The sequence below is a fragment of the Streptomyces sp. NPDC058295 genome, from assembly GCF_042880655.1.
In the GTDB taxonomy this organism is placed as follows: Bacteria; Actinomycetota; Actinomycetes; order Streptomycetales; family Streptomycetaceae; genus Streptomyces; species Streptomyces coriariae.
Window position 1 is genome coordinate 171,952 of sequence record NZ_JBHVYO010000012.1, and the last position, 52,719, is coordinate 224,670.

The window sequence follows — 52,719 nt, forward strand, 5'->3', positions numbered from 1 at the left end:
CGGGGTGTGAGGGACGCTCGTGTGACGGGACTCCCGGGAACCCCCGGGAGGCTCGTGTGACGAGCAGGTTTCCACTCCTGGGCGGGCCTTCGGGTGCGTCCGCATCGTGAAATCGGGGCGTCCGCACAAGGCTGATTCCAGCGTGATTCTCGCCACCCCTGAGGGGGGAAGTGCTCAGATGAGCGAATCAAGGGCGACTGCACTTCTCCAAGGGGTGGCACTCAGTGCCACCCCTTGATCGTTCATCGATCGAAATCAATCGTGCCGCACAGTGCTCATCTGAGCGTAATATGGGGCATGTGAGAGGCGGTCTGGAGGTGCTTGCGTTCAAGAAGTGAAAACATCGTCGGCCGTGCGCTTGCCAAGCCTTGACTTTCGATCCGCTGGCGGACGGTTGGTTACGGGCACATGACGCGCGAGTGGACGTACCCAGGAGCCTTCGATCTGGGTATGTTCCTGGCCGTCAGGGCAGCCACCGCGTCCTCGAGGAGTCGAGACCCGTGTCGGAAAACAAAGATCTCCAGGTAGCCGAGCAGGCCGCGACCGTTGAGGGCGTGAAGTTCGTCTACGACTTCACCGAGGGCAACAAGGACCTCAAGGATCTCCTCGGCGGCAAGGGCGCGAACCTCGCCGAGATGACCAACCTGGGCCTTCCGGTCCCTCCGGGCTTCACCATCACCACCGAGGCCTGCAAGGTCTACCTCGACAGCGGCGAGGAGCCGGCGGCACTGCGTGACGAGGTGAGTGCGCACCTCGACGCGCTGGAGCAGCGCATGGGCAAGAAGCTCGGCCAGGCCGACGACCCGCTGCTGGTCTCGGTCCGCTCCGGCGCCAAGTTCTCGATGCCCGGAATGATGGACACGGTCCTCAACATCGGCCTCTCCGACAAGTCCGTCCAAGGCCTCGCCAAGCAGGCCGGCGACGACCGCTTCGCCTGGGACTCCTACCGCCGTCTGATCCAGATGTTCGGCAAGACGGTCCTCGGCGTCGACGGCGAGCTCTTCGAGGACGCGCTGGAGGCCGCGAAGACCGCCAAGAAGGTCACCGTCGACACCGAGCTGGAGGCGGCCGACCTCAAGAAGCTGGTCACCAAGTTCAAGCGGATCGTCAAGACCGAGGCCGGCCGCGACTTCCCGCAGGACCCGCGCGAGCAGATGGACCTCGCCATCCACGCGGTCTTCGACTCCTGGAACACCGACCGCGCCAAGCTCTACCGCCGCCAGGAGCGCATCCCGGGCGACCTCGGCACGGCCGTCAACGTCTGCTCGATGGTCTTCGGCAACCTGGGCCCCGACTCGGGTACCGGCGTGGCGTTCACCCGCGACCCCGCCTCCGGCCACCAGGGTGTCTACGGCGACTACCTCCAGAACGCCCAGGGCGAGGACGTGGTGGCGGGCATCCGCAACACCGTCCCGCTCGCCGAGCTGGAGTCGATCGACAAGAAGTCGTACGACCAGCTGATGCAGATCATGGAGACGCTGGAGAACCACTACAAGGACCTCTGCGACATCGAGTTCACCATCGAGCGCGGTCAGCTGTGGATGCTCCAGACCCGTGTCGGCAAGCGCACGGCGGGCGCGGCCTTCCGCATCGCCACCCAGCTCGTCGACCAGGGCCTGATCGACGAGGCCGAGGCGCTCCAGCGGGTCACCGGCGCCCAGCTCGCCCAGCTGATGTTCCCGCGCTTCGACGACGAGGCGAAGGTCCAGCAGGTCGGCCGCGGCATCGCGGCGTCGCCGGGCGCGGCGGTCGGCAAGGCGGTCTTCGACTCCTACACGGCCGTCAAGTGGTCCCGCTCGGGCGAGAAGGTCATCCTGGTCCGCCGTGAGACCAACCCCGACGACCTGGACGGCATGATCGCGGCCGAGGGCATCCTGACCTCGCGCGGCGGCAAGACCTCCCACGCGGCCGTGGTGGCCCGCGGCATGGGCAAGACCTGTGTCTGCGGCGCCGAGGAGCTCGAGGTCGACACCAAGCGCCGCCGGATGACGGTGCCGGGCGGACATGTCGTCGAGGAGGGCGACCTGATCTCGATCGACGGGTCGTCGGGCAAGGTCTACCTGGGCGAGGTCCCGGTCGTGCCCTCCCCGGTCGTGGAGTACTTCGAGGGCCGGATGCACGCGGGCGCCAACGACGCCGACGAACTGGTCGAGGCCGTCCACCGGATCATGGCCTTCGCGGACCGGAAGCGCCGTCTCCGTGTCCGGGCCAACGCGGACAACGCCGAGGACGCGATGCGCGCCCGCCGCTTCGGCGCCCAGGGCATCGGCCTGTGCCGTACGGAGCACATGTTCCTCGGCGACCGCCGTGAGCTGGTCGAGCGCCTGATCCTCGCGGACACGGAGACCGAGCGCGAGGAGTCGCTGAAGGCACTCCTGCCGCTCCAGAGGCAGGACTTCGTGGAGCTGTTCTCGGCGATGGACGGACTCCCGGTCACGGTCCGGCTCCTGGACCCGCCCCTGCACGAGTTCCTGCCCGACATCACCGAGCTGTCGGTCCGCGTGGCCCTCGCCGAGTCCCGCCAGGAGCCCCACGAGAACGAACTCCGGCTCCTGCAGGCCGTCCACCGCCTGCACGAGCAGAACCCGATGCTGGGCCTGCGCGGCGTACGCCTCGGCCTGGTCATCCCCGGCCTGTTCACCATGCAGGTACGGGCGATCGCGGAGGCCGCCGCCGAACGCAAGACGGCCAAGGGCGACCCGCGCGCGGAGATCATGATCCCGCTGGTCGGCACCGTCCAGGAGCTGGAGATCGTCCGCGAGGAGGCCGACCAGGTCATCGCGGAGGTGGAGGCGGCGACCGGCGTCCAGCTGAAGCTCTCGATCGGCACGATGATCGAGCTGCCGCGCGCCGCGCTGACCGCCGGTCAGATCGCCGAGGCCGCGCAGTTCTTCTCCTTCGGCACGAACGACCTGACCCAGACGGTGTGGGGCTTCAGCCGCGACGACGTCGAGGCCTCGTTCTTCACGGCCTACCTGGAGAAGGGCATCTTCGGCGTCAGCCCGTTCGAGACGATCGACCGGGACGGCGTGGGCTCCCTGGTGAAGCTGGCGGTGGAGGCAGGCCGCGCCACCCGCCCCGACCTGAAGCTCGGCGTCTGCGGCGAGCACGGCGGCGACCCGGAGTCTGTCCACTTCTTCCACGAGGTGGGACTCGACTACGTCTCCTGCTCCCCGTTCCGGATCCCGGTGGCGCGGCTGGAAGCGGGCCGGGCGGCATCGCAGTCGACGGGCAGCGACCACCGCTGACGCCCCGATAACCCCGGAGCCGCCGCCGGTCCCCGACCCTCACCGATCGGCGACGGCCCCGGCGCACCACGGAGGACGGCACCCTGTGCGGGGGTGCCGTCCTTCTGCTTTTCGCTGCTTGAGTGGCTGGAAGTCGATCACCTGATGTGGTGGTGGTCAGAGCCTAAAGGATTCAGCACGTGATCGAGGCGCTACGTTCTGTAGCAATCGGAGTCGATGGGACTCCAAGGCGTTCAGGGGTGCATAGATGAAGAGGGCTCTACTCGGAGTTGCGGCGGCAGGGTTGCTGGTAGTCGGGGCAGGGACTGCGGTGGCCGACTCCTGGCACAAGATCGGCTCAATGGGGACCACGGGTGCGGACTTCCTTGAGGGGCGGTATCGATTCAACTCGCCGGAGCGTGACCACGGCTCCTTCCAGTGGGAGGGCAAGCTGCGCGACACGAAGAGCCAGGATGGGCACAACGTTTACGTGTTGGTCCGTGTCGAGTCGCATGGGTGGTCGCGATACAACGGGAAGCAAGGGAAGACAGTCTCCCTGCGCCACTCGAACTGGGACGGCGCTCAGCTCTACACCGACGATGCGGAGATGAGGGTCTGCCGTGATCGCGGCAGTCTGAGGCCCGACAACTGTTCCCGAACCAAGCCGTTTTCGAACTCGCGTTAGAAGGCTTCTGAACAGCAGAGCCCAGATGCCCGCATCTGGGCTCGTTCTCGTCATAGGGGAACCATCATCAACACGTCAGAAGCCTTGTCTGCCACGGGTGTCGACCTCTCTTACGGTGAGACGCTCGCAGTCAGGAGCGCCAGCATCAGTCTGCGCCGTGGTGAAGTTGCGGCGATCACTGGGCAGAGCGGCTCGGGCAAGTCCTCATTGCTGTACTGCCTTGCTGGGGTACTTCCGGTGGCACGCGGTGAGGTCCGTTTCGAGGGACGCGCACTCGGTGACCTCGACGACGAGGAACTCAGTGCACTGCGCCGTGAGCGCTTCGGATTCGTCTTCCAGTACGGCGAACTACTTCCGGAGTTGACCGTGGAGGAGAACGCTGCCCTGCCTCTACGTCTGGCCGGACAGCGTAAGAGGGAGGCGCTGGCTACTGCTGGGGAGGTCCTGGGTCGCTTGGGCCTCGCAGAGTTGCGGCAACGCCGCCCTTCACAGGTTTCCGGGGGTCAGAGTCAACGCATCGCGGTCGCACGAGCTTTGGTACACCGTCCGGCCGTAGTTTTCGCCGACGAGCCGACGGGATCGCTCGACAGCGCTAACGCCACCGCTGTATTGGAAGAGTTCCTGTCCCTTGCGCGCTCTCAGGGAACTGCGGTATTGCTCGTCACGCATGATGCACAAGTGGCATCCAGAGCTGACAGTCAATATGTGATGCGCGATGGCGTTCTTTCGGTACTTCCGGGGGAGATGACGTGAGAGAACTCCTATTGGGCCTGCGGCTGTTGTTGGGCAGCGGGCGTGGCAACCGCGTGCGGTTCGTCCTCATGGCTGCAGGGAGCGCCGTTGGTGTGGCCTGCCTGGCCATAGTGCTTGCGATTCCCGGGATCCTTGCCGCGCAGGATGGACGTAAGGCTGCACGTTCGGCGGATTGCTGCGCCGGCGATCGCCCATCCGGGGTCACTGCCGACGAGGCACCTCTTGAACTCAGGCTGACGGACCCGTACGGATCCCGTCCGATGATCCGCGTCTTCCATGCACCCGGCGCTTTCGCCATCGATCCTCCGCCTGGACTGAGTGAATTTCCCGATCCCGGCGAGGTGTTCGTATCGCCGAAGCTGCACAAGGAACTGAGAAAGGAGCCGGGTCTCGCTCAGCTCGTGCCAGGCCGCGAGAGAGGGATCATCGGCGCTCAAGGGTTGGCCCACCCCGACGAGCTCTACGCCTATATCGGCGTCCCCCGGAGCCAGTTGCAAAGTGGCAACCCCGTGACGTTCTATGGGTGGTCCTATACGAACGATGAAACGGTGGAGCCTTCCACGCTGGACATCGTGCGGTTCACGCTTTCTGGCGTGGTTCTGCTTCCGTTGATCGTCTATCTGTCCGTGTGTGCGCGGTTGTCAGCCGCAGCGCGGGCGCGTCGACTTGCCGCACTGCGACTTGTCGGGTTGAGCAAGAAGGGTGTTCAGCGCGTCAATGCGGCTGAGACGGTAGCTGCGGCATTGATCGGAGCGGTACTAGGCCTGGGCGTCTACGCGGTGGTTAACCAACTTGTTTCCCGCATCGGGCTTCCCGGATTCCGGTGGTTTCCATCCGATGGTTCCCTGTCCCTGTCGACCGCTCTCGTCTGCCTACTCGGTTGTCCGGCACTCGCCTGCCTCGCAGGCGTGGTCGGAGCGAGGAAAGCCGCTGCTAACCCATTGGCTGTCAGACGTAGTGCGGCAGAAAGGCCACCTGCCAGGTGGGGTTTGCTGCCACTTCTGCCAGGGCTGGGCATCGTCATCGGCTACTGCGTGGCGGGAGCTACTGGGCACGCGCCGCGAGACACTTCACTCTCTTCGATCCTCATGCCTCTCGCCGTCGTCCTGGTAGGTGCCGGACTCGTACTGGCGCTACCGATCGTCTGTCGGAGTCTGGCCCGGAGGGTGGCAGGCACTAGTCGTTCTCTACCTCTCGGCCTGGCGATGAGACGCAATGAGGTGGAACCGGGCGGGGCTCTCCGGGTTGCAACTGGGCTGGTCCTTCTGGTCTACGCGGCATCGTTGGTGCAGGGGGTGCTTATCGAATTGGATCAGGTTTCCAAGAACACCTCGCCCGTCCAGACCTACGGCCTTCCTCTCGACGGGGTTTCACAAGGGAGCCAGCGGGCTTTCGAAGAGGTGCCGGGAGTGCAGGGACACCTGATCCAGGCGCGGTCGTGGAGAAATCTCACCCTAGAAGAATGGCAACCCTCCATCGGAATTCTGATTGCCACGTGCGCTCAACTGCACAAGGTGGCCCCCTTGACGAGGGGATGTGTGGACGGCCGTCCCGCGCGATTGCTGCTCCCGGAGCAGCCATACGACGATGAAAGTAGGCCCGGAGCGATCTACCCATTTCATCTCGATGGCCAAGGTGATGGACGTCAGGTTGTGAAGATTCGGGTACCGAAGGAGGCGATTCGATACCGTGACCGCGCGGCAATTCCCATTGCCAGTAGCGGCGATGTGCTCATCCCGCCCTCCTTCTTTCCTGCGGGATACCGTCCCGAGGATGCCACGCTTGTTCTGCTTAGCAGTTCAGAACCCACCACCGTCCGGTCCGTACTTGATGACATTGGCGGAGTCGATCCCACCGCCCACGTCGATACTCCCGGCGTCGTAGTCACCGCTCTCCAACAGATCACCGTCGTCAAGACGATTCTCGGTATGGGCATGGTTCTAGGCCTCGTCATCGGTGTAGCCGCTTACCTGGTGGCTGCCACCGACCGCGCCGTCGAACGTCGGCCTCAGGTGACCGCACTGTCTCTGCTTGGCGCCAGGCCCCGTACGTTGCGGGCTGTGCAGGTGGCGCAAGTCGTGTTGCCGTTGGCAGTGGGCCTGGTGTTGGCGGTCGTTGCCGGGAAGGCGGCCGAGTCCAGCTATCTGGTCACCGGCGGTGGCGAGGTTTTCTGGGACGGGGCAGGGCTGCCGCTGCTGTTGGCTTGCGCGCTCGGTGTTATGGCGGTCGCCGCCGTCGGGTCCCTGCCGCTGATCGGCCGGCGTATCGACCCCGAGTTGATTCGGCGTGACTGATGGTCGGTGAGGGGATGTGAGTGGGGGCGGCACTCTGGGTGAGGGTGGCGCCCCTTGTTGTTGTGCGGGGGTCAGGGTGTCGGGAGGGTGGAGAGCCAGGTGGTCAGGAGGTGGTTGGTTTCCTTGGGCTGTTCCTGCTGGAGCCAGTGGCCGCAGTCTTCGAGGATGTGGGACGAGGAGAGGCCGGGCAGGGTCGTGGGGAATGCTTCGATCGCGGCGGCCAGCCAGGTCGTGGAGGCGTCGAGGGCGCCGCCGATGAACAGGGACGGCTGGGTGATCGGGGCGCCGTTGAAGGGCGCCAGGTCCGCCCAGTCGCGGTCCATGGTGCGGTAGCGGTTCAGGGCGCCGGTCAGGCCGGTCCGCTCGAACTCCGCCGCGTAGACGTCGAGATTCGCCTCGGTGAGCCAGGAGGGGAGTCCGTCGGCGGGGAAGCGGTCACGGAGCTTTCCGTCCCGGGTGACGAAGTGGGGGTCGGGGGAGCCCGCCGCCGGCATCGTGTCCGCGGACAGGGCGGCGTAGAAGCCCGCGAGCCAACCGCGTACGTCGGGCTCGATCTCCGCCTCGGCGCGGCCGGGCTCCTGGAAGTAGGAGACGTAGAACTCCTCCGCCTCACCCGCAGTATCCGCCGCACCCGTCGCGCCCATCTGTGCGAAGACTTCGCTCGGCATCGGGCCGCCCGGTGGGGTGTAGGGGACGCTCAGCAGACCCACCGCGTGGAAGACGTCCGGGCGCAGGAGGGCGGAGTGGGCCGCGATCGTCGCGCCCCAGTCGTGGCCGACGATCGTCGCCGACTCCTCGCCCAGGGCGTGGACGACCGCGGCGTTGTCCTCCACCAGTTCCCGCATGCGGTAGGCGTCCGTGGCACGGGGTTTGGAGGAGCGGCCGTAGCCGCGGACGTCGATGGCGGCCGCGCGGTACCCGGCCTCGGCCAGCGCCGGCAACTGGTGACGCCAGGAGTACCAGGATTCGGGGAATCCGTGCACGAGCAGGACCAGCGGGCCCTCGCCCTGTTCCACCACGTGGACACGGCCCGCGGGCGCGGGGACCAGCCGGTGTTTCGCGTCGTTTGCGGTCTGCTGGGACATCGACCCTCCATGACTCGAGATCGTTCCGAGGACGAGGACGAGCATGCGGTCCGGGCGGGTACGTCGCGAGTTGTGTTGCCGGTTCGGCAAACTACCGGCGGGGTGCCGCGTTCCTCATTCGCAGCCGACGCCGTCACCGTCGCGGTCCAGGTGGCGGCCGTAGCCCGGGTCGCCCACCCGGACCGGAGCGGCGCCGGCCGCGCGGGCGGCCGTGCAGTTGTCGTAGTAGACGCTTGAGGAGTCGGCTGGGCCGTCGGCGTCGTCGGCTGTGCCGGCTTCCGGAGCGTCCTCGTTCGTCGCCGCCTTCGCTTTCGCGGTGACCGTCTTCGTCACCTTCACGGTCTCCGTCGCCGTGGCGGTCACCGTGCCCGCCGGTTCGGGGACGGCGGTCTCCGTCGTCGTGGCCGTCACGGTCACTGTGGGCTGCGGCTCGGCGGACGTCGGCTTCGCCTCGGTCGTCGTGTCGCCGTCGGCTCCGCCGATGCCCATGCCGAGGAACAGGGCCAGGGCGAGGGCGGGCAGGACGTATCTCTTCCTGGCCCAGCGGGGAGCGGGGTTCTGGGTGGGTGCGGTGGTGTACGGGTTGCTCATGTGCGTCCCCCGGGCTGTGGTGTGGTGTGAGGGGACGACGGTATGGCCGTTTTACGTGCGGTGTGGGAGACGTGGCTGTTCTGTGACTTTTCTGTGCGCATCGACCGGGGCGGCACCCGCGCTCGTCGAGTACCGCCCCTCCCCGGCCCCTCCCCGCCCCCTCCTCGGCGGGCCGGACGGCTCGTCAGATCGACACCGCTACCGCCGTGAACGTCGTCTCCGGGAGCTGCGGGCTGGTGAAGCGCGCGTTGACCAGGTAGAGGCGGTCACCGTAGCGGGCGGCCGTGGTGGGGACGTCGAAGCGGGGGTCGGTGATCGTGCGAGTGAGCGTGGCGGTGGTCGCCGTGCGGTCCAGGGACCAGACGCTGATCAGGTTCAGGCGGTTCTGGACCACGTACAGCGTGCGGCCGATGCGGTAGAGACCGTCGCCGTTCGCCACGTCCGACGCGCCGACCAGCGTGATCCTCGTGGCGTGACCGGTCCTGAGGTTCACGTGGTACAGCTCGCCGGGTGTGCTCTTGACGACGATCAGACCCCGGCCGTCCGGTGTGCCGACGATCCCGTTGGCGTTGTTCACGTCGGGGAGCTGGACCCAGTCGCCGGTGAGCGGAAGGGCGCGGATCCCGCCGTCGCTCCGGCCGCGCGGGACGCCGTACAGCACGGCGTCCCGTGAGTCGGTGAACCAGGCCCGGTCGCCCAGCAGGGTCACGTCGTTGATGAAGTGGCCTGTCATCGGGGTGAGTTGGTGGGTCGTCACCAGTGCGCCGGTGCGGGAGTCGATCACGCGAGCCACTCCCGTGCTGCCCGCCACGTACAGCAGGCCGTCGTGGTCGAGCTTCAGGCCGACCGACACCTGGCCGGTGCCGCCCGCGTAGAGGACCGTGCTCTCGCCGGTGCGCAGGTCGGTGCGGAGGACACCGCCGTCGGCGCGGGAGCCCTGGTAGGCGTACGGCTTGCTGCCGATGGCGATGCCCTCCGGGAGCCAGCCGTCGGGAAGGGAGTACTCGGTCGGCCAATCAGCCTCGCCGGTACGGGACTTGGCGGCACCGGACGGGGATGGGGTCGCGGTCGCGGCGGGGGCCGCCGTGGCCGTCACGGCGAGGGCGGCCAGGGCCGCGCCGCCAAGGATGGTGCGGCGGGACGGGGTGGGGGCGGGCGGGGGAGCGGGGGTCATGGTTACGTGCCTCCGTGAGTGGGGTGCGGGCGGCGAACGGCGTAACACTGGCAACTGTGGCCACACCGGGCGTGGCTCTGCTTCCGCTGTGGACTTCGTTGGCGAGTAACGAGCCGCCGCCCGACCGTGTTCCTCCGTTCCGCTGTCGAGTTCCTGTCGATCCGGGCCCGCAGGCCGAAGTGCCTGACCGGGCGTCCCTAGGTCCGGAACGGCCCCTTCACCTCGTAGGTGATGCCGCCCGACGAACTGCCGCTCGTCCCGCGCTGGCTGGAGAAGTACAGACGGGTGCCGTCCGGGGAGAAGGCGGGGCCCGTGATCTCGGAGGCCGACTGGCCGTCGACGCGCAGGAAGGGCGCGACCACGTCGTCGGGGGTGATGAGGCAGATCTCCAGGTTGCCGCCGTCCTCCGCCACGAACAGGTCACCGGAGGCGGAGCCCGTGACGTTGTCCACTCCGGTGAGGGGCGCCGTGCCGGAGGTCACCAGCGAGTCGTCGTAGGCGAGTTCGATCGTCTGGGCGGCCGCGTTGTACTGCCAGACCCGGTTGTCGCCCTTCGTCGTGAACCAGCAGGTGTCGTCGGCGTAGTAGCAGCCCTCGCCGCCGTTGAAGCGCTTGGCGCCGGAGACCTGGTTGCGGGTGGCGGTGGCGCCGGTCGGGTCGGGCACCGCGGACCAGGTCACGGGGCCGCTCGTGGCCGTGCCGGCCACCAGGACCTCCAGGGTCCCCGAGGACAGGTCGCCCCAGCTCGTCGGCCGGAACCGGTAGAAGCAGCCGTCGGTCACGTCCTCGGTCAGGTAGAGCACCTTGCGGACCGGGTCGGCGGCGGCCGCCTCGTGCTTGAACCGGCCCATCGCGTCCCGGCGGACCGCGGCCTTCGTGCCCCAGGGGTCGGTCTCGTAGACGTACCCGCGATCGACCTCCTCGCAGGACAGCCAGGTGTTCCACGGGGTCTTGCCGCCCGCGCAGTTCTGGCGGGTGGCGGAGAGGATGCGGTACGCGGCCGTGATCGTCCCGGTCGCCGAGAACTTCACCGCGCTCGCGCCGCCCGACGGGTTGATCTCCGAGTTGGAGACGTAGATCCAGCCCGTGCCGTCCGCGTAACAGGCGCCGCCGTCGGGGGCGTTGTGCCAGGAGTACGAGGTCCCGGACACCGTCTGGCCGGAGCGGGCGATCACCCGGCTGGTGAAACCGCCCGGGAGCCGGATGCCGTTGGCGTCGGCCGCGCCGAGCGCCCCGTACGGGCCCGTGCCGGGCTGGGCCGGGGCGGCGTAGGCGGCGCCTCGCCAGAGGGTTCCGCCGAGTACGGCGGAGGAGCCACCGATCGCGGCCGCACGCAGGAAGGTACGACGTTCCACGCTCACTCCCAGGGGTGGTGTGGTGAACCGGCCCGTACGCCGGTCCCGGCGACGGGGTCGTTCAGGGCCGTGCGCTGCCGAACGCTAGAACCGCAGGGTAGCTATGTCGTGGACATGTCGTAACGGGGAGATGCGAGATGGGTGACCGGCAGCGCCGTGGGCGGCCCGTTGCCCGTGCCCGTGCCCGCGCCCATGGTCGTGCCCGCGCCCATGGTCGTGCCCCTGCCCCGGCTCGGGCTCATGCCCGCTCCGGCGACTACGCCTGCTCCCGCGCGAACCCGGAGGTGTACTCGTCCGCGTACCCCTCCGAGTACCCCTGCGGATGATCCCCCGCGTATCCCCCCGCATGTCCCTCCGCGTATCCCGGGGCGTACTCCTCCGCGTACCGCTGTGCGAAGTCCTCCGGCATCGGGGTGGTGTCCAGGTAGAACCACTCTGCGGTGGGGCCGGGAGCGGATCCGGAGGCGGCGGAGACGGTGGCGGGCGTGGGGGCCGTCCGGCGGCGGGGCAGCGGCTCGGAGGGCTGGCGATCGGAGAGCTGGGGGCCGCCGGCCACCGGCGTCGCTTCCTCCTCCGCGGGCGGCCGTCGCGCCGGGCCCGGCATCAGCAGTTCCACCCGCAGGCCCTTGCCGCGTTGCTGGGCGGTGAACTCCTCCACCTGGCTGCGGCAGGCGTGGTCGAGGTGGGTCACGCCGGTGAGGTCGAGCCGGATGCGGGGTTTGCCGGCCTCGGCGGCGGACTCCAGGGCCTCGATGACCTGGGGCAGTCGCAGGAAGGTCGCGTTGCCGGCCATCACCACCTTCGCGGTGTCGTCCTCGGTGTGCTGCCGGATGACCGTCTGGGACATGCGCACCGCGGCCAGCACGATGCCCGCCGCGAGACCGATCAGGACGCCCTCCAGAAGCGCCGTCGCCACGATGACCAGGGTGGTGAGCGTCATGACGGCGAACTCGCCCCGGTCCTGCCGCCACATCTTCGGGAACTCGTCGGGAGCGAAGAGCTTCCAGCCGCTGTGCACGAGTACGCCCGCCAGGACCGAGATCGGGATCAGGGCCAGCACCTGGGGGAGCAGCAGCGCGAACGCCAGCAGCCACAGACCGTGCAGGGTGCGGGAGAGCCGGGTCTTGGCGCCCGCCTGGACGTTCGCCGAACTACGGGCCACCACCGCCGTGATGGGCAGGGCGCCGAGGAGTCCCGCGAGCGTGTTGCCGGCGCCCTGCGCGATCAGCTCGGGGTTGTAGCGGGTGCGCGGACCGTCGTGCATACGGTCCACCGCGGCCGCCGTGAACAGCGACTCCGCCGAGGCGATCACGGTGAAGGTCAGGATCGCGGTGATGATCCCGGCGTCCGCCAGACCCGCGAACTGCTCTGCCCCCGGCACGTCGACGGCGGCCAGCAGATTGCCCACCTGGAGCGTCTTGACGTCGACGCCGGGCAGCGCGGCCACCGTGACGCCGATGCCCACCGCGACCAGGGCCGCCGGCACCTTCTTGACCGGGCCCGGCGCCTTCTTCCACAGGAAGCTCAGGACGACCGTGACGATGCCGAGCCCGGCGGCGATCATCGCCTGCGGATCGGCGACCGTGTCCGCGAGCAGGCCGGGGACGCCGGCCATGTTCTCCAGCGGGGTACCGGGGGCCTTCGCGTCCGCCACCGGGTACGCCTGGCTGAACATCAGCGGCAGGCCGATGCCCGCGAGCATGCCCTGGACGACGGCGAGCGAGATCGCCTGGAAGAACCGGCCCAGTTTCACCAGGCCGAGGACGATCTGAAGGAGGCCCGAGAAGAGCACGATCACGCCGAGCATCGCCACGCCGTACTCCAGCACGGTCTCCGCGACCAGCGCGGCGAGACCGGCGGCCGGGCCGCTCACCTGAAGCGTGCTGCCGCGTGCCGCGCCCACCACCAGGCCGCCGATGACGCCCGAGATGATGCCCAGCTCGGGGGAGACACCCGAGGCGACGGCCACGCCGATGCACAGCGGGAGCGCGACCAGGAAGACGACGAGGGAGGCGGTGATCTCGGTGGCCAGGTCCCCCTTCGGCGCAGCCGCTTTCAGGGCGGCCATCGCCGTGCCCATCGCCGTGCCCATGGGGGCGGCCTTCGCCGTGCCCATCGAGGCGGCCTTCGCCGTGTTCTTCGAGGCGACTCTCGCGGTGGTGTCCCACCCGATCGTCGGTGCCGGTGCCGGTGCCGGTGCCGGTGCCGGCGTGGGCGTGGGCGTCGGCGTGGGCGGGCGCGTGGGCGTCGGAGGGGACATGGGCCGCGGCGGTGGCGCCGGCCGGGGCGGCGGACCGGTCAGCCCGGCCGCCTCCCCGAACGTGCGGCCCCTTCCGTCGCTGTCCCCGGAGCTCCAGTCCGCGCCCGCTCCCCGGTCCGTGCCGGTGTCCCGGTCGGCGCCCGGGTCCCACTCCGCGCCCGGGGCGGTACCCGTGCCCGCGCCCCGGCCCCGGGCGTGCCTGGCGTGTGCGCCGCTCATGCCGCGTGCACCCGGAACAGGCCGTCCTCGTCCAGCTCGTGCACCTGCCCGGTGTGCACCTCGTAGTACCAGCCGTGCAGGCGCAGTTGCCCGGCGTCGAGACGCCGATGCGTCGCCGGGTGACTGCGCAGCACCGCGAGCTGGTTGACGACGTTCAGCTGGGCGACGTCCGGCATCGACGGGTCCTCGACGTCGCCGTCCAGGACCGGCGCCAGCCTGGGGCGGGCCAGTTGGAGCCAGGCGTCCACCCCGGGAAGGGCGGACAGGTCGTCGCCGGACTTGAGGGCGCCCATCGCACCGCAGTGGGAGTGGCCGCACACCACGATGTCCTGAACGCCGAGCACCTCCAGTGCGTACTCGATGGTGGCCACCTCGCCGGAGGCGCCCGGCCGGCCGTGCGGCGGAACGATATTTCCCGCGTTTCGCAGCTCGAATATCTCACCGGGCCGCGCGCCCGTGATCAGTGCGGGTATCACCCGTGAGTCCGAGCAGGTGATGAACAATGCCTCGGGATATTGGCCCTCGGCCAGTCGCCGGTATTCGCCGCTTTCGAAGTCGACCCGCCGTTTGAATGAGCGGGCGCGGTCCAGCAGTGCCTTCACGGATCCTCCCAGGTCAGAGCTGGTCGGAATGGGGGTCTGACCAGTTCCTCATCACCGTAGAGGAGTCAATGCCAGGCGAAGGTTAGAGGAACACTAAACCGCCGACAAGAATGGGACAGATTTCGTCCGGAGTTGAGCCGCTGCTCACATTGTCCGGGAGATCTGAGGCGTTTTCCTGACCGTTCTTGTAGCGTGACGGATCCACGGAACACGTGAATTCGGTGCACAGGAGAGACGGGAACGCATGGGTGTACGAGTCCTGCTCATCGAGGACGACCGGACGATCGCCGAACCGCTCGTCGAGGGCCTCGCGAACTTCGGGCTGGCGGTGCGTCACGTCGGTACCGGCGGCGAGGGGTTGAGGGGGCCGTACGGCGATGTCGTCCTGCTCGACCTGGGGTTGCCCGACATCGACGGCATCGACGTCTGCCGGGGCATCCGGCAGAACTCCGACGTCCCCATCATCATCCTCAGTGCCCGGGGGGAGGAGGCCGACCGGGTGCTGGGTCTGGAGCTGGGCGCCGACGACTACCTGGCGAAGCCGTTCAGCATGCGTGAGCTCGTGGCGCGGGTGCGCGCGGTGACCCGGCGGACGCACCGAGGCCTGGCCGAGCGGGAGTTCACGGGACACGAGCCGGTCGGCGGGGAGTCCTTCGCGCCGGCGTCCGCAGCCCCTCTCGCCTCCCCGACGTCCGAAACGACCAGCGCGTGCGGCACGGGCGGGGCATTCGGGACGACCGGAGCCTACGAGGCGTTCGAGGCGTTCGAGGGCGCCGCGACGGGCACTGACGCAGCCGCCGCCACAGCCGCCGGCACGGCAGCCGCCCGGGCCTCCGTCGCAGCCGCCGCCGGTCCCCTGGTCGTCGACCGGCGGACCCGGCAGGTGTGGGTGGGGGAGGAGGCGGTGGCCCTGACGCCCAAGGAGTTCGAGCTGCTCGCGCTGCTCACCGAGGATCCGGGGGCCGTGTACTCACGCCAGCAGATCCTCGACCGGGTGTGGGACCCGCACTACCAGGGGCCGACCAAGACGCTGGACGTCCATGTAGCCACCCTGCGCAGGAAGTTGGGCAACCCGGCCTGGATCCAGACACTGCGCGGAGTGGGTTTCCGGCTGGCGGTGCACACCTCGTCCCCGAGCGCGCGACAGCCGTACGAACCACCGGCTCCCGCCCCACCGACTGCCGCCCCACCGCCCTTCGCCCGGCCGGCTCACCCCCAGCTCGCCCATCCCCAGGGCGCCCACGAGCCGTCGGCCCACGAACCACACGCGTACGAACCACACGCGTACGAACCGCACGCGTACGAGCCGCACGCCTACGACCAGCACTCGGCGGCCTACCGATGACCCGTCGGCTGCTGCTCAGCTATCTCACGCTCGCCGCCCTGGTCCTGCTCTGCCTGGAAATCCCGCTGGGCTTCGTGTACTCGCGCGGTGAGCGGGAGCGGGTGATCAACGCGGCGACGGACGAGGCGGAGTCGGTCTCCGCGTTCGCCTCGCTGTCCATCTCGGCGGGCCGGGCGGCGCAGGACCTGCCCGAGCGGGCCGCGCACTGCGCCGAACGCATCGGCGGCAAGGTGCTGATCGTCGACGGGAGCGGCACCCTGCTGGCCTCCTCGCATCCGCTCACCGAGCGGGAGGAGGGCGGCCTCGCCTCCTGGCCGGGCATCGCCGCCGCCCTGCGTGGTACCGCGACGGCCGACGTGCGCACCTCCACCATCGGCGGAGTGCAGTACCTCGCGGTGGCCACCCCGGTACGCCACGGCGTCGAGGAGCAGGGCGCCGTCCGGATCACCGTGCCGACCCGGATGGTGTCCGAACGGGTGCACCACGTGTGGCTGTTGCTGGCCCTGGGTGGACTGGCGGCGCTCACCGCGGTGGCCGCGCTGGGGTTCGTCATCGCCCGCTGGACCGGCCGCCCGATCCGTGAACTGGAGCACGCCACCCATGAGTTGGCGATGGGCGGCACCGCCGTCCCGGTGGCGATCACCAACGGGCCGCCGGAGGTCCGCAGTCTCGCCGCGACCTTCAACCGGACCGCCGCCCGCCTGGAACACCTGCTGGCCTCCCAGCGGGCCTTCGCCGGTGAGGCCTCGCACCAGCTGAAGACGCCCCTCGCGGCGCTGCGGCTGCGGCTGGAGAACCTGGAGAACGACATCGCCCAGAACGCGCGGGGCTCGCTCACCGCCGCGCTGACCGAGACCGACCGGCTGGCCCGGATGGTCGAGGGGCTGCTCGCGATGGCCCGGCTCGACGAGAGCGCCGTCGAACGGGAGCGGGTCGACCTGGGCACGGTGTGCGCGGAGCGGCACCGCGCCTGGGCGCCGCTGTTCGAGCAGCACGGCGTGTGGCTGGCGCTGGCGGGGGACTACGCGGGCGAGGCGCTGGCGCTGCCCGGGGCCGTGGAGCAGATCATCGACAACCTGCTCTCCAACGCCCTGCGGGTGGCGCCCCCGGGCTCCACGGTCTCCGTCGACCCGCGCCTCCACACGCCCCACGAGCGTCGCTTCGCGCACCGCCACCCGCATCGGCATCCGCACCGCCCGGCCGGTCCGGGCTGGGTCGAGCTGCACGTCATGGACGAGGGCCCCGGTATGACCGAGGAGCAGCGCCGGCGAGCCTTCGACCGCTTCTGGCGCGCCCCGGACGCCCCCAAGGGCGGCACCGGTCTGGGCCTCGCCCTGGTGCAGCGCCTCGCCCACGCGAGCGGTGGCGAGGTGGTCCTGCGGCCCGCGCCGCGCGGCGGCCTCGACGCGGTGGTCCGGCTCCCGGTGCCGGCCCGGCCCGGCGGCGCCGGGAACACCGGCGGCGGCGCGGGCGCGGTCGGCGGTGCGAGCACCGGCATCCCCGCCCAGCGTCCGGCCAGACGCCTCCAGTCCACGACACCGGTCCGGCGGTAGGCGGCGGGACGGGCGGCCGTCAGGCCGTGCGCACCTCGTAGGTGACGATGCGCACCGCGTCGTCGTCCAGGCACTCCCCGCTCAGCAGGTCGAAACGCTGCTTGAGCAGCGGGGATGCGACGAACGTGCGGCCCTCGTGGGTACCGGTCAGACCGCGGGAGAGGACCGCCGCGCCGCCGAACGGATCGCGGTTGTCGACGGCGTACAGCTCACCCGCCCGGTCCCGGAACAGGGCGACCTGGCGGCCGTCGGGCAGCAGGGCGGCCACACCGCGGCCGGGGATCAGCTGGCTGAGGTCACAGACCGTGAACCACTGGTCCTCCAGCCGCAGTTGGACCTTGAGGTCGGTCGTCTCGAGTGCCAGGGTCATCGCTGGGCGCTCCCTTCCAGGGGACGGTGGCCGATGGACAGCAACGGCAGGTCGGGCTTGATCTGGTCGCGCTCCGGCACGAAGCCGACGACCGGGTCGGGGGTGTCGGGCGCGTTGACGAAGGACACGAACCGGGCGAGCTTCTCCGGGTCGTTGATGGTGGTCGCCCACTCGTCGGCGTAGTGCGCGACGTGGTCGGTCATCAGGGACTCCAGCTCCTCGCAGATGCCGAGCGAGTCCTCCACCACCACGTCCCGTACGTGGTCCAGCCCGCCGGGGATCCGGTCCAGCCAGGTCGAGGTGCGCTCCAGGCGGTCGGCGGTGCGGATGTAGAACATCAGGAACCGGTCGATGAGGCGCACCAGTTCGGTGTCGGTGAGGTCCTGGGCGAGCAGGTCGGCGTGGCGCGGGGTGGCGCCGCCGTTGCCGCCGACGTAGAGGTTCCAGCCGTTGGAGGTGGCGATGATGCCGAAGTCCTTCGACTGGGCCTCGGCGCACTCGCGGGCGCAGCCCGACACCGCCGACTTGAGCTTGTGCGGGGAGCGCAGCCCCCGGTAGCGCAGCTCCAGGTCGATCGCCATGCGGACGGAGTCCTGGACGCCGTAGCGGCACCAGGTCTGGCCGACGCAGGACTTCACCGTGCGCAGCGACTTGCCGTAGGCGTGACCGGACTCGAAGCCGGCGTCCACCAGCCGGGTCCAGATCAGCGGGAGCTGCTCCACCCGGGCGCCGAACATGTCGATCCGCTGACCGCCGGTGATCTTCGTGTAGAGGCCGAAGTCGCGGGCGATCTCACCGATCACGATCAGGCCCTCGGGGGTGATCTCACCGCCGGGGATGCGCGGGACGACCGAGTAGGAGCCGTTCTTCTGGAGGTTGGCGAGGAAGTGGTCGTTGCTGTCCTGCAGGGCCGCCTGCTCGCCGTCCAGGACATAGCCGCTCGCGCCGATCGTCGGGGCGAGGGAGGCGATGATCGAGCCGACGGTCGGCTTGCAGACCTCGCAACCGTCGCCGCCCCGGGCGCCGTCCCGGCCGTAGCGGTCGAGGAGGTCCTGGTAGGTGTTGATGCGCAGGGCGAGGACGATCTCGTACAGCTCCTCGCGGGTCTGGCCGAAGCAGCCGCACAGGCCCTTGTCGACCTCGACGCCGCTCGCCTCCAGCTCGGCGGTGACCAACTGGCCGAGCACCTTGACGCAGCTGCCGCAGCCGGTACCGGCCTTGGTGCACTTCTTCACCTCGGGCACGGTGGTGCAGGAGTGCTCCGTCACCGCGCCGCGGATCGTGCCCTTCGACACGTTGTGGCAGGAGCAGACGATCGCCTCGTCCGGCAGCGCGGACGGGCCGAGCTGGACGGCCTCCCCGGCACCGGCCGGCAGGACCAGCGACTCGGGGGCGACGGGCGGTACCGACCCGGTGAAGGCGCGCAGGGTGCCGTAGGCCTCCGCGTCGCCGACCAGGATGCCGCCGAGCAGCGTGCCGTCGCGGCCGATGACCAGCTTCTTGTACAGGCCCGAGCGGGAGTCGGAGTAGACGACGTCGAGGCAGTCCTCGGCGGTGCCGTGCGCGTCACCGAAGGACGCCACGTCCACCCCGAGCAGCTTCAGCTTGGTGGAGAGGTCGGCACCGGTGAAGGTCAGCTGCTCGGACTCGTCGGCGGCGATGGTCGCGGCGACCGTGATGGCCTGCTCGTAGCCGGGGGCCACCAGGCCGTACACCCGGCCGTCGGCGGCCAGCGCGCACTCGCCGATCGCGAACACGTGCGGGTCGTTGAGCGTGCGGCACTGCTCGTCGACGGCGATGCCGCCACGCTCGCCGACCGTGAGGCCGGACTCGCGGGCCAGCTGGTCGCGGGGGCGGACACCGGCGCTGAACACCACCAGGTCGGTGGCGAGTTCGGAGCCGTCGGAGAGCTTCATACCGGTGACGGCGCCGGACTCGTCGACGACGATCTCCTGGGTGCCGACGCCCGTGTGGACGGACAGGCCCATGTCCTCGATGGTGCGCAGCAGCGCGGCGCCACCGCCCTCGTCGACCTGGACCGGCATCAGGCGGGGCGCGAACTCCACGATGTGGGAGGTGAGCCCGAGGCCCTTCAGCGCGCCGGCCGCTTCGAGTCCGAGCAGGCCGCCGCCGACGACCGCACCCGTCGTCCGTGTCCTGGCGTACTCCTCTATCGCGAGGAGGTCCTCGATGGTGCGGTAGACGAAGCAGCCCTTGGCGTCCTTGTTCGGGACGGGCGGCACGAAGGGGTAGGAGCCGGTGGCCAGGACGAGGATGTCGTAGTCGACCGTCAGTCCCGAGCGGGCGGTCACCTTGCGGGCCTCGCGGTCGACGGTCTCCGCGGGGTCGCCGACGTACAGCTCGATGCCGTGGTCGGCGATGAACCGCATGTCGGTCATCGACAGGTCCTCGGGCGTCTTGCCCGAGAAGTACGAGGTGAGCTGCACGCGGTCGTACGCGGGACGCGGCTCCTCGCAGAGCACGACCACGCGGTGCGTGGCGGTCAGGCCGCGCTCGGCGAGCGCTTCGAGGAAGCGCTGGCCGACCATGCCATGGCCGACGAGCACGATCGTGGGGGTGCCCCCGGGGGTGGCGGTCATCAGGAGCCTCCGTCGTTGGTGAGCAGGTGGAGCAGGGGTCCGCCGTCGGAGGGGAGCGGCTCTGCTCCCTCCCAGGCGCGCGCCAGCGCGCCGACGGTGCCGAGTTCGCCGACGAGGACCCCGCCGACCAGGCGGTCGTCGCGGACGACGACCTTGCGGTAGGTGCCCCGGGTGGCGTCGGCGAGCTGCACGACGTCGTCGCCGGGGCGCGGCTCCGTCTCGCCGAACGCGGCGAGGTCGAAGGCGCTGTGCCCGGCGAGGGTGAGCCGGGTGAGGGCGCGGGTGCCGGCGTACCGGGAGCCCGTGTCTCCGGCGAGCGACTCGGCGAGGACGTCCGCCTGTTCCAGCGCGGGTGCGGCCAGTCCGTACACGTTTCCGTCGTGCTGTGCGCAGTCGCCGATCGCCCGGATGTACGGGTCGGACGTGCGGAGTTCGTCGTCGACCAGGATTCCCTTGTGGACGGCGAGCCCCGCCGCCTTGGCGAGTCCGGCGCGCGGGGAGACCCCGCAGGCCAGCACCACCAGGTCGGCGTCGAGGGCGTACCCGTCGGCCATCTCCACCGAGCGGACGGCACCGCCGACGCAGCGCACGTCGCGGACCCGGCACTCGGTGTGGACCTCGACGCCGAGGTCCCTCAGGTGCCGGAGCACCAGCTTGGACGCGTTCGGGTCGAGCTGGCGTTCCATGAGCCGCTCGGCCTGCTGGGCGAGGACGACCTGGGCGCCGCGTACCGCGAGCGCACGGGCCGCGGAGACCCCGAGGAGCCCGCCGCCGATGACGACCGCCCGTACGCCCGGCCGTACCGCCTTCGACAGGCCGAGGCAGTCGTCCATGGTGCGGAAGGCGTGGACGCCCTCCGGCAGGACGTGGTCGGGGGTGAACAGACCGCGCAGGGGCGGCAGCACCGGGTTGGAGCCGGTGGCCAGGACCAGGGTGTCGTATGCGATCTCCGAGCCGTCCGCGCAGGCCACGGTGCGCCGGTCGCGGTCGATGCCGGTGACCCGGCCCCGGACCAGTCCGGCGGGCGCGGGCAGCGCGATCACCTCGGGGGCGTACCGGCCGGCCAGCACCTCGGCGAGCAGGACCCGGTTGTAGGGCCGGTGCTCCTCCTCGCCGATCAGCAGCGCGGGCGTGCCCAGCTCGCCGAGCCGGCGGGCGAGTCGTACGCCCGCGAGGCCGGCGCCGATCACCACCACACGCGAATTCGAGGTCATGTCCAGGAGCGTGCGTTGTCGACGTTACCCGACCGCATCACCGTTGTTTCCCGCGAGGAACGCTGCCCTCAGCGGGGCAGGGGCGGTGGTGTGAGGGCTGCGCCCCGCACACCCCACCCGGGCCCGGGCCCGGGCCCGGACACTCCCGGTCACGCGCGAGGCAGCCGCCCGGTCACGCGTGCGAGGACGTGAGGTGCGCGAAGACGACGACGTTCCCCTGGTAGCCGGTCGACTTCGTATAGCCCCCACCGCAGGTGATCACCCGCAGCTCCGGCCTGCCGGCCGCCCCGTACACCTTCTCGTCGGGGAAGTCGTGTGCCTGGTAGACCTCGACGGCGTCCACGGTGAACACCGCGACGCTTCCGTCGCGCCGGTCCACCTCGATGGCACTGCCCTTGCGCAGGGCGCCCAGGTCGTAGAAGACGGCGGGACCGTCGGCGTTGTCGACATGGCCGGCGACGATCGCGGTGCCCGTCTCGCCGGGAGTGGTCCCGGCCTCGTACCAGCCGGCCAGGTTCTCCTTCTCGGCGGGCGGGACGTCGAGGCTGCCCGACGGGGTGAGCGCGAGGCCCGTCAGCGGGGCGTCCACCTGGATCGCGGGAATGCGGACGCGGTCGGGCGGGGAGGGCGGCAGCGCCGGGGCGGACCGGGCCCGTACGTCCGGGCCGGCCGAGTGGGCCTGGGCCGCGGACGGCTGCGGCGGACCGTGCGTCTCGGCGCCGCTGTGCAGCAGCCACGCGCCGCCGCCGAGAGCGATGACGGTGACGGCCGCTATGGCGGTGTTGCCGACCCTGCGCATCCCAGGACCCTTCTGCGTGACTCTTCGCGCGGACGCTTTCCGTGAATTTCGCGGTCAGGGGAACCCCGTTCCCCCTCCGGGCCGCGAGGGGCGTCGGACCCGGAGGGGGAGGGGACATGCGGTACCGGCGGACGGACAGCGGAGGGTGTCCGTCAGATCCCGTCGCCTCTCGCCCGGCGATGCAGGAGCCAGGTACCGCCCGCGGCGGCGACGGCGAGAGCCGCCACACCGGCCGCGGTCTGTACGGGGTCGGGGCCCAGTGCGCCGCCGACCCCCGTCTTCACACTTCCTCGCGGATGCACCGGCTGCCGGTCGGAGGCCAGCACGACCACCAGGTCCCCGGTGACGCGCCGCCCGCCCGCGGCGCACTCCGCGACGATCTCGTACGTTCCCGGCTGCGCGCTCGGCGGCACCCGGAACTGTCCGATCGCCTCGCCGTCGTGCGCGCTGGGCGCCAGCGGGAAGCGGCCGGCACCCACCGCCCCGGCGTCGCCCGTCGCCGCTCCGCCGTCCCCGCACGCCGCCGTGTTCACCGAGACCCGCCCGCCCGGCACCGCGGTGGAGGGATACACCTCCAGACTCCCGGCACGGGTACCGGAACCGGCACGGGCACTGACGCCGGCATCGGCGCCGGCGCCGGCGCCGTGAGCGGGTGCGGCGAACCCGGCCGTGGCGATGACGGTGAGCGCGGTACCGGTCAGCACTTGCGCGGCACGACGTGCGGTACGACGGGCGGTGCGTCGCATCGGTGTGCTCCTTCGAGCTCTTCGAGTCTCCCTGCCCCTCCGAGGTAAGTCGCAGCGCGGCGAGCGCGCTTCCTGAGGGAGCGTCAGGAATGGGATGAATGGGTGTCAGATGTGCGCGCGGTCGGGTGGCCCGGGGCGAGGTTTCACCAGGTCACCGGCGTGCGGAGGGCCTGGCACGGAAAAGCGCGCACAGGGCGGGTGAACGGGTGACCGCCGCTGGTGGGTGGCCGCGCCGGTACGGACCGACGGCTGCCGCATGGCGGGGTGAGGTCACCGCCATGGGGTCGGATGAGGTCACCGTCGTGAGGTCGGGTGAGGTCACCGCCGGGTGAGCCAGTCCCCGCTCTCGATCAGCTTGCCCCGGGCCCGCAGACGGTCGGCGACGGCGGGTGCGGCGACGTACACCCAGGCGCGTACGACAGGCCCCCCACCCCGAAGGACCGCTCCCTCCGCATCTCCCTCCTCCTCCCCATCTCTCTCCCCATCTCCACCCATTGCGGCTGCGGCTGCTGCCGCCGTCGCTGTCACTGCCACCTCGCGCTCGACCCGCTCGTACAGGTTGCGCGGGTCGCCCGGCATGTACTCCTCCAGCCGGTCGAGCTCGGTGAGCAGTCGCGCGTATGCCCGGGGGAGGGGCGTGACGAGTTCGCCGGCCACCGTCCCGCCCGGCTCCTCCACCGCGTAGGGATAGCCGGGTCCCTGGTAGAGCACCGCCCCGGCCAGCCGGGCCGGTTCCTCGCGGAGGGTGCGACCGCGCAGGAGGAGGCCGTGGTTGACCTCGCCGGGGCGGAGGGTGCCGTAGACGAAGAAGGGGAGTTCCGGGGCGCTCACGGAAACGATTCTCTCCCCTCACCGCCCCCTCACCGGTCCATTGCGCATGCGCTATGGACATGACATGTCAGGGCCTCTTAAATGCCAGGACGACATCAGCGCCACCTCCACAGGCCACCCACAGACGCACCCCACAGGCCACCCCCACACGCGCCCCCACGGCGCCTTTCCGAGGAGACCGAAGACACTGATGAGTCGGATACGGCAGCACGTCCGAGGTTCCCGTCTCGCCACCGCCGGTATCGCCGTCACCACGGCCACGCTCCTGGCCGCTGTACTCTCCCCGGCCGCCGACGCGGCGGACAGGCCGACCCGGGCGACGGCGCTCGACAACGCGGCGGCGGTACTCGCCGACTACGCGGCGACCCTCGGCCTCACCTCCGTACAGGTCACCTCCGTCCGTGATGTGGTCGTCGACAAGGACGGCACGCAGCACGTCCGCTACGACCGCACATACCGCCAACTGCCCGTACTGGGCGGTGACTTCGTCGTCCATCTGGCACCCGACGGGGCGTACCGCAGCGCGAACCGGGCGACGAGGGCGACGATCTCGCTGTCGAGCATCACCCCGAAGGTGTCCGCTCCCAAGGCCGCCGACGTCGCCGTGAACGCCCTGCGCGCCGCCAACCTCGGCGAGACGCTGAAGCAGGTGAAGGCCAAGCCGCAGCTGGTCGTCGACGCGCTGCACGGCGCTCCGAAGCTGGCCTGGCGGACCGATGTCGTCGCCCTGGACACGCTCGGAAACCCGGTCGCCCGCGCGGTGCTGACCGACGCGCGCACCGGCGCCCAGATCGACGCCTGGGACACCATCGAGACCGCCACGGGCGACGGCAAGTCCCTGTACGGCGGGACGGTCCCGCTCGAGACGACCCTCTCGGGATCGACGTACCAGCTCAAGGACCCGACCCGCGGCAACACGTACACCGGCGACGCGGCCAACAAGACCGACCTGTGCATCTTCGGCATCTGCATCAGCCGCGCCCCCGCGACCCTCTTCACGGACACCGACAACCACTGGGGCACCGGTGCCACGGCGGACCGCTCCACGGCCGCCGTCGACGCCCAGTACGGCACCGACGTGACCTGGGACTACTACAAGAACGTGCACGGCCGCAACGGCATCGGCAACGACGGCAAGGGCTCCTACAACCGCGTCCACTACGGCAACAGCTACAACAACGCCTTCTGGGACGACAGTTGCTTCTGCATGACCTACGGCGACGGTGACGGCACCCAGCTGGGTCCGCTGGTCGCCCTGGACGTGGCCGGCCACGAGATGTCCCACGGCGTGACCTCCAAGACGGCCAAGCTGACCTACTCGGGCGAGTCGGGCGGCCTGAACGAGGCGACCTCCGACATCTTCGGCAGCCTGGTCGAGTTCTACGCCGGGAACTCTTCCGACACCGGTGACTACCTCATCGGCGAGAAGATCGTCCGCTCCGGCTTCGGCCGGGACGCCCTGCGCTACATGGACAAGCCGAGCAAGGACGGCAACTCCGCCGACTACTGGAGCAGTTCGGTCGGCAACCTCGACGTCCACTACTCGTCCGGCGTCGCCAACCACTTCGCCTACCTCCTCGCGGAGGGCAGCGGCACGAAGACCGTCAACGGCGTCACCTACAACTCCCCGACGTCCAACGGCTCGACGCTCACCGGCATCGGCCGCGACAAGCTCGGCGCGATCTGGTACCGCGCCCTGACCGTCTACATGACCTCCTCGACGAACTACGCGGCGGCAAGGACAGCCACCCTGAACGCGGCCCGCGATCTCTACGGCACCGGCACCACGGAGTACAACGCGGTGGCGGCGGCCTGGGCAGCGGTCAACGTGAACTGACCCGTCCCCCACGGCACGACACGGCCGCCCCGCACCCGAAACCACGGGCCCGGGGCGGCCGACGTCGGTTCACCACCGCCCTCCGGGCAGGCGGCATCCCGGGTATGAGCCCCGACACGGTCGCTCGCCGTGCCGTACCTCGCCCGCCGGCGTCGACAATGCCCCCGTGGACGAAGAGACCGTGCGTGATCAGGCGGACCTGATCCCCCTCGTGCTGCAGCATCTGCACGCCCCGCTCGTCGGGGCGTCGTACGTGCGCGGGGTGCTGCCCGCCCCCGGTGGCGTCGATGCCGTGCGGGTGGCCGTCGGGCCCGTAAGCGCTGTGGGCACAGGTGAGTTGACGCTCTACGAGATTCCGCTCCTCGTCGGTGAGGACTGTGTGACCGCGTATGACGTCATCGGGATGCTGCGCACCCTGTGCGGGGAGGGCGGCCGGCCGGCCGGGGGCGGCACGGTGATGGGGATGCCGCTCGTTCCCGTAGACCCGGCGGTGGTGCCGCGGGCCGACGAGACGGCCGCCGACCGGGGGCTGCGGTTGGTGCGGACCCTGGTCCGGGCCACGTGCTTCGACGAGGACCACTCGCCGGACCCCCTCCTGCACGGCTTTCTCTTCCTGGACCAGGACCGGGTGCGGCTGTACTTCCGGGCCGACGGCCTCCCGGGGGTGACCGCCGCAGACGTCCGGACGACCGGGGCACTCACGGCGCTGATCGCGGCGCTCCCCTCGCTGGTTCAGGGGGAGGCGGAGCAGATGGTGGCGGACGACGGGGATCCGCACTGCGCGCGAGTGCTCGATGTTACTCACTGGTGAGGAACTCGCTTCCCCATGGCTGGATCACCCGTTACGCTCCCCCAGCGCGCATCCGGCGCGAGCCGGGGGTACCGGGGGTAATGGGGGTAATGGGGGACATGGCAGAGATAGTTGCCGCGCCCGAGAAGGGTCCGAACGCATGGGCTCAAGCCATCGCGGCGCTGGTGGTGGTCGGGGCGCTCGGGGGCGGGCTGTACGTGATCCAGAAGAACGACGCGCAGAACGCCGCCGTGGCCGCCGACAAGCCGGCGGTCTGCCGCGCCGACGACGACGACAAGAAGGCCGCCGAGAAAGCGCACGCGGCGCACCGCATCTCCGGGACGGAGCTGTGCACCGCACTGAACCGTGCTGATCTGCCGGCACTTCTCGGCACTCCGCAGGAGCACGCGCTGACGGCCTACGGCAGTGACGGCTCGGTCAAGATGGCGAGCGGCCCCGAGATTCCGAGCCCCGAGGGGACCGTCCGACTGGACACGTACACCGTGCAGCTCTCGCGGTCCTACGACGACCTCCCGATCGCGGGGATGGAGGACCTGCTGAACGAAGCGGAGGCGAAGACGGTCGTGGCCCACCCCGCGGTGCTCTACTCGAGCCAGACGATCGCCTTCAGCTTCGACCTCGGCGGCGGCAAGTCCGACACCGGTCCCGGCGGTATCGCCCGCGTGCTCATGGTCGCCCCGGACACCAAGGACGGCGGCGGCTCCTACGAACTGGCCGTCTGGCGTCAGGACAACGTGCGACCGGACGACGCCGCCCTGCTGAGCATCGCGCAGAAGGTCCTGCCCGCGATCCCGGGCTGGGCGGCGGCCGGCTGACGGCTGACGGTGATCGGCAGACGACGGCCGGCTGATGGCGGCCGGCCTGCGGTTACTGGGCGATCTCCACCCGCACCGCGCACACCTTGAACTCCGGCATGCGCGAGGTCGGGTCCAGTGCCGGGTTGGTCAGCGTGTTGGCGCGGCCCTCGCCCGGCCAGTGGAACGGCATGAAGACGGTGTCGGGGCGGATCCCGGTGGTGATCCGGGCCGGGGCCACCGCCCGCCCGCGTCGGGACACCACGGCCAGCGGGTCGCCCTCGGACGCTCCGAGCCGCGCCGCCAGGCGGGGGTGCAGCTCCACGAAGGGGCCGGGCGCGGCGGCGTTCAGCTCGTCCACACGGCGGGTCTGGGCGCCGGACTGGTACTGCGACACGACCCGCCCGGTGGTCAGCAGGACGGGGTAGTCGTCGTCCGGTTCCTCGGCGTTGGGCCGGTGCGAGACCGGGACGAAGCGCGCCCGTCCGTCCTCCGTGGCGAACCGGTCGAGAAAGAGCCGAGGCGTACCGCCCGCCGCCCGCCGGTGCCCCTGCTCGCCCACCACGCCTGCCGCGCCTCCCGTATCGCCCGCGGCGGCCGCACGATCCCCGGCCCCCGTATCGCCCGCGGCGGCCGCACGATCCCCGGCCCCCGCCTCCCCCTCTGTCTCTGTCTCCGTCTCCGCCGGGCAGGGCCAGAACACCCCGGCCCCGCTCTCCTCCATCAGTCGCGCGTAGGTGATGCCGGAGTAGTCCGCGATGCCGCCCGCGCTGGCTCGGCGGAGTTCCTCGAAGACCTCTTCGGGGTCGGTCGGGAAGCCCTTCTCGACGCCGAGCCGTGCTGCCAGCTCGTGCAGGACCTCCAGGTCGCTCCGTACCCCCTCCGGGGCGGTGATCGCCTGGCGGCGCAGCAGGACGCGTCCCTCCAGGCTGGTGGTCGTCCCCGTCTCCTCCGCCCATTGGGTGACCGGCAGGACGACATCGGCGAGGGCCGCAGTCTCGGACAGGACGACATCGCAGACGGCGAGGAACTCCAGGGACTTGATGCGCTCCTCGATGTGCGCGGCGTGCGGCGCCGAGACCACCGGGTTCGACCCCATCAGCAGCAGCGAACGGACGTCGGACCCCAGCGCGTCCAGCAGCTCGTACGCGCTGCGACCGGGGCCGGGCAGCGAGTCCGGGTCGACGCCCCACACCTCGGCGACGTGCCGTCGGGCCGCCGGGTCGTCCAGCTTGCGGTAGCCGGGCAGTTGGTCGGCCTTCTGGCCGTGCTCGCGACCGCCCTGCCCGTTGCCCTGCCCGGTCAGACAGCCGTAGCCGCTGAGCGGCCGCCCGGCCCGTCCCGTCGCGAGGCAGAGGTTGATCCACGCGCCGACCGTGTCGGTGCCCTTGGACTGCTGCTCGGGCCCGCGCGCGGTGAGCACCATCGCTGCCTCGGGTTCGCAGAACAGCCGTACGGTCTCGCGGAGTTGTGGAACGGACACCCCCGTGATCCGTTCCACGTACTCCGGCCAGTGCGCCATGGCGGCCGCCCGCGCGTCCTCCCAGCCGGTGGTCCGTTCCCGTACGTACTCCTCGTCGACCCGTCCCTCGGCGACGATCAGGTGCAGCAGACCCAGCGCCAGCGCGAGATCCGTTCCCGGCCGGGGCGCGAGGTGCAGGTCGGCCTGCTCGGCGGTCTTCGTGCGGCGCGGGTCGATCACGATCAGCGTGCCGCCGTTCTCCCGCAGCTCGTTGAAGAACCGCAGCGCGGGCGGCATGGTCTCCGCGAGGTTGGATCCGACCAGGATCACGCATCCGGTCCGCGGGATGTCCTCCAGCGGGAAGGGGAGTCCCCGGTCGAGCCCGAACGCCTTGATGCCGGCCGCCGCCGCGGACGACATGCAGAAGCGACCGTTGTAGTCGATCTGCGAGGTGCCGAGCACGACCCGCGCGAACTTGCCGAGCGTGTACGCCTTCTCGTTCGTCAGCCCGCCCCCGCCGAACACGCCGAGCGCGTCCGCCCCGTGCTCGGACCGCACCCTGGCGAACTCCCCGGCGATCCGGTCCAGCGCCTCCTCCCAGGTGGCCGGCACGAGCGAATCGCCGGACCGCACCAGCGGTGAGGTCAGCCGTACCCGGGAGGAGAGCACCGCGGGCGCCGTACGGCCCTTGCCGCACAGCGCGCCCCGGTTCACCGGGAAGTCCGGGCGCTCGACCACCTCGACGCCCCCCGTGGGCAGGGGCGACAGGGCCATCCCGCACTGCAGCGCGCAGTACGGGCAGTGGGTGGGCGTCGAAGTGGTCGGCATACGCTCCAGCGTGCTTCGGCCGTGTTACGCGCCGTGCGGTCTCCTGTTACGGCGGTGTGGTGGTGCCCTCCTCGGCGGACCGGACCCACGGTGAGGCGCCCGCCACCTCACCGTTCGTCGGCGAGGGCCCTCGTCACTCCCGGTTCCTTCGGTCCGAGGAACCGGGGGTCCGGCTCGAAGGCCGCGTCCAGGGCCGCCTTGCCGGCCGCGAGAACCTCCCGGGCGCCCCCGTAGTACCAGGTCACGTCGTGCTTGGCGGCGACCCCGACCCCGTACGAGTCCACCCCCGCCGCCTCGCACAGGGCGACGGCCCGCCGGATGTGGAAGTCCTGGCTGATCAGCACGGCCTTGTCGACGCCGAAGATCTTCTTGGCGCGGACGCAGGAGTCCCAGGTGTCGAAACCGGCGTAGTCGCTGACGATCCGCGCGTCGGGCACCCCGTGCCCGGTCAGATAGGTGCGCATGGCGTCGGGCTCGTCGTAGTCCTCGCGGCTGTTGTCCCCGGTCACGAGCACGACCTCGATACGGCCCTCCCGGTACAGCTTCGCCGCCGCGTCCAGCCGGTGCGCGAGGTACGGCGAGGGCTCGCCGTCCCACAGACCGGCGCCGAACACGACCGCGACCTCGGTGCGCGGCGCGTCGGCGGTGGTACCGAGCCGGTCGGCCGTGGAGACGTACAGCCAGGTGGCCGGCAGCAGCGCGAGCACGCACCCGGCCATCACGGCCTGCACCAGCCGGCGCCGGCCGGCACGGGTGCGCGGCAGCCGCGGTCGACGGATGTCCATACGGTGATCCCCCAGGTCGAAACAGGTCGAACGGGCGAGCGGGTCGCACGCCCCTTCGGCCCGGGAAGACGCAGCCGACGGTGATCCGGTTCGTTCCCGCGCCGCGAGCCACATCTCACACCGCCCCCGGGCCCGGCGTGAACGACCGGAAAACACTCGTGACGGTCAGGCAACGGGGGTGCAACCTCGTGCCGTCAGGATCTGTTCATGAAGGCGTCGCCCGCTCAGTACGACGAGTCCGAAGTCCACGACGAGTCCGAAGTCCACCTCGACAGTACGGCGCACATCATGAACCGGATCAGCTCCCAGCTCGCCAGCCAGCTCAGCCTCGTCCAGCTCGACGGCCGCCGGCGTCCCGGCCCGCCCGCGCTGGTCGTCGTCGCCCACGGCAGCCGCGACCCGCGCGCGCTGAGCACCGTCCGCACGCTCCTGGACCGGGTCCGCGAACAGCGCCCCGGCCTGCCGGTGCACCTCGGTCACATCGAGCTCAACGAGCCGCTGCTGACGGACACCCTCGCCGACCTCGACGCGCACGGCACGACGGACGCCGTCCTGGTCCCGCTCCTCCTGGCCCGCGGCTACCACGTCAAGCGGGACATCCCCGAGATGGCCGCGAGGGCGCGGGTGCACACGCGCGTGGCCGCACCGCTCGGCCCGCACCCGTTCCTCGTGGAGACCCTGTACACCCGCCTGGTCGAGGCGGGCTGGCGCACGGACCTGACGCAGGAGGAGCGCCGGACGAGCGCGGTCGTCCTCGCGGCGGCGGGCTCCCGCGATCCCGACTCGGCCGTCGACACCCGCCGTACGGCCCGTCTCCTGGCGCGCCGACTGGGCGTCCCGGTGGTCCCCGCGTACGCCTCCACGGCGACCCCGACCGTCCCGACGGCGCTGCGGGCGCTGGCCGCGCGAGGCCGCGACCGGGTGGCGGTCGCCTCCTATTTCACGGCCCCCGGCCGCTTCGCGACCGAGTGCGCGCAGGCCGCCCCCTGGATCGCGTCCGCCCCGCTGGGCACCCACCCGGCGATGGCGAGCCTGCTCCTGCACCGCTACGACCAGGCCTGGGCGACCCCGGCGAGCACGGTCCCCGAACTGGCGTCGGCCTGACCCCCGGGGGCAGCCCGGTCCCGCCGACGCGCCGGATCCGCCGAGCCGCTGACGTGCAGGGTCCGACGACGTGCCGGACCCGACGACGCGCCGGACCCGCCGAAGTGCCGGATCGGCCGACGTGCCGGACCCGACAGCCGGGCAGGCGCCCGGTACCACCCGATTGTCACCCCCGCCGCTTACTGTCGAGGCATGGAAGGCACCGCACACCTCGACACCGCCTATGACCCGACGTCAGTCGCCCGCTGGGCCCCCGAGCCGGACAAACGCCCCGGCCGGACCGCCTTCCAACGAGACCGTGCCCGCGTCCTGCACTCCTCCGCGCTGAGAAGGCTCTCCGGCAAGACCCAGGTGGTCACCCCGGGCACCCGCACCGACGCCTGGGACGCCACCCCCCGCACCCGCCTCACCCACTCCCTGGAATGTGCCCAGGTGGGCCGAGAGCTGGGCGCCGCCCTCGGCTGCGACCCCGACCTGGTCGAGGCGGCCTGTCTGTCCCACGACCTCGGGCACCCCCCGTTCGGGCACAACGGCGAACAGGCGCTGAACGAGTTCGCGCGCGACTGCGGCGGCTTCGAGGGCAACGCCCAGTCGCTGAGGCTCCTCACCCGCATCGAACCCAAACGCTTCACCGCCGAGGGCTCCGTGGGTCTCAACCTCACCCGGGCCGCCCTCGACGCCGCCACCAAGTACCCCTGGCCCCGGGACGCCCATCCCGTCGACCCGGCGTCCGGCAAGTTCGGCGTCTACGAGGACGACAGGCCCGTCTTCGACTGGGTCCGCGAAACGGCCCCCGGTACGCGCACCTGCTTCGAGGCACAGGTCATGGACTGGGCCGACGACGTGGCGTACTCGGTGCACGACGTGGAGGACGGCCTGCACGCGGGGCACATCGACCCCAACTGCCTGCACGCCGAACCCGAGCGCCGGGAGATCTTCCGGGTAGCCGTCGGCCGCTACGTCCCCGCCGGTACCGATCCGGCCGAACTCGCCGCCGCCCTCGACCGCCTTCAGGACCAGGACTGGTGGCCGCACGGCTACGACGGCACGGCGGCCGCCCAGGCCCGGCTGAAGGACGCCACCAGCCAGCTCATCGGCCGCTTCTGCCTGGCCGCCGAGGGCGCCACCCGCGCCAGGTACGGCAGGGGGAGTCTCACCCGTTACGGCGCCGAGCTCGTCGTACCCGAAGAGGCGCGCCTGGAGTGCGCGGTCCTCAAGGCCGTCGCCGACCGGTACGTCATGCAGCGCGCCGAACAGGAAGTGCTGCGCGCCGACCAGCGCATCGTCATCGGCGAGCTCGCCGAGGCGCTCACCGCCCGCGCTCCCGACGGCCTCGACCCCCAGTTCCGCGCCCTGTTCGACCAGGCGTCCGACGACCGCGCACGCAAGCGGGTCGTCGTCGACCAGATCGCCTCCCTCACCGACGCCTCGGCGCGCTCGCTGCACGGCCGTCTGACCGAGCGGACGAGATCATGACAAGTGCGGACCGGGTGCGCCCGAACGGGCCCGGAACGTGACCCGACGTGCCCTGATCGGGCACGTCCCCCTTCCCCCATCACGCTGCGTGCGGGACGCTCGCATGTGGCGGCACGCACAGTGTTCTCTGGGGGACCACCCCCCAGAAACCCGGTAGGAGGCATCACGTGGTCGACGCGGATCAGACATTTGTCATCGTCGGAGGAGGCCTGGCCGGCGCCAAGGCGGCCGAGACGCTGAGGGCGGAGGGCTTCACCGGCCGCGTGATACTGATCTGCGACGAACGCGACCACCCCTACGAGCGGCCGCCGCTCTCGAAGGGCTTCCTGCTCGGCAAGGAGGCGCGGGAGAGCGTCTTCGTGCACGAGCCCGCCTGGTACGCGCAGAACGACATCGAGCTGCACCTCGGCCAGACCGTCGACGCGATCGACCGCACCGCGAAGACGGTCCGCTTCGGTGACGACGGCACGCTCGTCCACTACGACAAGCTGCTCCTCGTCACCGGCGCCGAACCTCGCCGGCTGGACATCCCCGGCACCGACCTCGCGGGCGTGCACCATCTGCGCCGGCTCGCGCACGCCGAACGGCTCAAGGGCGTCCTGGCCGCCCTCGGCCGGGACAACGGCCACATCGTGATCGCCGGCGGCGGCTGGATCGGCCTGGAGATCGCGGCGGCGGCCCGCGAGTACGGCGCCGAGGTCACCGTCGTCGAACCCGAGCCCACCCCGCTGCACGGCGTCCTCGGCCCGGAGCTCGGCTCCGTCTTCGCCGACCTGCACCGCGAGCACGGCGTCCGCTTCCACTTCGGCGCCCGGCTCACCGAGATCGTCGGCCAGGACGGCATGGTCCTCGCCGTCCGCACCGACGACGGCGAGGAACACCCGGCGCACGACGTCCTCGCGGCGATCGGCGCGGCCCCCCGCACGAGCCTCGCGGAGGCGGCGGGCCTCACCCTCGCCGACCGCGCGCACGGCGGCGGGATCGCGGTCGACGCCCGGCTGCGCACCTCCGACCCCGACATCCACGCGGCCGGCGACGTCGCGTCCTTCCCGCACGGCCTCTTCGACACCCGGCTGCGCGTCGAGCACTGGGCCAACGCCCTGAACGGCGGCCCGGCGGCCGCCCGCGCGATGCTCGGCCAGGACGTCACCTACGACCGCGTGCCCTACTTCTTCTCCGACCAGTACGACCTGGGCATGGAGTACAGCGGCTGGGCGCCGCCCGGGACGTACGACGAGGTGGTGATCCGCGGTGACGCGGGCAAGCGGGAGTTCATCGCGTTCTGGCTGAAGGAGGGCCGCCTCCTCGCCGGGATGAACGTGAACGTGTGGGACGTCACAGAGCCCATCCAGAAGCTGATCCGCTCGCGCGAGCGCATCGACACGGAGGCCCTGGCGGACCCCCGGGTGCCGCTGGAGGAACTCGGCGCCTAGCCGGGTTCCGGTCGTCCGCGGGGCCGTCGTCCGGTGCCCGCGGGGCGTGTGCGGCCGCTCGCGCCCCCGCGGGCGAGCCGCGCATGTCACAGCCCCGCGCACCCCAAGGGCGCCGCGGCCCGCCGGAGATGTCACCGCGCCCCCGTAGAATCACCTCGTGGCAGGACGGATCAACGACGAGGACGTGAAGGCGGTACGGGACGCGGTCCCGATCGACGCCGTGGTGTCCGAGTACCTCCAGCTGCGCAACGCGGGCGGCGGCAACCTCAAGGGCCTCTGCCCCTTCCACGACGAGAAGTCGCCGTCCTTCCAGGTCAGCCCGAGCAAGGGACTGTTCCACTGCTTCGGCTGCCAGGAGGGCGGCGACACCATCACGTTCGTGATGAAGGTCGACCACCTCACCTTCTCCGAGGTGGTCGAGCGGCTCGCCGCCCAGGCCGGCATCACCCTGCGCTACGAGGAGGGCGGCTACAACCCCGCCCACCAGCGCGGTGAACGCATCCGGCTGGTCGAGGCGCACAAGGTCGCCGCCGAGTTCTACGCGGAACAGCTCGCCACCGGATCCGAGGCCGACACCGGCCGGATCTTCCTCGCCGAGCGCGGCTTCGACCAGGCCGCGGCCCTCCACTTCGGCGTCGGCTACAGCCCCCAGGGCTGGGACCACCTCACCCGCTTCCTGCGCGGCAAGGGCTTCACCGACAAGGAGCTGCTCCTGTCCGGGCTGGCCCAGGAGGGGCGCCGCGGGCCCATCGACCGCTTCCGGGGCCGCCTGATGTGGCCCATCCGCGACATCGGCGGCGAGGTCGTCGGCTTCGGCGCGCGCAAGCTCTACGAGGCCGACAACGGACCCAAGTACCTCAACACGCCCGACACGGCGATCTACAAGAAGTCCCAGGTGCTCTACGGCATCGACCTCGCGAAGAAGGACATCGCCAAGTCCAGCCGCGCGGTCGTCGTCGAGGGCTACACCGACGTCATGGCCTGTCACCTGGCCGGCGTCACCACCGCCATCGCGACCTGCGGCACGGCCTTCGGCAGCGACCACATCAAGATCCTCCGCCGGCTCCTCATGGACAACGGCAGCGCCCGCGTCATCTTCACCTTCGACGGCGACGCGGCCGGCCAGAAGGCGGCCCTGCGCGCCTTCGAGGACGACCAGAAGTTCGCCGCCGAGACGTACATCGCCATCGCGCCGGACAACATGGACCCCTGCGACCTGCGCCTGGCGAAGGGCGACGAGGCGGTCGCCGACCTGGTCGAACCCCGCACGCCGCTCTTCGAGTTCGCGCTCCGCCAGATCGTCGTCCGCTACGACCTCGACACGCCCGCGGGCCGCGCCGCCGCCCTCGACGAGGCCGCGCCCATCGTCGCTCGCATCAAGAACAGCGGAGCCCAGCACGAGGTCGCCGTCCAGCTGGCCGGCATGCTCGGCATCCTGGACACCCAGTTCGTCGTCAAGAGGGTTGCCCAGCTGGCCCGTTGGGCCCGCGACCGGGGCGGCAAGGGCCCGGCGCCGGCCCGTGGCCCCCAGTCGTACGAGTCCGCCTCCCGGCCCGCCGCGGGCGGCCCCGCCCTCAATCTCCGCAACGCCGTCTACGCCACCGAACGCGAGCTGCTGAAACTCGCCCTGCAACGTCCCGAACTGGTCTCCCCGGCCTTCGACGCGTACGGGATCGACGAGTTCACCGCAGCGCCCTACGCCGCCGTACGCCAGGCGATCCAGGACGCGGGCGGCGCCGAGTTCGGCGTCAAGGACGGGCAGGAATACCTCGTCCGGGTCCGGGAGGCCGCGCCCGACGACGCGGTCCGCGCGATGGTGACGGAGCTCGCGGTCGAGGCGATCATGCGCCGCACGGTCGACGAGAACTATGCGGGGGAGCAGCTGGTGACGGTCCGCCGCAGGGCCGTGACCCGCAGGCTCACCGATCTCCAGGGCACGCTGACCCGTCTCGGCCACACGGACCCGGCCCAGTCGGCCGCCGTCCAGAACGAGATGATGATCCTGACCAGGTACGACAGGGCGTTGCAGCACGAGGGCCCGTCCGCTCTCTGAGCCGCCGCCCGCGGCAGGGTAATCACGCGGTCACGGACCGGACTCAAAAAGTCGCCGCACGCCCCTCGTGGCGGCTGTGTGTCGTACTCCACACTGGGGTGCGGTGCCTGAGTCCTCGGAGCGCGGCCGATCCCGGAGGGACGCGGCGTGGCCGCCGACTCCGCCCCCGAAGTACCGCTGCTGCTCACCTCAGCAGCGATCATCCTGGAGGTCGCCCCCGTGCAGACCCAGACCCTGACCCAGACCGTCAGCACTGCCGAGAGTACGGCCGGTACCACCGGTGCCGGCACGGCCGACGGCACGGAACCGGACGCCGAGGCCGACGTCCTGGCCGCCGTCCCGCCGCAGAACCGTGCCGCGCGCCACCCCGAGACCCACTCCGAGCCCCACCCTGAGGCGCACCCGGAGACGCAGGCCGAGCCCGAGTCTGAGTCCGAGCCCGAGTCCGAGTCCGAGACCGAACCGCCCGTCGAGGCTCTGCAGGACGTTCCCGAGGACGCCCCCGAACCCGTCCCGCCACCCCGCGCCCGCACCACCGACAGCGGCAGCCCCTCCTCGGACCTGTTCCGGCAGTACCTGCGGGAGATCGGCCGCATCCCGCTGCTCACCGCGGCCGAGGAGGTCGAGCTGGCCCGGTGCGTGGAGGCCGGCCTGTTCGCCGAGGAGAAGCTGAGCGGCGCGACCGACCTGGACAGTCGGCTGGCCCTCGATCTCGACCGGCTGGTCGTCCTGGGCCGGATGGCCAAGCGGCGGCTGATCGAGGCCAACCTGCGGCTCGTGGTCTCCGTCGCCAAGCGGTACGTCGGGCGCGGGCTCACCATGCTCGACCTCGTCCAGGAGGGCAACCTCGGCCTGATCCGGGCGGTCGAGAAGTTCGACTACGCCCGCGGCTACAAGTTCTCCACGTACGCCACCTGGTGGATCCGCCAGGCCATGTCCCGCGCGCTGGCCGACCAGGCCCGCACCATCCGCGTCCCGGTCCATGTCGTCGAGCTCATCAACCGGGTCGTCCGCGTCCAGCGCCGGATGCTCCAGGAGCGCGGCTACGAGCCGACCGCGGAAGAGGTCGCCGCCCAGCTCGACCTCCTGCCGGAACGCGTCGGCGAGGTCCTGCGGCTGGCCCAGGAGCCGGTCTCGCTGCACGCCCCGGTGGGCGAGGAGGACGACGTGGCCCTCGGCGACCTCATCGAGGACGGCGACGCGGCCAGCCCCGTCGAGTCGGCGGCCTTCCTGCTGCTGCGCGAGCACCTGGAGGCCGTGCTCTCCACCCTCGGCGAACGCGAGCGGAAGGTCGTCCAGCTGCGCTACGGACTGGCGGACGGCCGGCCGCGCACGCTGGAGGAGATCGGCCGCATCTTCGGCGTGACGCGCGAACGGATCCGGCAGATCGAGTCCAAGACCCTCAACAAACTCCGCGACCACGCCTTCGCGGACCAGCTGAGGGGCTACCTGGACTGAGCGGAGCCGCTCGCCGTCACCCGGTGCGAGCGGCCCCCGCCGGTCCCGCGGACGCCCCGGAGACGCCCCTGGGACGCCTCCGGGAAGCGACCGTCAGTCGACCTCGGCCAGCGCCTGCGCGAACTGTGCCTTGTACAGCCGCGCGTAGGCCCCGTCCGCCGCCAGCAGGTCGGTGTGCGCGCCCTGCTCGACGATCGAGCCGTTCTCCATCACCAGGATCGTGTCGGCGTCCCGGATGGTCGACAGCCGGTGCGCGATGACGAACGACGTACGCCCGTGCGCCAGTTTGGCCATCGCCTTCTGGATCAGCACCTCGGTGCGGGTGTCGACGGAGCTGGTCGCCTCGTCGAGCACCAGGATCGTCGGGTCGGACAGGAACGCCCGCGCGATGGTGATCAGCTGCTTCTCACCGGCGGAGACCCCGCTGCCCTCGTCGTCGATCACCGTGTCGTAGCCGTCGGGCAGGGTACGGACGAACCGGTCGGCGTGCGCGGCCCGCGCCGCCTCCTCGATCTCGCCGCGGGTGACCTCACCCGACGCCCCGTACGCGATGTTCTCCGCGATGGTGCCGCCGAACAGCCAGGTGTCCTGGAGCACCATGCCGATCCCGGCGCGCAGTTCGTCGCGGGACATCTTCGCGATGTCGACACCGTCGAGGGTGATGCGCCCGCCGGAGACGTCGTAGAACCGCATGAGCAGGTTCACCAGCGTCGTCTTGCCGGCGCCCGTCGGGCCGACGATGGCGACCGTGTGGCCGGGTTCCACCGTCAGGGACAGGTCCTCGATCAGCGGCTTCTCCGGGTCGTACCGGAAGGACACGCCCTCCAGCGCCACCCGCCCGCGCAGCTCCGCGGGCCGCTCGGCCGCCACCGGGTCCGCCTGCTGCTCCTCCGCGTCCAGGACCTCGAAGACCCGCTCGGCCGAGGCGACGCCGGACTGCACCAGGTTCGCCATCGACGCGAGCTGCGTCAGCGGCATCGAGAACTGGCGCGAGTACTGGATGAACGCCTGCACATCACCGATGGACAGCGAACCCGACGCGACGCGCAGCCCGCCGACCACCGCGACCAGCACGTAGTTGAGGTTCGACACGAACATCATCAGCGGCTGCATGATCCCGCTGTTGAACTGCGCCTTGAACCCGGCCTCGTACAGCGCGTCGTTCTGCTCGGCGAACTGCTGTGCCGACTCCTCCTGGCGGCCGAACACCTTCACCAGCGTGTGACCGGTGTACATCTCCTCGATGTGGGCGTTGAGCTTGCCGGTGGTGCGCCACTGCTGCACGAAGTGCGGCTGCGACCGCTTGCCCACGCGGGTGGCGATGAGGAACGACAGCGGCACGGTCACCAGCGCGACCAGCGCCAGGATCCACGACACCCAGAACATCATCGCCAGCACGCCGATGACGGTCAGCAGCGAGTTGATCAGCTGGCCCATCGACTGCTGGAGCGTCTGCCCGATGTTGTCGATGTCGTTGGTGGCGCGGGACAGCACCTCGCCGCGCTGACGCTTGTCGAAGTACGACAGCGGCAGCCGGGACAGCTTCGTCTGCACGTCCTCGCGCATCCGGAACATGGTGCGGTTGACGGACCTGTTGACCAGCCGCGTCGCCACCGCCATCAGCAGACCGGCGACCAGGAACACCACGAGCGCGAACAGCAGGACCTCGCCGACCGAGCCGAAGTCGATGCCCTTGCCGGGAGTGAAATCGGTGCTCCTGAGCATGTCGGCGACGCTGCCCTCGCCGCGTTCCCGCATCGAGTCGAGAACCTGCTCCTTGCTCGTCCCGGCCGGCATCTGCCGTCCGACGATGCCCGCGAAGACCAGGTCGGTGGCCTTGCCGAGGATCTTCGGCCCGACCACGCTGAGGCCGACGCTCAGCGTCACGCAGGCCAGCATCGCGTAGAGGGTGAACCGCTCCGGCTTGAACTGGGCGAGCAGCCGCCTGCCGGACACCTTGAAGTCGAGCGAGTGGTTGTCGGGACCGCTGCCGGCCATCATGCGTCCCATGGGCCCGGCCATCAGGCAGCCTCCGCTTCCGTGAGCTGGGAGAGCACGATCTCCCGGTAGGTCTCGTTGGCCGCCATCAGCTCGCGGTGGGTACCCGTGCCGACGACCAGGCCCTCGTCGAGGACGATGATCCGGTCGGCGTCGCGGATGGTGGCCACCCGCTGGGCGACGATCACCACGGTCGCCTCGGCGGTCTCCCGCCCGAGCGCCGCCCGCAGCGCCGCGTCGGTGGCGTAGTCGAGTGCGGAGAAGGAGTCGTCGAAGAGGTAGATCTCCGGCCGCTGCACGAGCGTCCGGGCGATCGCGAGCCGCTGCCGCTGACCGCCGGAGACATTCGTGCCGCCCTGTGCGATGGGGGAGTCGAGCCCGTTCTCCAGCCCCTCCACGAAGCCCTTGGCCTGCGCCACCTCCAGCGCGTGCCACAGCTCCTCGTCCGTCGCGTCCGGGTTGCCGTAACGCAGGTTGGTCGCCACCGTGCCCGCGAACAGGTACGGCCGCTGCGGTACGAGTCCGACGGTCTTCGCCAGCAGCACCGGGTCGACCTCGGCGACGGCCACGCCGTCCACGAGCACCTCGCCCTCGGTGGCGTCGAACAGCCGGGGCACCAGACCGAGCAGCGTGGACTTGCCGCTGCCGGTCGAGCCGATCACGGCCGTCGTCTCACCCGGCCGCGCCACGAGCTCGATGGACTTCAGGACGGGCTCCTCGGCGCCGGGATAGCGGAATCCGGCCCCCCGGATCTCCAGGTGCCCGTGGCGGCGCAGCTCGGTGACGGGAGCCACCGGCGGCACCACGGACGACGAGGTGTCCAGCACCTCCTGGATGCGCTCGGCGCACACCTCGGCGCGCGGCACCATCATGAACATGAAGGTGGCCATCATCACGGACATGACGATCTGCATGAGGTAGGCGAGGAAGGCGGTCAGATCACCGATCTGCATCCCACCGCTGTCGATCCGGTGGGCACCGAACCACACCACGGCGATCGACGACAGGTTCACCGTGGTCATGACCACCGGGAACATCAGCGCGAGCAGGTTGCCGGTCTTCAGCGAGATGTCGGTGAGGTCGCTGTTGGCCTTCCGGAACCGCTGCTGCTCGTACTCGTCGCGGACGAAGGCGCGGATCACCCGGTTGCCGGTGATCTGCTCACGCAGCACCCGGTTCACGGTGTCCAGCTTCACCTGCATCGACCGGAACAGCGGCCGCAGCCGGCGCACGATCAGCGTCACGCAGATGCCCAGCACCGGCACCACGGCGACAAGCACCGCGGACAGCGGCACGTCCAGGCCGAGCGCCAGCACCACCCCGCCCACGCACATGATGGGCGCCGACACCATCAGCGTGAACGTCATCAGAGCCAGCATCTGGATCTGCTGGACGTCGTTGGTCGTCCGGGTGATCAGCGAGGGGGCGCCGAACTGGCCGACCTCGCGGGCGGAGAAGGACTGCACCCGGTCGAAGACGGCCCCCCGCACGTCCCGGCCGAGCGCGGAAGCGGTTCTGGCGCCGTAGTACACGGCGCCGATGTTGCACACGACCTGCGCCAGCGAGATGGCGATCATCACGCCGCCGAAGGACAGGATGTATCCGGTGTCTCCCTCGACGACGCCGTTGTCGATGATGTGCGCGTTCAGTGTGGGCAGGTAGAGGGTGGCGCAGGTCTGGAGGAACTGCAGCGCCACGAGCAGGGCGATGGGTTTCTTGTAGGGCCTGAGATAGGTCCGCAGTAGTCGTATGAGCACGCTACGTCTCTCGGAGTCGGCGGGGAGGAGCAGAGGAGGGGCATTGGTTGCCCCTGGCCCCTATCGTTGAACACTCCACCCGCGTTACCTCAACTGATTAAGCTGAGAGCAGTGCTTTTACGGCCGTCTCTGTCAGCCGGATGCACACCTGCACACCCGGATGGGCCGCCCGCACGCACCCGATGCGCCCCACGCACCGGGAGGCGCCCCGTACGCCGCGTAGCGCGCGCTGCTGCCGCGGAGACCGCCGCACTCCCGTCCGCGGACGCCCACGGTCCTCTTCCTGGACGTCCTTGCTCGTCTCCGCGGACGTCCTCGGTCCTATCCGCGGAACGCTCCCGGATGCGTCTGCTCCCGCACCGACACGTACTGCTGGCGCACCGCCTGCCCGACGGCCAGCTCCTCGCCCGGGTCGAGGACCTGCGCGGCCGCCCCCTGCCAGGCCGGCGGGGTCCGCGGGTCGAGGGTGCCCTGCGACGCTCCCAGCGCCCACGCGGCCTGCCGGGCGGCTCCGATCGCCGCGTAGTCCGCCGGCTGCGGCACGACGACCTGCGCGCCGAACAGCGCGGGCGCCGCCGCCTGCACGGCCGGCAGCTCGGCCGCCGCCCCGAGGAGGAAGATGCGCCGCACCTCCACGCCCCGGCCGCGCAGCACGTCGAGCGCGTCCGCGAGCCCGCACAGCATGCCCTCGAAGGCGGCCCGCGCGAAGTGCTCGGGCTTCATCGACTCGCGTCGCAGGCCCGCCAGCGTCCCGGCCGTGTGCGGCAGGTTCGGCGTCCGCTCACCCTCCAGGTAGGGCAGCATGACCAGCCCGTGCGACCCCGGCGTCGACTTCATCGCCAGGTCCGACAGCGCCTCCAGATCGGCCGCCCCGATCAGCTCGGCGGCCCCGCGCAGGGTCCGTACGGCGTTCAGGGTGGTGACGACCGGCAGATGCATGCCCGTCGCGTCGGCCAGCGAGGTGATCATCCCGCTCTGGTCGACGAGCGCCTCGTGATGCACGGCCATCACGGACCCGGAGGCGCCGAGCGAGACGACCGCGTCCCCGTGTCCGATTCCCAGCCCCAGGGCCGCGGCCATGGTCTCGCCGGTCCCGGCGGAGATCAGCAGTCCCTCAGGCGTCGTACCGGCCGCTTCGGACGGTCCGATCACCTCGGGAAGCATGGCCTGGTGACCGAGTGCCAGCTCGACGAGATCTGGCCGATAACCGCCGGTGGCGGCGGACCAGTACCCGGTACCGGAGGCTCCGCCGCGGTCGGTGGTCCTTCGTGCGGGCCGCCCGAGGAGCTGCCACACCAGCCAGTCGTGGGCCTGCAGCAGTACGGCGGTCCGGGCGGCGGCGTCAGGTTCGTTCTTCGCCAGCCAGCGCAGCTTGGTCACGGGCTGGGCGGCCTGCGGGACACATCCCACCGCCTGCGCCCATGCCTCGCGCCCGCCGACCGCGTCGATCAGGTCGGCCGCCGCGACCTGCGCCCGCTTGTCCCCGCCGACCATCGCCGGCCGCACGGTGTTGCCCTGCGCGTCCAGCGGCACGACGGCGTTCTGCTGCGAGGACACGCCGATGGCCTGTACCCCCTCGAGCAGCCCACCGCCCGCGGCCTCGCCCAGGGACAGCAGCCAGGCCTGCGGATCGACATCGGAGGGCCGCCCTCCCGCACTCTCGGCGCCTTCCATCGGATGCGGCGCATACCCCTGCCGGAGCACGGCTCCGGTGTCCGCGTCGCAGACGACGATACGAGTGAAATCGGGTGAACTGTCCAACCCGGCGACTATCCCCATGGCGAAAATTCTGCCGCACGCGCCGCTCGGGTTGGGCCGCGGAGACCGCAGGGGTGCCCCGCTCCTGCCCGGCGCGGGGCGTTGTGGCTGGTCGAGCCCCCGTGACGGAGCCGTATATGTCACATCCCCGCGGCCCCCGGACGACCGTTCCGGCGCCTCGAAGGAGCCGCTAGGTGTTGCTGGTGCCCCAGTCGTCCCCACTCGCGCCGTTGCTGTTGCGGTCGCGCAGGGACCGCACCCGGCCCGCCACCGACTCGGGCATCCGGTCGCCGACCTTGTCGCTGACCGCGTGGTACGCCTTGCCCGCGTACTGACGGCCCTGGTGGGCGGCGGTCTCGGCGGTATTGCGCACGGCGGGGTTCTGGGCGACCTGCCGGGCGGACTTCTTCAACTGCTCGTAGCGCTCGCGCCCGGCACGCGTGCCCAGTACGTAACCCGCGACCAACCCGACGACGAACGTGAGCTTGTAGCGCATGACGGCCATCCTCTCCTTGCGTAGTCCCTGGCACGACATGGGCGCCGGGGGAACCGATTGGCGGAGCACCCCCCTGCTTGCGCTAATGTATGTGTCGCAGCGAGCGAGCGCTTCCTGGCGAATACCCAGGTGAGCACGTTCGATGCAAAACGAGGCATTCCCCTGTAGCTCAATTGGCAGAGCAGCCGGCTGTTAACCGGCAGGTTACTGGTTCGAGTCCAGTCGGGGGAGCTCGGTCCCCTGTAGCTCAATTGGCAGAGCAGCCGGCTGTTAACCGGCAGGTTACTGGTTCGAGTCCAGTCGGGGGAGCATCGTGAACGAGGACCCCGTGGGGGTCCTTTTTCATGTCGGAGGGAACCGTGCAGGCCAGGGGTGCTGCCCCCATGGTCGTGCAAGGTCGACCAGCCGAAGCGTGAGATCGTATGAGCGGCTATGCTGCGGCAGACGGCGCGCACACATGTACGCGACACGCCGCTATGGGGCGGTAGCTCAGCCGGTTAGAGCAGCGGACTCATAATCCGTCGGCCGTGGGTTCGAGTCCCACCCGCCCCACCTTTCACGTGGTCTGACCTGCGGGAACGTTCTTTTTTTGGGTGTCGGATCGTCAACCTCGCCTGAACGGACTGAATCCGCTGCTCGTGGGTTTGGAGTTCGGCAGCGTTCTGAGGGAATCCAACCCCCCTGACCTGCGGCGGAGTAGGTGTTTGAGCGTGCCGCTCGCGGTCCGCGCGACTGCTCTGAGGGTCGTTCCCAAGACCGAGGGGCCGTACAGGGGCCGGGAGCGCGCGACCGGGGTCAGGCCGAGATTGTTTCCGGGCCGATTCGTTGTCCCGTTTGCTGGTTCCGTGGCATGGGCTGTCGTCCACCATGTGCAGAATCGAGTGCTGGGTCGGCACCGAAGGCGGCGCGGATGCCGGTGCATCTGGCACACAGGCGGAGGCCAGGGGAAACGGCCCGAAGAGGAAACCGCCCCACGGAGGGCGCACCGCGTTCATCAGAGCTGAGCCGTGTGCGGTCAGCGCAGAGAGCAGCGCGTAGCCAGCCGCGTCGGCGATGGACGTCACGAACGTGGAGGCCATGGCCGCGGGCGCGACAGCGGCGACCGCTACGGGATCGGGGGCGGCTCTGTGCTCGGTCCGATGCCCCCCGGCAACCCCGACGGCTGGGGTGAGCGACGTCGTCGCGCGAGGTGACGGCCGGCGAGTGGCGCGGGATGGTGCCGGGCGCACAGGCCGTAGCCACACACGCGCTCCGAGCGCCAATAGCAGCGCGGCGATGGGGAGACGGAGACTCGGCGGCCCGAAACGTCGAAGAAGCGACACACCGCGCCTGTGACGACCCCGGGCGCGGTACCCGCGAGTTCGGCACCGGTCAGCACTGCTGCCCCGACAACGTCGTGGTGTTCGCCACGATGACCGCCTTCAGCAGTTCGCCCGCCAGGCCGTGTCCTGGGCAGCCGGGCGGACCGCGAGTTCGTGGATCTCGCGGGCACCCACCAGCCGGTCCACGGTGCGGTCCGGGCCGAGGGCGGCGGCCTGGGGAGCAGCAGCGGCGCTGGGGAAAGGGGCGCGGGTCGTCCAAGGAGTGGCCAAGCCGACGACGGCCGCACCGGCGAAGGCGAGCGCGGCGGTGAAGCCGGGAAGCCGGACGTTGCGTACCAGCCGGCACAGGAACTCGATCGCATTCTCGGCGTCCTCGTCCCAGGGCGGGGCGCAGAACGCCTCGATGCAGACGGCAGGCAAGACACCGGAGTGCGCAGGACGAGCAATTGCAGCGCACTGACCAGGCAGAGCGCAAACACGCTCTGCAGAACCAGAACGACCCCGAGGGCGATCAATGCCTTCCTCAGCACGTGAAAGCCTCTTGGTCCGCGTCGGTCCCGACGCTCGCGCTGTGCAGGGGCAGGCGGCGTCCGCTCCGAGCAATCGACGGTATCCGCCGATCCAGGGCTCCTGCTCCGACCGGCTTGCTACGCATCGCTTCCATGCGTGCACGCTATGTTCACCCGGCTGGTCGGGCACGCCGAGTGGTTCAACAGGCTGAGCACGTGCGCGAGGGGCTTTTCCGCCGGTACCGGGCGGTCCAGGCCGCCCCCGGACAAAGGCCCTGGCGGAGCGGGGCGGGGCCCCTCGAATATCACCACAAACGGTGGTGCACCCACCTGTCCTTGCACGGGCGTCCGGCGGCCGGCATGCCCCGGTCGGCGGCTCGGGGCAGCTCTTAACCCGATCGTGTGGCGTGCCTGGCCAAGTGTGGCTGTGTTGCGCGCCGGTTTGTGGCACTCGCGGCGCAGGGTGCTTTCGTCTGGGAGCCGGGTACGCGACGGCTCCTGTGGCTTGTCCTGACGGGCCTGGCCGACGTCCGGCCATTCTCCTGCGCGTCGTCCGGTTGCCGAAGGCGTTCGTCCGCAAACGCAAACGCAGAGGGAGAGACCGTGGTGGCAGGAAACGTCGGCGACAGTCGCGGGGTGTCCGCGCAGCTTCTCAGGGGGCAGAAGGCGCTGGTGACCGGCGCCAACTCGGGCATCGGCCTGGCGACCGCGATTGCCCTGGGCCGGGCCGGAGCCGATGTCGTGGTGAACTACGTCGTCGGTGCGCCCGAGGCGGACAACGTCGTGAAGGAGATCGAGGGCTTCGGGGTCCGCGCCTACGCCCATGAGGCCGACGTGTCCGACGAGGACCAGGTGACCGCCATGGTCGCGCGGATGGTCGAGGAGTTCGGCACCATCGACATCATGGTGGCCAACGCGGGTCTCCAGCGGGACGCGGCCGTGACGGAGATGACGCTCGCCCAGTGGCAGAAGGTCATCGACGTCAACCTGACCGGCCAGTTCCTGTGCGCGCGGGAGGCCGCCAAGGAGTTCGTCCGGCGCGGAGTGGTCGAGGAGGTCTCCCGGTCGGCGGGAAAGATCATCTGTATGAGCTCGGTCCACCAGATCGTCCCGTGGGCGGGGCACGTGAACTACGCCTCCTCCAAGGGCGGTGTGGGCATGCTGATGCAGACCCTCGCCCAGGAGCTCGCCCCGAAGCGGATCAGGGTCAACGCGGTGGCGCCCGGTGCCATCCGCACGCCGATCAACCGCGACGCCTGGTCCACCCCCGAGGCCGAGGCCGATCTGCTGCGGCTGATCCCGTACCGCCGCGTGGGCGACCCGGACGACATCGCCAACGCCGTCGTCGCCGTGGCTTCCGACCTGCTCGACTACGTCGTCGGCACCACCCTCTACGTCGACGGCGGAATGACGCTCTTCCCCGGCTTCGCCACCGGAGGCTGATCTGCGATGCAGGATCACATCACGCCCCGCCGGGTGGTGATCCTCGGCGGAGGGTTCGCGGGGCTGTTCGCCGCCCGTGCCTTACGGAAGTCGCCGGTGGCCGTGACCGTGGTCGACCGCCGCGCCCACCACCTCTTCCAACCGCTGCTGTACCAGTGCGCCTCCGGCATCCTGTCCGAGGGGCAGATCGCCCAACCGCTGCGGGGTGTCCTGCGGCGCCACCACAACGTGCGCTGCATGCTCGCCGAAGCCACCGACGTGGATGCCGGTGGCCGGGCGGTGTACGCCCGGCGGCCCGACGGCGGAGTCGTCCGGCTGCCTTACGACGATCTGATCGTCGCGGTGGGGATGCGCCAGTCCTACTTCGGGCACGACGAGTTCGCCGCGCACGCCCCCGGCATGAAGACCCTGGACGACGCGCTCGACATCCGCCGACGGATCTACCGGGCATTCGAGATGGCCGAGACGGCGGCCAACGAGCGGGAACGGAAGAGGTGGCTCACCTTCGCGCTCGTCGGCGGCGGGCCGACCGGCGTCGAACTCGCCGGACAGATCCGGGAGATCGCCGGCCACACGCTCGACCGGGAGTTCCAAAGGATCGATTCCGCCAAGGCCCGGGTGCTGCTCTTCGAGGGGTCCGACGCGGTGCTGGGCGCGTTCGGCCCCCCGCTGGCCCACCGTGCGGCGCGAACCCTGCGGCACCTCGGTGTGGAGCTCCACCTGGGCACGCGGGTCACCGACATCGACGCGCACGGCCTGACGGTACGAGACCGTGACGGCAGGACGACCTGGTTCGGCGCACGCACCGTGCTGTGGACGGCGGGCGTCGAGGCCCCGCCGATCGCCGCCGCGCTGGCCCGGGCGACCGGCGCCGAGCAGGACCGGGCCGGACGCATCCTCGTCGAACCCGACCTCACCGTGCCCGGCCATCCGGAGATCCGGGTCACCGGTGACGTGATGAGCCTGAACCGGCTGCCGGGCCTGGCCGAGGTCGCCATGCAGTCCGGGGCGTACGCGGGCCGGACGGTGAGGCACCAGGTCGAAGGCAGGACGAAGAAGCCGAAACCCTTCAAGTACGTGGATCTCGGCAGCGCCGCCTACATCGCCCGCGGCCGGGCCGTGGTCAAGGCCGGCCCGCTGCACCTGTCGGGCTTCACCGGCTGGCTTGCCTGGCTCTTCATCCACCTGGCCTTTCTCACCGGCTTCCGCAGCAGGCTGGGCGCTGTGCTCAGCTGGTCCGTCGCCTTCGCCACCAGCTCGCGCCGCGAACGCGCCTTCACCCTGCCCGACACCGACGGATCGGCGGCCAGGGCGGGCGGCCCGAAGGCACCGCCGCCTCCCTGAGGACGCGCCCGGGCCGATTCTCTACGGGCGTTCTCCGCATCCTGTCCCTCCTCAGCCCGCCACTCCGGCAGGGCAGACCATCGAGGCGCACATGCTCAGCACCGTTGCACTTCTGGCCGACAGCACCCCGGCCCAACTCCTGCCGGCCCGAGAGCTGATGGCCTTCACCCTGGCCTCGCACATCCTGCTGGTCCCGTTCGGTGTCGCGCTGCCGTTCATCACGCTGCTCATGCACCACCGGGCGCTGCGCCGCAACGACCCCGTCGGCCTCCTGCTCGCCCGGCGCTGGTCGGCGGTGATGGCCGTCCAGTTCGCCATCGGCATCATCACCGGCACCGTGCTGTCTTTCGAGTTCGGCCTTTTGTGGCCCGGCATGATGGGCCGCTGGGGCGACGTCTTCGGCCTCGGGTTCGGCGTCGAGGCCTGGGCGTTCTTCCTCGAGGCCGTCCTGATCGCGATCTACCTCTACGGCTGGCGCCGGCTCAAGCCGTGGACGCACTTCTGGCTGGCCGTACCGCTGCCGCTGGCGGCTCTGATGGGGGCGTTCGGCATCATCGCGGCCAACTCCTGGATGAACACCCCCCAGGGATTCAGCCTCGACGCTCAGGGCAAGCCGATCCACGTCGACGTGCGACAAGCGATCTTCACACCGATGTTCGGCCCGGAGTACTGGCACTTCGTGGTCGCGATGCTCCTGACCGCCGGCTACGTGGTCGCCGGTGTCTACGCGGTCGGCTGGCTGCGTGGCCGCCGCGACCGCTACCACCGGCTCGGGTTCACCGTGCCGTTCACCGTCGCCGCGATCCTCACCCCGGTCCAGTTCATGCTCGGCGACTCCGCCGCCCGTGCCGTCTTCCACAAGCAGCCGATCAAGTTCGCCGCCACGGAGATCGTCTGGAAGACCGACACCCACGTACCGGAGTACATGTTCGGGCGCCTGCACCCCGACGGGACGATCTCCGGCGGGATCAAGATCCCCCAACTGGACTCGATCCTCGCGGGCTTCAAGCCCAGCACCCAGGTCACAGGCCTGACCTCGGTCCCCGCGAGCGACCGTCCGACGGCCACTCAGGCCACCATCGCCCACTGGGCCTTCGACATCATGGTCACCATCGGCAGCCTGCTGATCCTGCTCGCGCTCTGGTACGCCTGGTCCTGGTGGCGGCACCGGGACAACCCCGGCAGCCGCTGGTTCTACCGCTGCGCCGCGCTCGCGGGAGTCGCCTGCCTGCTCACCGTGGAGTGCGGGTGGATCACCACGGAGGTCGGACGTCAGCCCTGGATCGTCTACCAGCACATGAGGGTCTCGGAGGCGGTGACCGACACCGGTGCCGGAGCGCTGTGGGCGATGCTCGGCATCGTCATCGTCGTGTACGTGGCTGTCTTCGGCGCGTTCCTCGCGGTCGTCCTGAAGATGCGCACCCGCTGGCGCATCGCGGACGAGGGCGCGGCCGCCGCGCGCGCCGAACCGCCGCCGGAGACCGATACCCCCTACGGGCCCAGGAGCGAGCCCGAGCCGACAGCTACCGGGGCAGCGCCTGACGGCGGCTCCGGCCACACCTCTGGCGGTGCGTCGTAATGGCCGAATTCATCGCATGGGTGCTGGTGGTCGCGATCGCCGCCTACGCCTGCGCCGGGGGCACCGACTACGGCGCGGGATTCTGGGACCTCCTGGCGGGCGGGGCGGAGCGCGGCAAGCGGCCACGCTGGCTGATCGACCACGCCATGGCACCGGTCTGGGAGGCCAACAACGTCTGGTTGATCTTCGTTCTCGTGATCATGTGGACCGGTTTCCCGACGATGTTCCAGGCCGTCTTCTCCGCCATGTGGCTGCCGCTCGCCCTCGCCGCCGTCGGCCTCGTGCTCCGCGGCGCCGGGTTCGCCCTGCGCAAGCCGACCCGCCGCCTGGCCCAACAACGGATCTACGGTGCGATGTTCGCCGTCTCGTCACTGGTGACGCCGTTCTTCCTCGGTGCGGTGCTCGGCGGCATCGCCTCCGGGCACGTCGAGGTCGGCACGACCGCCTCGGCCGGCGCCTGGGCCAATGGAACCTCCGTCCTGACGGGACTGCTGGCCGTCGCCGCCACCGCCTTCCTCGGTGCGGTCTTCCTGTGTTCCGACGCCCTTCGGTTCGGCGCGGCCGACCTCGTCGACTATTTCCGCCTGCGCGCGCTGCTCGCCTTCGCCGCGGTCGTCGTTCTCGCACTCATCGCCCTGCCGGTCACCCACGACGACGCCCGGTACGTCTGGGACGGTCTCACCGGGGGCATGGGACTGCTGCTGATCGTTCTCGCCGCGGTCTGTGGTCTGGCCACGGTGCTGCTCGTGTGGCGCCGGACCTACGGTTGGTCCCGCTACACGTCGGTGGCGAGCGTGGCCCTGGTCGTCGGCGCCTGGGGCTTCGCGCAGCGGCCCTACCTACTGCCCACCACGCTGACGGTGACCGAGGCGGCCGGCGCCCCGCACACCCTGCGCTGGCTGATGATCGTCACGGCCATCGCGATCGTGCTGGTCGGTCCCGCGCTGGTTCTGCTCTACCGGCTCGACACCATGGGGGAGTTGGAGGAGCTCACCGACGCCGACACCCGGGCCGCCAGAGCGCCCGGTGGCGATCTGTAGTGGCGCTCGACCAGTCCACGGAGCGAGGGAGCCGCCGGTCAGTTCAGCCGGGCGGCGATGTGGTCGCCGACCCGCAGGGCGTTGGCGATGGCGGTCAGTGACGGGTTCACCGCGCCGATGCTGGGAAAGAAGCTGGTGTCCACGACGTAGAGGTTGTCGAGGTCGTGGGCCTTGCAGTTGACGTCGAGGGCCGAACTCCGTGGGTCGTCGCCGAACCGCACGGTGCCGGCCTGGTGCGCGGTGGCACCGATCGGCATGCCCTTGTGCAGGTAGATGCTGTGGTCCAGCAGGTGGTGCTCGTGCATGCCCAGGTGCCCGAGCATGCCCCGCAGCTTGTGCTGGAGGCGCTTGAGTCCGGCGATGTTGTTCTTCTCGTCGAGAGCCAGGTGGATGGCGTCGTCCTTGTCGAGGGTGACCCGGCTCTCGGGCAGCGGGAGGTCCTCCCCGCACAGCCAGAAGTCGACAGCGTGGTGCGCCAGTACCTCGAAGGGCATGTCGGGCATGACGGCGCCGGCCCAGCGGGGCGCCTCGCCGTGGATCTGGTCGGCGTCCGACTTGCCGAGCATCTGGATGCCGCCGAGCGGATACTCCCAGTCGTCCGCGCCCAGATACCAGTCGTTCAGCGCCAGGGTCTTCTGGAACCTGGTGGGGTTCGGTTCCTTCGACACGGCCATCAGCGCCAGGTTGTTGTGACGCATGTAGTGGCGTCCCACCACGTCCGAGCTGTTGGCCAGGCCATCGGGGTGCTTGTCGTTGGCCGAACGCAGCAGCAGGACCGCGGAGTTCACCGCTCCGGCCGCGACCACCACGATGTCGGCGCTGAATTCCTCGGTCGCTCCGTTGTCCAGTTCGGCGACGACTTTGGTTACGGTGCGTCCGGTGGGGTCGGTCTCCAGGCGCCGCACGTTCGCGTCGGTCACCATCGTGACGTTGTCGTGCCTGAGCGCCGGGTCGACGCAGATCACCTGCGCGTCGGACTTGGCGCCCACCAGGCAGGGGAAGCCGTCGACGCGGTCGCAGCGGATGCAGACGCTCTGGTGGGTGGCCCGGCCGTGCTCGTCCTGGGTGAGGTTGACGCCGATCGGCAGGTGGAAGGGGTGCAGACCGGCCTTCTCCAGATCGTCGCTGAGCTGCTGGATGCGCGCCTCGTGCTCGACCGGCGGGTAGGCGTACTGCGCGCTGGTCGGCCCTGCGGTGGGGTCCTCGCCGTGGCGCCCATGCACCAGGTAGAGGTGCTCGGCCTGGGTGTAGTACGGCTCCAGGTCCTCGTAGCGGAGCGGCCAGGCCGGAGAGATGCCGTCGTGGTGGCGCAGTTCGCCGAAGTCCTCGGGTCGGAGCCGGAACAGCGCGGCGCCGTAGAACTTGGTGTTGCCCCCGACGTAGTAGTTCACCTCCGGCGGGAACTCCTTGCCGTGCTTGTCGAACCAGAACTCCGGGGCACGGTACTTGCCCTTGACGAAGACGGCGGTGGAGTCCCAGTTGTCCCGCTCCCGCGGCAGATAGCCGCCGCGCTCCAGGATCAGGATCCGCTTTCCGGTGGGTGCCAGCCGATGGGCGAGCGTACCGCCGCCCGCTCCCGTACCGATGACGATGACGTCGTAGTCTTGATCGTCGGCCATGAGAGGGTCCCGTTCTAGGCGCTGTTTCTCGGATCTCCTGACGCGGGTGGGGTGTTGGGGTCAGGCTGACTGTATGGGTCGCGGGGATCTGACGAACGCGGAGTGGGATC

Annotated in this window: 38 protein-coding genes, 3 tRNA genes and 2 pseudogenes (1 of these 43 only partly in view); 22 read left to right on the top strand and 21 right to left on the bottom strand. The window is 70.5% G+C overall.

Translation table 11 applies throughout. The annotated features are described in order from the left end of the window. From ACFVYS_RS15640 to ACFVYS_RS15660, 5 genes are all read left to right on the top strand, one after another. On the top strand, window positions 1-10 hold the 3' end of the coding sequence (locus ACFVYS_RS15640) for an ROK family protein (RefSeq protein ID WP_389502349.1). 1,214 nt of this gene lie to the left of the window's left edge; the window shows 10 of its 1,224 coding nt (coding positions 1,215-1,224); its start codon lies beyond the left edge, outside the window; the stop codon is at window positions 8-10. Between the two features lie 490 nt (window positions 11-500). Next, window positions 501-3,248, top strand: a complete 2,748-nt coding sequence (ppdK, locus tag ACFVYS_RS15645; protein ID WP_389502351.1) for a pyruvate, phosphate dikinase — start codon at window positions 501-503, stop codon at window positions 3,246-3,248. Window positions 3,249-3,495: 247 nt separating this feature from the next. Continuing rightward, window positions 3,496-3,912, top strand: a complete 417-nt coding sequence (locus ACFVYS_RS15650) for a hypothetical protein (RefSeq protein WP_389502353.1) — start codon at window positions 3,496-3,498, stop codon at window positions 3,910-3,912. An 84-nt stretch (window positions 3,913-3,996) separates the two neighbouring features. Further along, a complete protein-coding gene (locus ACFVYS_RS15655; protein ID WP_389502355.1) occupies window positions 3,997-4,665 on the top strand; it encodes an ABC transporter ATP-binding protein in 669 nt (222 codons plus the stop codon). Continuing rightward, window positions 4,662-6,959, top strand: a complete 2,298-nt coding sequence (locus tag ACFVYS_RS15660; protein WP_389502357.1) for an FtsX-like permease family protein — start codon at window positions 4,662-4,664, stop codon at window positions 6,957-6,959. Before ACFVYS_RS15655 ends, ACFVYS_RS15660 begins: the two co-directional genes overlap by 4 nt. Window positions 6,960-7,030: 71 nt before the next feature. On the opposite strand, the gene ACFVYS_RS15665 is transcribed toward ACFVYS_RS15660, so the two are convergent. The 7 genes from ACFVYS_RS15665 to ACFVYS_RS15695 all read right to left on the bottom strand — a co-directional run bounded on the left by ACFVYS_RS15665 (window position 7,031) and on the right by ACFVYS_RS15695 (window position 14,245). Beyond that, a complete protein-coding gene (locus ACFVYS_RS15665; RefSeq protein ID WP_389502359.1) occupies window positions 7,031-8,044 on the bottom strand; it encodes an alpha/beta fold hydrolase in 1,014 nt (337 codons plus the stop codon). Between the two features lie 114 nt (window positions 8,045-8,158). Further along, window positions 8,159-8,635, bottom strand: coding sequence for an excalibur calcium-binding domain-containing protein (locus tag ACFVYS_RS15670; RefSeq protein ID WP_389502361.1), 477 nt, complete (start codon window positions 8,633-8,635; stop codon window positions 8,159-8,161). A gap of 184 nt (window positions 8,636-8,819) precedes the next feature. After that, window positions 8,820-9,809, bottom strand: a complete 990-nt coding sequence (locus ACFVYS_RS15675; protein ID WP_389502363.1) for an SMP-30/gluconolactonase/LRE family protein — start codon at window positions 9,807-9,809, stop codon at window positions 8,820-8,822. A 197-nt stretch (window positions 9,810-10,006) separates the two neighbouring features. Further along, a complete protein-coding gene (locus tag ACFVYS_RS15680) occupies window positions 10,007-11,164 on the bottom strand; it encodes an alkaline phosphatase PhoX (RefSeq protein ID WP_389502365.1) in 1,158 nt (385 codons plus the stop codon). A 101-nt stretch (window positions 11,165-11,265) separates the two neighbouring features. Further along, window positions 11,266-11,406 (bottom strand): hypothetical protein, encoded by a 141-nt coding sequence (locus ACFVYS_RS15685; protein ID WP_389502367.1) that lies wholly within the window; start codon window positions 11,404-11,406, stop codon window positions 11,266-11,268. A 14-nt stretch (window positions 11,407-11,420) separates the two neighbouring features. Next, window positions 11,421-13,256, bottom strand: coding sequence for a SulP family inorganic anion transporter (locus ACFVYS_RS15690; protein ID WP_389502434.1), 1,836 nt, complete (start codon window positions 13,254-13,256; stop codon window positions 11,421-11,423). Window positions 13,257-13,639: 383 nt separating this feature from the next. Beyond that, complete coding sequence (locus ACFVYS_RS15695) at window positions 13,640-14,245, bottom strand: carbonic anhydrase (protein ID WP_389502369.1); 606 nt, start codon at window positions 14,243-14,245, stop codon at window positions 13,640-13,642. Between the two features lie 244 nt (window positions 14,246-14,489). Between ACFVYS_RS15695 and ACFVYS_RS15700 the strand changes: the two are divergent. Then, window positions 14,490-15,389: pseudogene (locus ACFVYS_RS15700) on the top strand (response regulator transcription factor); the annotation flags it as partial. Between the two features lie 197 nt (window positions 15,390-15,586). Next, window positions 15,587-17,143 carry a sensor histidine kinase gene (locus ACFVYS_RS15705; protein WP_389502371.1) on the top strand — a complete coding sequence of 519 codons (1,557 nt, stop codon included), beginning with the start codon at window positions 15,587-15,589 and terminating at the stop codon, window positions 17,141-17,143. A gap of 19 nt (window positions 17,144-17,162) precedes the next feature. On the opposite strand, the gene nirD is transcribed toward ACFVYS_RS15705, so the two are convergent. From nirD to ACFVYS_RS15735, 6 genes are all read right to left on the bottom strand, one after another. Beyond that, entirely contained in the window at window positions 17,163-17,513 is a 351-nt protein-coding gene (gene nirD / locus ACFVYS_RS15710) for a nitrite reductase small subunit NirD (protein ID WP_389502373.1), read from the bottom strand. Next, window positions 17,510-20,113 carry a nitrite reductase large subunit NirB gene (gene nirB, locus ACFVYS_RS15715; RefSeq protein ID WP_389502375.1) on the bottom strand — a complete coding sequence of 868 codons (2,604 nt, stop codon included), beginning with the start codon at window positions 20,111-20,113 and terminating at the stop codon, window positions 17,510-17,512. The genes nirD and nirB overlap by 4 nt, the downstream gene beginning before the upstream one ends. Further along, window positions 20,113-21,327, bottom strand: a complete 1,215-nt coding sequence (locus ACFVYS_RS15720; RefSeq protein ID WP_389502377.1) for an NAD(P)/FAD-dependent oxidoreductase — start codon at window positions 21,325-21,327, stop codon at window positions 20,113-20,115. The genes nirB and ACFVYS_RS15720 overlap by 1 nt, the downstream gene beginning before the upstream one ends. 172 nt (window positions 21,328-21,499) lie before the next feature. Then, complete coding sequence (locus ACFVYS_RS15725; RefSeq protein ID WP_389502379.1) at window positions 21,500-22,126, bottom strand: class F sortase; 627 nt, start codon at window positions 22,124-22,126, stop codon at window positions 21,500-21,502. A 152-nt stretch (window positions 22,127-22,278) separates the two neighbouring features. After that, on the bottom strand, window positions 22,279-22,872 hold the full coding sequence (locus ACFVYS_RS15730; RefSeq protein ID WP_389502381.1) for a hypothetical protein: 594 nt from the start codon (window positions 22,870-22,872) through the stop codon (window positions 22,279-22,281). A 318-nt stretch (window positions 22,873-23,190) separates the two neighbouring features. Further along, entirely contained in the window at window positions 23,191-23,703 is a 513-nt protein-coding gene (locus tag ACFVYS_RS15735; protein ID WP_389502383.1) for a gamma-glutamylcyclotransferase family protein, read from the bottom strand. Window positions 23,704-23,893: 190 nt separating this feature from the next. Between ACFVYS_RS15735 and ACFVYS_RS15740 the strand changes: the two genes are divergently transcribed. The 3 genes from ACFVYS_RS15740 to ACFVYS_RS15750 all read left to right on the top strand — a co-directional run bounded on the left by ACFVYS_RS15740 (window position 23,894) and on the right by ACFVYS_RS15750 (window position 27,166). Beyond that, window positions 23,894-25,540 carry a M4 family metallopeptidase gene (locus ACFVYS_RS15740; protein ID WP_389502385.1) on the top strand — a complete coding sequence of 549 codons (1,647 nt, stop codon included), beginning with the start codon at window positions 23,894-23,896 and terminating at the stop codon, window positions 25,538-25,540. 166 nt (window positions 25,541-25,706) lie between these two features. Continuing rightward, window positions 25,707-26,351, top strand: coding sequence for a hypothetical protein (locus ACFVYS_RS15745; RefSeq protein ID WP_389502387.1), 645 nt, complete (start codon window positions 25,707-25,709; stop codon window positions 26,349-26,351). A gap of 98 nt (window positions 26,352-26,449) precedes the next feature. Continuing rightward, window positions 26,450-27,166: a DUF6215 domain-containing protein gene (locus tag ACFVYS_RS15750; protein WP_389502389.1), complete on the top strand. Its 717-nt coding sequence runs from the start codon at window positions 26,450-26,452 to the stop codon at window positions 27,164-27,166. A 52-nt stretch (window positions 27,167-27,218) separates the two neighbouring features. On the opposite strand, the gene ACFVYS_RS15755 is transcribed toward ACFVYS_RS15750, so the two are convergent. Further along, complete coding sequence (locus ACFVYS_RS15755) at window positions 27,219-29,435, bottom strand: molybdopterin oxidoreductase family protein (RefSeq protein WP_389502391.1); 2,217 nt, start codon at window positions 29,433-29,435, stop codon at window positions 27,219-27,221. A 107-nt stretch (window positions 29,436-29,542) separates the two neighbouring features. Further along, window positions 29,543-30,220, bottom strand: coding sequence for a vancomycin high temperature exclusion protein (locus ACFVYS_RS15760; RefSeq protein WP_389502393.1), 678 nt, complete (start codon window positions 30,218-30,220; stop codon window positions 29,543-29,545). Between the two features lie 207 nt (window positions 30,221-30,427). Here ACFVYS_RS15760 and ACFVYS_RS15765 point away from each other — a divergent pair, with 207 nt between their 5' ends. From ACFVYS_RS15765 to ACFVYS_RS15785, 5 genes and pseudogenes are all read left to right on the top strand, one after another. Then, complete coding sequence (locus tag ACFVYS_RS15765; protein ID WP_389502395.1) at window positions 30,428-31,324, top strand: sirohydrochlorin chelatase; 897 nt, start codon at window positions 30,428-30,430, stop codon at window positions 31,322-31,324. Window positions 31,325-31,516: 192 nt separating this feature from the next. Continuing rightward, entirely contained in the window at window positions 31,517-32,800 is a 1,284-nt protein-coding gene (locus ACFVYS_RS15770; protein WP_389502397.1) for a deoxyguanosinetriphosphate triphosphohydrolase, read from the top strand. A 167-nt stretch (window positions 32,801-32,967) separates the two neighbouring features. Then, window positions 32,968-34,233: an NAD(P)/FAD-dependent oxidoreductase gene (locus tag ACFVYS_RS15775; protein WP_389502399.1), complete on the top strand. Its 1,266-nt coding sequence runs from the start codon at window positions 32,968-32,970 to the stop codon at window positions 34,231-34,233. Between the two features lie 157 nt (window positions 34,234-34,390). Further along, window positions 34,391-36,286, top strand: coding sequence for a DNA primase (gene dnaG / locus ACFVYS_RS15780; RefSeq protein ID WP_389502401.1), 1,896 nt, complete (start codon window positions 34,391-34,393; stop codon window positions 36,284-36,286). Window positions 36,287-36,389: 103 nt separating this feature from the next. Beyond that, window positions 36,390-37,744: pseudogene (locus ACFVYS_RS15785) on the top strand (RNA polymerase sigma factor). A 93-nt stretch (window positions 37,745-37,837) separates the two neighbouring features. Here the strand turns inward: ACFVYS_RS15785 and ACFVYS_RS15790 are convergent. From ACFVYS_RS15790 to ACFVYS_RS15805, 4 genes are all read right to left on the bottom strand, one after another. Further along, the gene (locus ACFVYS_RS15790; RefSeq protein ID WP_389502402.1) at window positions 37,838-39,766 is read right to left on the bottom strand and encodes an ABC transporter ATP-binding protein; all 1,929 of its coding nucleotides are present in this window, start codon (window positions 39,764-39,766) and stop codon (window positions 37,838-37,840) included. Beyond that, entirely contained in the window at window positions 39,766-41,499 is a 1,734-nt protein-coding gene (locus ACFVYS_RS15795) for an ABC transporter ATP-binding protein (RefSeq protein WP_389502404.1), read from the bottom strand. The genes ACFVYS_RS15790 and ACFVYS_RS15795 overlap by 1 nt, the downstream gene beginning before the upstream one ends. Before the next feature lie 321 nt (window positions 41,500-41,820). Further along, window positions 41,821-43,278: an FGGY-family carbohydrate kinase gene (locus ACFVYS_RS15800; protein WP_389502406.1), complete on the bottom strand. Its 1,458-nt coding sequence runs from the start codon at window positions 43,276-43,278 to the stop codon at window positions 41,821-41,823. A gap of 169 nt (window positions 43,279-43,447) precedes the next feature. Then, window positions 43,448-43,753 carry a YtxH domain-containing protein gene (locus ACFVYS_RS15805; protein ID WP_389502436.1) on the bottom strand — a complete coding sequence of 102 codons (306 nt, stop codon included), beginning with the start codon at window positions 43,751-43,753 and terminating at the stop codon, window positions 43,448-43,450. A gap of 158 nt (window positions 43,754-43,911) precedes the next feature. On the opposite strand from ACFVYS_RS15805, the gene ACFVYS_RS15810 reads away from it, so the two are divergent. The 3 genes from ACFVYS_RS15810 (at window position 43,912) to ACFVYS_RS15820 (ending at window position 44,305) form a co-directional block, all read left to right on the top strand. Further along, window positions 43,912-43,984: transfer RNA gene (locus tag ACFVYS_RS15810), tRNA-Asn, on the top strand. A gap of 5 nt (window positions 43,985-43,989) precedes the next feature. After that, window positions 43,990-44,062: transfer RNA gene (locus tag ACFVYS_RS15815), tRNA-Asn, on the top strand. A 169-nt stretch (window positions 44,063-44,231) separates the two neighbouring features. Then, a tRNA-Ile gene (locus tag ACFVYS_RS15820) sits at window positions 44,232-44,305 on the top strand. 869 nt (window positions 44,306-45,174) lie between these two features. On the opposite strand, the gene ACFVYS_RS15825 is transcribed toward ACFVYS_RS15820, so the two are convergent. Beyond that, the gene (locus ACFVYS_RS15825; RefSeq protein WP_389502408.1) at window positions 45,175-45,495 is read right to left on the bottom strand and encodes a hypothetical protein; all 321 of its coding nucleotides are present in this window, start codon (window positions 45,493-45,495) and stop codon (window positions 45,175-45,177) included. 725 nt (window positions 45,496-46,220) lie between these two features. Between ACFVYS_RS15825 and ACFVYS_RS15830 the strand changes: the two genes are divergently transcribed. The 4 genes from ACFVYS_RS15830 (at window position 46,221) to ACFVYS_RS15845 (ending at window position 50,990) form a co-directional block, all read left to right on the top strand. Further along, the gene (locus ACFVYS_RS15830) at window positions 46,221-47,027 is read left to right on the top strand and encodes an SDR family oxidoreductase (RefSeq protein WP_389502409.1); all 807 of its coding nucleotides are present in this window, start codon (window positions 46,221-46,223) and stop codon (window positions 47,025-47,027) included. A 6-nt stretch (window positions 47,028-47,033) separates the two neighbouring features. Next, complete coding sequence (locus ACFVYS_RS15835; protein WP_389502410.1) at window positions 47,034-48,371, top strand: NAD(P)/FAD-dependent oxidoreductase; 1,338 nt, start codon at window positions 47,034-47,036, stop codon at window positions 48,369-48,371. A 91-nt stretch (window positions 48,372-48,462) separates the two neighbouring features. After that, window positions 48,463-49,950, top strand: a complete 1,488-nt coding sequence (locus ACFVYS_RS15840; protein ID WP_389502412.1) for a cytochrome ubiquinol oxidase subunit I — start codon at window positions 48,463-48,465, stop codon at window positions 49,948-49,950. Then, window positions 49,950-50,990 carry a cytochrome d ubiquinol oxidase subunit II gene (locus ACFVYS_RS15845; RefSeq protein ID WP_389502414.1) on the top strand — a complete coding sequence of 347 codons (1,041 nt, stop codon included), beginning with the start codon at window positions 49,950-49,952 and terminating at the stop codon, window positions 50,988-50,990. The genes ACFVYS_RS15840 and ACFVYS_RS15845 overlap by 1 nt, the downstream gene beginning before the upstream one ends. 38 nt (window positions 50,991-51,028) lie before the next feature. Here ACFVYS_RS15845 and ACFVYS_RS15850 read toward each other — a convergent pair whose 3' ends face one another. Then, complete coding sequence (locus tag ACFVYS_RS15850; protein ID WP_389502415.1) at window positions 51,029-52,609, bottom strand: GMC oxidoreductase; 1,581 nt, start codon at window positions 52,607-52,609, stop codon at window positions 51,029-51,031. Window positions 52,610-52,719: the final 110 nt, after the last annotated feature.

Coding starts and splice junctions, on each gene's coding strand:
- ACFVYS_RS15650 (WP_389502353.1), top strand. CDS start 3,496: ATGAAGAGGGCTCTACTCGGAGTTGCGGCGGCAGGGTTGCTGGTAGTC.
- ACFVYS_RS15665 (WP_389502359.1), bottom strand. CDS start 8,044: ATGTCCCAGCAGACCGCAAACGACGCGAAACACCGGCTGGTCCCCGCG.
- ACFVYS_RS15670 (WP_389502361.1), bottom strand. CDS start 8,635: ATGAGCAACCCGTACACCACCGCACCCACCCAGAACCCCGCTCCCCGC.
- ACFVYS_RS15675 (WP_389502363.1), bottom strand. CDS start 9,809: ATGACCCCCGCTCCCCCGCCCGCCCCCACCCCGTCCCGCCGCACCATC.
- ACFVYS_RS15685 (WP_389502367.1), bottom strand. CDS start 11,406: ATGAGCCCGAGCCGGGGCAGGGGCACGACCATGGGCGCGGGCACGACC.
- ACFVYS_RS15690 (WP_389502434.1), bottom strand. CDS start 13,256: ATGGGCACGGCGATGGGCACGGCGATGGCCGCCCTGAAAGCGGCTGCG.
- ACFVYS_RS15705 (WP_389502371.1), top strand. CDS start 15,587: ATGACCCGTCGGCTGCTGCTCAGCTATCTCACGCTCGCCGCCCTGGTC.
- nirD (WP_389502373.1), bottom strand. CDS start 17,513: ATGACCCTGGCACTCGAGACGACCGACCTCAAGGTCCAACTGCGGCTG.
- nirB (WP_389502375.1), bottom strand. CDS start 20,113: ATGACCGCCACCCCCGGGGGCACCCCCACGATCGTGCTCGTCGGCCAT.
- ACFVYS_RS15720 (WP_389502377.1), bottom strand. CDS start 21,327: ATGACCTCGAATTCGCGTGTGGTGGTGATCGGCGCCGGCCTCGCGGGC.
- ACFVYS_RS15725 (WP_389502379.1), bottom strand. CDS start 22,126: ATGCGCAGGGTCGGCAACACCGCCATAGCGGCCGTCACCGTCATCGCT.
- ACFVYS_RS15730 (WP_389502381.1), bottom strand. CDS start 22,872: ATGCGACGCACCGCCCGTCGTACCGCACGTCGTGCCGCGCAAGTGCTG.
- ACFVYS_RS15740 (WP_389502385.1), top strand. CDS start 23,894: ATGAGTCGGATACGGCAGCACGTCCGAGGTTCCCGTCTCGCCACCGCC.
- ACFVYS_RS15750 (WP_389502389.1), top strand. CDS start 26,450: ATGGCAGAGATAGTTGCCGCGCCCGAGAAGGGTCCGAACGCATGGGCT.
- ACFVYS_RS15755 (WP_389502391.1), bottom strand. CDS start 29,435: ATGCCGACCACTTCGACGCCCACCCACTGCCCGTACTGCGCGCTGCAG.
- ACFVYS_RS15760 (WP_389502393.1), bottom strand. CDS start 30,220: ATGGACATCCGTCGACCGCGGCTGCCGCGCACCCGTGCCGGCCGGCGC.
- ACFVYS_RS15765 (WP_389502395.1), top strand. CDS start 30,428: ATGAAGGCGTCGCCCGCTCAGTACGACGAGTCCGAAGTCCACGACGAG.
- ACFVYS_RS15770 (WP_389502397.1), top strand. CDS start 31,517: ATGGAAGGCACCGCACACCTCGACACCGCCTATGACCCGACGTCAGTC.
- ACFVYS_RS15790 (WP_389502402.1), bottom strand. CDS start 39,766: ATGGCCGGGCCCATGGGACGCATGATGGCCGGCAGCGGTCCCGACAAC.
- ACFVYS_RS15800 (WP_389502406.1), bottom strand. CDS start 43,278: ATGGGGATAGTCGCCGGGTTGGACAGTTCACCCGATTTCACTCGTATC.
- ACFVYS_RS15805 (WP_389502436.1), bottom strand. CDS start 43,753: ATGCGCTACAAGCTCACGTTCGTCGTCGGGTTGGTCGCGGGTTACGTA.
- ACFVYS_RS15835 (WP_389502410.1), top strand. CDS start 47,034: ATGCAGGATCACATCACGCCCCGCCGGGTGGTGATCCTCGGCGGAGGG.
- ACFVYS_RS15840 (WP_389502412.1), top strand. CDS start 48,463: ATGCTCAGCACCGTTGCACTTCTGGCCGACAGCACCCCGGCCCAACTC.
- ACFVYS_RS15845 (WP_389502414.1), top strand. CDS start 49,950: ATGGCCGAATTCATCGCATGGGTGCTGGTGGTCGCGATCGCCGCCTAC.
- ACFVYS_RS15850 (WP_389502415.1), bottom strand. CDS start 52,609: ATGGCCGACGATCAAGACTACGACGTCATCGTCATCGGTACGGGAGCG.